This is a genomic window from Maricaulis sp. ABE4_448 (assembly GCF_056160825.1).
Genome location: NZ_JBSWXX010000003.1, coordinates 336841 through 394511, shown reverse-complemented (window position 1 = coordinate 394511; position 57671 = coordinate 336841). Strand labels below are relative to the sequence as shown.

Annotated in this window: 48 protein-coding genes and 3 tRNA genes (2 of these 51 only partly in view); 14 read left to right on the top strand and 37 right to left on the bottom strand. The window is 64.3% G+C overall.

Annotated elements, in window-relative coordinates; genetic code table 11:
* The 22 genes from ACXAJV_RS10925 to ACXAJV_RS10820 form a co-directional block, all read right to left on the bottom strand.
* Window positions 1-592 carry the 5' portion of an AbgT family transporter gene (locus ACXAJV_RS10925; protein ID WP_475085267.1) on the bottom strand. It extends 1034 nt beyond the left edge of the window, so only the first 592 of its 1626 coding nucleotides appear in the window; the start codon lies at window positions 590-592; its stop codon lies beyond the left edge, outside the window.
* A gap of 44 nt (window positions 593-636) precedes the next feature.
* Entirely contained in the window at window positions 637-981 is a 345-nt protein-coding gene (locus ACXAJV_RS10920; protein ID WP_475085265.1) for a DUF1467 family protein, read from the bottom strand.
* On the bottom strand, window positions 981-1397 hold the full coding sequence (gene mce, locus ACXAJV_RS10915; RefSeq protein WP_475085263.1) for a methylmalonyl-CoA epimerase: 417 nt from the start codon (window positions 1395-1397) through the stop codon (window positions 981-983). Before mce ends, ACXAJV_RS10920 begins: the two co-directional genes overlap by 1 nt.
* A gap of 1 nt (window position 1398) precedes the next feature.
* A complete protein-coding gene (locus ACXAJV_RS10910) occupies window positions 1399-3084 on the bottom strand; it encodes a ribonuclease J (protein ID WP_475085260.1) in 1686 nt (561 codons plus the stop codon).
* Window positions 3065-3844 (bottom strand): type III pantothenate kinase, encoded by a 780-nt coding sequence (locus tag ACXAJV_RS10905; RefSeq protein ID WP_475085257.1) that lies wholly within the window; start codon window positions 3842-3844, stop codon window positions 3065-3067. The genes ACXAJV_RS10910 and ACXAJV_RS10905 overlap by 20 nt, the downstream gene beginning before the upstream one ends.
* Window positions 3845-3846: 2 nt before the next feature.
* Complete coding sequence (locus ACXAJV_RS10900) at window positions 3847-4614, bottom strand: biotin--[acetyl-CoA-carboxylase] ligase (RefSeq protein ID WP_475085254.1); 768 nt, start codon at window positions 4612-4614, stop codon at window positions 3847-3849.
* Window positions 4615-4617: 3 nt separating this feature from the next.
* Window positions 4618-6060: an NADH-quinone oxidoreductase subunit NuoN gene (gene nuoN / locus ACXAJV_RS10895; RefSeq protein WP_475085252.1), complete on the bottom strand. Its 1443-nt coding sequence runs from the start codon at window positions 6058-6060 to the stop codon at window positions 4618-4620.
* 12 nt (window positions 6061-6072) lie between these two features.
* Window positions 6073-7587: an NADH-quinone oxidoreductase subunit M gene (locus ACXAJV_RS10890; RefSeq protein ID WP_475085250.1), complete on the bottom strand. Its 1515-nt coding sequence runs from the start codon at window positions 7585-7587 to the stop codon at window positions 6073-6075.
* Window positions 7588-9726, bottom strand: a complete 2139-nt coding sequence (gene nuoL / locus ACXAJV_RS10885; RefSeq protein ID WP_475085248.1) for an NADH-quinone oxidoreductase subunit L — start codon at window positions 9724-9726, stop codon at window positions 7588-7590.
* A 6-nt stretch (window positions 9727-9732) separates the two neighbouring features.
* A complete protein-coding gene (gene nuoK, locus ACXAJV_RS10880) occupies window positions 9733-10041 on the bottom strand; it encodes an NADH-quinone oxidoreductase subunit NuoK (protein ID WP_309297594.1) in 309 nt (102 codons plus the stop codon).
* Window positions 10041-10652 carry an NADH-quinone oxidoreductase subunit J gene (locus tag ACXAJV_RS10875; protein WP_475085246.1) on the bottom strand — a complete coding sequence of 204 codons (612 nt, stop codon included), beginning with the start codon at window positions 10650-10652 and terminating at the stop codon, window positions 10041-10043. Before ACXAJV_RS10875 ends, nuoK begins: the two co-directional genes overlap by 1 nt.
* A gap of 41 nt (window positions 10653-10693) precedes the next feature.
* Window positions 10694-11182: an NADH-quinone oxidoreductase subunit NuoI gene (nuoI, locus tag ACXAJV_RS10870; protein ID WP_475085244.1), complete on the bottom strand. Its 489-nt coding sequence runs from the start codon at window positions 11180-11182 to the stop codon at window positions 10694-10696.
* A gap of 5 nt (window positions 11183-11187) precedes the next feature.
* Entirely contained in the window at window positions 11188-12261 is a 1074-nt protein-coding gene (nuoH, locus tag ACXAJV_RS10865; protein WP_475085242.1) for an NADH-quinone oxidoreductase subunit NuoH, read from the bottom strand.
* A 3-nt stretch (window positions 12262-12264) separates the two neighbouring features.
* Complete coding sequence (gene nuoG / locus ACXAJV_RS10860; protein ID WP_475085240.1) at window positions 12265-14358, bottom strand: NADH-quinone oxidoreductase subunit NuoG; 2094 nt, start codon at window positions 14356-14358, stop codon at window positions 12265-12267.
* Window positions 14359-14370: 12 nt separating this feature from the next.
* The gene (nuoF, locus tag ACXAJV_RS10855; protein ID WP_475085238.1) at window positions 14371-15684 is read right to left on the bottom strand and encodes an NADH-quinone oxidoreductase subunit NuoF; all 1314 of its coding nucleotides are present in this window, start codon (window positions 15682-15684) and stop codon (window positions 14371-14373) included.
* Between the two features lie 3 nt (window positions 15685-15687).
* A complete protein-coding gene (nuoE, locus tag ACXAJV_RS10850; RefSeq protein ID WP_475085236.1) occupies window positions 15688-16362 on the bottom strand; it encodes an NADH-quinone oxidoreductase subunit NuoE in 675 nt (224 codons plus the stop codon).
* Window positions 16359-16826, bottom strand: a complete 468-nt coding sequence (locus ACXAJV_RS10845; RefSeq protein ID WP_475085234.1) for a hypothetical protein — start codon at window positions 16824-16826, stop codon at window positions 16359-16361. Before ACXAJV_RS10845 ends, nuoE begins: the two co-directional genes overlap by 4 nt.
* Entirely contained in the window at window positions 16826-18031 is a 1206-nt protein-coding gene (locus tag ACXAJV_RS10840) for an NADH-quinone oxidoreductase subunit D (RefSeq protein ID WP_475085232.1), read from the bottom strand. Before ACXAJV_RS10840 ends, ACXAJV_RS10845 begins: the two co-directional genes overlap by 1 nt.
* Window positions 18032-18035: 4 nt before the next feature.
* The gene (locus tag ACXAJV_RS10835; protein ID WP_475085230.1) at window positions 18036-18638 is read right to left on the bottom strand and encodes an NADH-quinone oxidoreductase subunit C; all 603 of its coding nucleotides are present in this window, start codon (window positions 18636-18638) and stop codon (window positions 18036-18038) included.
* Window positions 18639-18664: 26 nt separating this feature from the next.
* Entirely contained in the window at window positions 18665-19231 is a 567-nt protein-coding gene (locus ACXAJV_RS10830; RefSeq protein ID WP_475085228.1) for a NuoB/complex I 20 kDa subunit family protein, read from the bottom strand.
* Between the two features lie 6 nt (window positions 19232-19237).
* Complete coding sequence (locus ACXAJV_RS10825) at window positions 19238-19606, bottom strand: NADH-quinone oxidoreductase subunit A (protein ID WP_475085227.1); 369 nt, start codon at window positions 19604-19606, stop codon at window positions 19238-19240.
* 233 nt (window positions 19607-19839) lie between these two features.
* Window positions 19840-20313: a hypothetical protein gene (locus tag ACXAJV_RS10820; RefSeq protein WP_475085225.1), complete on the bottom strand. Its 474-nt coding sequence runs from the start codon at window positions 20311-20313 to the stop codon at window positions 19840-19842.
* A 165-nt stretch (window positions 20314-20478) separates the two neighbouring features.
* Here ACXAJV_RS10820 and ACXAJV_RS10815 point away from each other — a divergent pair, with 165 nt between their 5' ends.
* The 5 genes from ACXAJV_RS10815 to ACXAJV_RS10795 all read left to right on the top strand — a co-directional run bounded on the left by ACXAJV_RS10815 (window position 20479) and on the right by ACXAJV_RS10795 (window position 27470).
* Window positions 20479-22761 carry a TonB-dependent receptor gene (locus ACXAJV_RS10815; RefSeq protein WP_475085222.1) on the top strand — a complete coding sequence of 761 codons (2283 nt, stop codon included), beginning with the start codon at window positions 20479-20481 and terminating at the stop codon, window positions 22759-22761.
* Entirely contained in the window at window positions 22758-23321 is a 564-nt protein-coding gene (locus ACXAJV_RS10810; RefSeq protein ID WP_475085220.1) for a hypothetical protein, read from the top strand. Before ACXAJV_RS10815 ends, ACXAJV_RS10810 begins: the two co-directional genes overlap by 4 nt.
* A gap of 1 nt (window position 23322) precedes the next feature.
* Window positions 23323-24825, top strand: a complete 1503-nt coding sequence (locus tag ACXAJV_RS10805; RefSeq protein WP_475085218.1) for a PepSY-associated TM helix domain-containing protein — start codon at window positions 23323-23325, stop codon at window positions 24823-24825.
* A 312-nt stretch (window positions 24826-25137) separates the two neighbouring features.
* Window positions 25138-25830 carry a DUF599 domain-containing protein gene (locus ACXAJV_RS10800; RefSeq protein WP_475085217.1) on the top strand — a complete coding sequence of 231 codons (693 nt, stop codon included), beginning with the start codon at window positions 25138-25140 and terminating at the stop codon, window positions 25828-25830.
* 95 nt (window positions 25831-25925) lie between these two features.
* Window positions 25926-27470, top strand: coding sequence for an AbgT family transporter (locus ACXAJV_RS10795; RefSeq protein ID WP_475085215.1), 1545 nt, complete (start codon window positions 25926-25928; stop codon window positions 27468-27470).
* Between the two features lie 18 nt (window positions 27471-27488).
* On the opposite strand, the gene ACXAJV_RS10790 is transcribed toward ACXAJV_RS10795, so the two are convergent.
* The 4 genes from ACXAJV_RS10790 to ACXAJV_RS10775 all read right to left on the bottom strand — a co-directional run bounded on the left by ACXAJV_RS10790 (window position 27489) and on the right by ACXAJV_RS10775 (window position 31710).
* Entirely contained in the window at window positions 27489-28250 is a 762-nt protein-coding gene (locus tag ACXAJV_RS10790; protein WP_475085213.1) for an SDR family oxidoreductase, read from the bottom strand.
* A 38-nt stretch (window positions 28251-28288) separates the two neighbouring features.
* Window positions 28289-29893 (bottom strand): DEAD/DEAH box helicase, encoded by a 1605-nt coding sequence (locus ACXAJV_RS10785; RefSeq protein ID WP_475085210.1) that lies wholly within the window; start codon window positions 29891-29893, stop codon window positions 28289-28291.
* A 337-nt stretch (window positions 29894-30230) separates the two neighbouring features.
* Window positions 30231-30307: transfer RNA gene (locus tag ACXAJV_RS10780), tRNA-Asp, on the bottom strand.
* A gap of 98 nt (window positions 30308-30405) precedes the next feature.
* A complete protein-coding gene (locus ACXAJV_RS10775) occupies window positions 30406-31710 on the bottom strand; it encodes an adenosylmethionine--8-amino-7-oxononanoate transaminase (protein WP_475085208.1) in 1305 nt (434 codons plus the stop codon).
* A 46-nt stretch (window positions 31711-31756) separates the two neighbouring features.
* Here ACXAJV_RS10775 and bioF point away from each other — a divergent pair, with 46 nt between their 5' ends.
* Both bioF and bioD read left to right on the top strand, forming a co-directional pair.
* Window positions 31757-32935 (top strand): 8-amino-7-oxononanoate synthase, encoded by a 1179-nt coding sequence (bioF, locus tag ACXAJV_RS10770; protein ID WP_475085206.1) that lies wholly within the window; start codon window positions 31757-31759, stop codon window positions 32933-32935.
* Entirely contained in the window at window positions 32935-33582 is a 648-nt protein-coding gene (bioD, locus tag ACXAJV_RS10765; RefSeq protein WP_475085203.1) for a dethiobiotin synthase, read from the top strand. The genes bioF and bioD overlap by 1 nt, the downstream gene beginning before the upstream one ends.
* A 37-nt stretch (window positions 33583-33619) precedes the next feature.
* Here bioD and ACXAJV_RS10760 read toward each other — a convergent pair.
* The 8 genes from ACXAJV_RS10760 to ACXAJV_RS10725 all read right to left on the bottom strand — a co-directional run bounded on the left by ACXAJV_RS10760 (window position 33620) and on the right by ACXAJV_RS10725 (window position 42871).
* A tRNA-Val gene (locus ACXAJV_RS10760) sits at window positions 33620-33695 on the bottom strand.
* A 55-nt stretch (window positions 33696-33750) separates the two neighbouring features.
* The gene (locus ACXAJV_RS10755) at window positions 33751-34401 is read right to left on the bottom strand and encodes a TetR/AcrR family transcriptional regulator (protein ID WP_475085200.1); all 651 of its coding nucleotides are present in this window, start codon (window positions 34399-34401) and stop codon (window positions 33751-33753) included.
* A gap of 183 nt (window positions 34402-34584) precedes the next feature.
* Window positions 34585-35739 carry a prephenate dehydratase gene (gene pheA / locus ACXAJV_RS10750; RefSeq protein ID WP_475085198.1) on the bottom strand — a complete coding sequence of 385 codons (1155 nt, stop codon included), beginning with the start codon at window positions 35737-35739 and terminating at the stop codon, window positions 34585-34587.
* A gap of 310 nt (window positions 35740-36049) precedes the next feature.
* Entirely contained in the window at window positions 36050-38455 is a 2406-nt protein-coding gene (gene lon / locus ACXAJV_RS10745; protein WP_475085195.1) for an endopeptidase La, read from the bottom strand.
* 152 nt (window positions 38456-38607) lie between these two features.
* Window positions 38608-39879 (bottom strand): ATP-dependent Clp protease ATP-binding subunit ClpX, encoded by a 1272-nt coding sequence (gene clpX, locus ACXAJV_RS10740; RefSeq protein WP_475085193.1) that lies wholly within the window; start codon window positions 39877-39879, stop codon window positions 38608-38610.
* Window positions 39880-40073: 194 nt separating this feature from the next.
* Window positions 40074-40709: an ATP-dependent Clp protease proteolytic subunit gene (locus ACXAJV_RS10735; protein ID WP_475085190.1), complete on the bottom strand. Its 636-nt coding sequence runs from the start codon at window positions 40707-40709 to the stop codon at window positions 40074-40076.
* A 210-nt stretch (window positions 40710-40919) separates the two neighbouring features.
* Window positions 40920-42443, bottom strand: coding sequence for a trigger factor (gene tig / locus ACXAJV_RS10730; protein ID WP_475085188.1), 1524 nt, complete (start codon window positions 42441-42443; stop codon window positions 40920-40922).
* Window positions 42444-42786: 343 nt separating this feature from the next.
* Window positions 42787-42871 (bottom strand) — tRNA-Leu (locus ACXAJV_RS10725).
* Between the two features lie 96 nt (window positions 42872-42967).
* Here ACXAJV_RS10725 and ACXAJV_RS10720 point away from each other — a divergent pair.
* A complete protein-coding gene (locus tag ACXAJV_RS10720; protein WP_475085186.1) occupies window positions 42968-43570 on the top strand; it encodes a methyltransferase domain-containing protein in 603 nt (200 codons plus the stop codon).
* Between the two features lie 169 nt (window positions 43571-43739).
* On the opposite strand, the gene ACXAJV_RS10715 is transcribed toward ACXAJV_RS10720, so the two are convergent.
* Window positions 43740-45161 carry an MATE family efflux transporter gene (locus ACXAJV_RS10715; protein WP_475085184.1) on the bottom strand — a complete coding sequence of 474 codons (1422 nt, stop codon included), beginning with the start codon at window positions 45159-45161 and terminating at the stop codon, window positions 43740-43742.
* A 281-nt stretch (window positions 45162-45442) separates the two neighbouring features.
* Here ACXAJV_RS10715 and ACXAJV_RS10710 point away from each other — a divergent pair, with 281 nt between their 5' ends.
* Window positions 45443-46411 carry a calcium/sodium antiporter gene (locus tag ACXAJV_RS10710; RefSeq protein WP_475085181.1) on the top strand — a complete coding sequence of 323 codons (969 nt, stop codon included), beginning with the start codon at window positions 45443-45445 and terminating at the stop codon, window positions 46409-46411.
* A 16-nt stretch (window positions 46412-46427) separates the two neighbouring features.
* Here the strand turns inward: ACXAJV_RS10710 and ACXAJV_RS10705 are convergent, their stop codons facing one another.
* Complete coding sequence (locus tag ACXAJV_RS10705; protein ID WP_475085178.1) at window positions 46428-48707, bottom strand: NADP-dependent malic enzyme; 2280 nt, start codon at window positions 48705-48707, stop codon at window positions 46428-46430.
* A gap of 76 nt (window positions 48708-48783) precedes the next feature.
* Window positions 48784-50304 carry an NAD(P)H-hydrate dehydratase gene (locus ACXAJV_RS10700; protein WP_475085176.1) on the bottom strand — a complete coding sequence of 507 codons (1521 nt, stop codon included), beginning with the start codon at window positions 50302-50304 and terminating at the stop codon, window positions 48784-48786.
* Window positions 50305-50434: 130 nt separating this feature from the next.
* Between ACXAJV_RS10700 and ACXAJV_RS10695 the strand changes: the two genes are divergently transcribed.
* From ACXAJV_RS10695 to parE, 5 genes are all read left to right on the top strand, one after another.
* Window positions 50435-50773 carry a P-II family nitrogen regulator gene (locus ACXAJV_RS10695; RefSeq protein ID WP_271186785.1) on the top strand — a complete coding sequence of 113 codons (339 nt, stop codon included), beginning with the start codon at window positions 50435-50437 and terminating at the stop codon, window positions 50771-50773.
* Window positions 50774-50817: 44 nt separating this feature from the next.
* Window positions 50818-52221 (top strand): type I glutamate--ammonia ligase, encoded by a 1404-nt coding sequence (gene glnA / locus ACXAJV_RS10690; protein WP_475085174.1) that lies wholly within the window; start codon window positions 50818-50820, stop codon window positions 52219-52221.
* A gap of 169 nt (window positions 52222-52390) precedes the next feature.
* Entirely contained in the window at window positions 52391-55762 is a 3372-nt protein-coding gene (locus tag ACXAJV_RS10685; protein WP_475085172.1) for an autotransporter family protein, read from the top strand.
* Between the two features lie 59 nt (window positions 55763-55821).
* A complete protein-coding gene (locus tag ACXAJV_RS10680; protein ID WP_475085169.1) occupies window positions 55822-56427 on the top strand; it encodes a transglycosylase SLT domain-containing protein in 606 nt (201 codons plus the stop codon).
* A 39-nt stretch (window positions 56428-56466) separates the two neighbouring features.
* A protein-coding gene (parE, locus tag ACXAJV_RS10675) for a DNA topoisomerase IV subunit B (protein ID WP_475085167.1) crosses the window boundary here: on the top strand, window positions 56467-57671 show its 5' portion. It continues 817 nt past the right edge of the window; only the first 1205 of its 2022 coding nucleotides appear in the window; it begins with the start codon at window positions 56467-56469; its stop codon lies off the right edge, out of view.

Here is a 57671-nt window from a genome sequence, read left to right as displayed (position 1 = left end):
TGCCGATGAGCAGATTGGCGCTGTAGCCGCCGGAAACACCGGCAAAGGCCGCCGCCATCCCGGCCAGCGGATGCCGGCCCAGAGCGTAGAAAATCGCCCCCGCCAGCGGAATCAGCACGACATAGCCGACTTCGGAAGCCGTGTTCGAGAGGATGCCGGCGAACACGATGGCCACCGTCACCACGTGGCGCGGGGCCGACAGAACCATCGCCCGGACGGCGGCAGACAAAAGGCCCGATTTCTCGGCCACACCGACACCCAGCATGGCAACCAGCACCACGCCGAGCGGTGCAAAACCGGTGAAGTTTGTGACGAGATTGGTCCATATCCGGCGAATGCCATCGCCATCGAGCAGGCTGACAGCGCGGATCATGCCGTCCTCGGCAACACCGCGGGCGCCGGCGGGACGCGGATCCTCGACCGCAACCCCGAGCCAGCCGAACAGGCCGGAGAGCAGAACAATGCCGACGGCCAGGATCGCGAACAGGGTGACCGGGTGCGGCAACAGATTCCCCAGCCATTCCACCCCGTCGAGAAACCGCGTGAAAACACCGCGCCGCGGCGTGTCCTGGCTCGTCCGGCTGTCACTCATGTCTTCCCCTCACCGCGGCCCGTCTCCCCGGACCGTGTGTCTAGCTAGCCCCAGCTTCCACCGGTGGGCATGTAGCGCGCCACCAGGCCGGATTCGTTGATGATGTAATAGATGATCCAGAGGCCGGAGGTCACGATGGTGCACCACCACCCCTTGCGGATCAGGTTGGGCGCCATCGGCGCACCGGGCTCGGTTCCCGCCACGATGTCGCCCGCCTCCTCCTGCGACCGTACGCCGATCGGCAGCATCATGAAGAAGACCAGCCACCACACGATCAGGAAAACGACCAGCCCGTTGACCACACCCACGCCTTCATCCCGGATGAAGAAGCGCGACAGCCAGAGCGCCGCGGCAATCCCCGGCAGGACGTATTGAGCCCAGCGCGGCATCAGGATGGTTCCTGCATGAGTTCAATGAGTTGCCCGTGGGAATTCTTCGGATGAATGAAGATTACAGGAACACCATGCGCGCCGATATAGGGCTCACCCGTCCCCAGAACGCTCGCGCCCTTCTCCACCATCGCATCGCGCGCGGCGACGATGTCGGGCACTTCAAAGCACAAATGGTGCTGACCGCCCTTGGGATTGCGTTCGAGGAATTTGTGGACCGGGCTGTCATCGCCGAGCGGCTCGAGCAGTTCGATCTCGGAATTGGCCAGATGCACGAAGGCGACGCGAACCCCCAGATGCGGGAAGTCCTTCGTCTGCGTCGCATCGTCCGCGCCGTAAAGTTCGGCATAAGTCGCCTTGGCCGCCTCGATATCCGGCACGGCCACGCCGACATGGTTCAGACGTCCGATTTTCATCTCAAACCTCCAGAATGATCACTTCCACCCAGGGTTTCTTGCCCCAGATCCGCGACGCTTCACGGCGCACCGCACGGCGGATTTCCTCTTCCGCTGTTTCCACGTCACGCCGGTCGCGATTGGACAGACGGTCAAAGGCGCGCTCGGCCTCGTCGGCCAGTGCGTCGAGGAATTCCTCCAGCGAGAGCGACCGGTCCTCGGCGACACCCATGGCGCGCACATCGGGACCGGAGACCAGCTCGCCCTTCTTGCCATGCACCGCCATCGCGACCGTGACCTGGCCGGCATAGGCCAGCTTGCGGCGCTCGCGCATCGACAGGGCGTTGGCGTCGGTGACGAAATTGCCGTCCAGATGCAGACGGCCCGCCGGCGCCTCGTCGACAATCGACGCCCCGCCATCAGTACGCAGTTCCACCATGTCACCATTGCGCACCGTCACGGCATGCGGCACCTGGAGTTTGCGGGCAAAGGCCGCATGCTCGATCAGGTGACGGCGCTCGCCATGCACCGGGATCGCCACCTTGGGCTGGGCCCATTGATACATCTGGGCCAGCTCGTCGCGGCACGGATGGCCGGAGACATGGATCGGCCGGTTCTTCTCGGTGATGATCTCGACGCCGCGCTCGGCGAGCCGGTTCTGAAGCTGGAAAATGCCCAGATCATTGCCGGGAATGACGCGGCTGGAAAAGATCACCGTATCGCCCGTACCCAGCGTGACATTGCGGTGATTGCCCTCGGCAATCCGCGACAGCGCCGCGCGCGGCTCACCCTGGGACCCGGTGCACAGATAGAGGATTTTCTCCGGCGGGAAGAAGCCCGCCTCCTCTTCCCCGACGAAATCCTGCACATGCTGGAGAAGCCCGACGGACTTTGCCGCCGCCGTCATGCGGTGCATGGAGCGGCCTACAAGACACACACGCCGGCCATTGGCCTCGGCCGCCTCGACCGCCGACTGCAGGCGCGCCACATTGGAGGCGAAAGCCGCAATGGCGACCTTGCCGGTCGTGTTCTCGCCGACGACCTTGACCAGCTCTTCCTTCACGCCCGCTTCCGAGCCGCTCTCGCCCGGAGAGAAGACGTTCGTGCTGTCGCAGACCATGGCCAGCACGCCCTCCTCGCCCAGCGCCGTCAACGCGGACACGTCGGTCGTCTCGCCGATCAACGGATCGGGGTCGATCTTCCAGTCGCCGGTGTGCAGCACCAGACCGGCCGGGGTACGGATCGCCAGACCGTTGGGTTCGGGAATGGAGTGGGTCAGCGTGATCAGCTGGATATCGAAGGGGCCGAGATCGAACCGGCTGTCGAGCGATATCTCGTGCAGCTCGACCTCGTTCTCGAGACCGAACTCGCGCAGGCGGTCGCGCACCAGCCAGGCGGTAAAGGGTGTTGCCCATATGGGGCACTTAAGGCGGCGCCACAGGTGCGCAACGGCGCCCATATGATCCTCGTGTGCATGGGTCAGCACCATGCCGATCAGATCGTCCCGCCGCTCCTCGATGAAGGCGGGATCGGGCATGATGATGTCGACCCCGGGGGTCGACAGGTCACCGAAAGTGACGCCGCAATCGACAATGATCCATTTCTGGTCGTCCTCCGGGCCGTAGCCATAGAGGTTGAGGTTCATCCCGATTTCGTCAGAGCCGCCGAGCGGCAGAAAATACAAACGATCAGTCAAGGCTTCCGCCATTGAGTTTCCAGACTTCCATGAGGCCGCGAATGGTCAGATCGCCATCGTAATGGTCGATGGTGCGGGAGGCCCCTTCGAACAGGGACACCACGCCCCCGGTGGCGACAACCGTCATCGGCGCGCCCCATTCGGTCTTCAGACGGTTTACCAGACCATCGATGAGATCGATATAGCCCCAGAACACGCCGGACTGCATCGCGGACACGGTGTCCTTGCCCATGACCCGCTGGGGCTTGGCGATCGCGACCCGCGGCAGTTTCGCGGCGGCGGCGTGCAGGGCCTGCATGGACAGGTTGATGCCCGGCGCGATGATGCCGCCCTCGAAGGCCCCGTCGGCGCCGATCACGTCGAATGTCGTCGCGGTCCCGCTGTCGATGATGATCAGCGGCCCCTGATAGACCGAGCGCGCGCCGAGTGCGTTGACCAGACGGTCGGCACCGGCATCCTGCGGCCGGTCCAGACGCACTTCGATATCCATCAGCACGCCCGGCTCACCCACAATCACCGGCTCGGTGCTGCAATAGCGGCGCGACAGGTTGCGCAGATTGAACAGGGCCTGCGGCACCACGGTGGAGATCACACAGCCGGTGATATCACTCAGCTTGAATCCCTGCAGGGACATCAGCTGCGACAGCCAGACAGCGTGCTCGTCGGCCGTGCGGGTCGAATCCGTGCCGGATCGCCACTGCGCGACCCAGGCCTTGCCGTCATGAACGGCAAACAGCGTATTGGTATTGCCGCAATCAATCGCGAGCAGCATGGCTAGTCTCTCCTCACCGCGGGCGCCGTCGCCCCGGCGGGGAAGAAGACGTCACCAGCGGAGATATATCGCCGCCCGCCATCATCCAAGTCCAGCCGCAGCGATCCGTCAGGGCCCAGATCGGCAAACACCCCGCTCACGGTCTCGTTCTGAAGGCGTGCCTCACAGCGCTCGCCCAGCCCGTGAGCCCGGGCGAGCCAGCCATCGCGCAACGGGCCGAACCCGTCCTGCAGCCAGCGGCGGCGCCAGCGCTCGAACGCATCGACGAGGGTTTCGAGGGCCTGTTCACGCGAGATCGCACCACCCGCAGCGCCCAGCGAGGTGGCGGGCCGTTCGCTGTCATCGGGCGCGGCGGCCAGATTGATACCGATGCCCAGCGCAAGCCACAGCCCGCCACCGGGCGCCTGGCCCGATTCAAGCAGAATGCCGGACACCTTTCGCCGGTTCACAAGCACGTCATTGGGCCATTTAACCCGCGTGGCGGCCGGATCGCGCAGCGCCGTGTCGCAAACTTCGGCCACCGCCAGGGCTGCTGCAAAGGAGAGCTCCGCCACCCGGCCGGGTTCGGCCTGGAAGGTGTAGAGCCCCGTTGTGAAGAGATTGCCCTCGAGCCCCGTCCAGGCCCGGCCGCGACGGCCACGCCCGGCGAGTTGCCGGCGCGCGGCGATCCACAGCGGACCGCGCGCGCCGGCCAGAGCCCGCTCACGCGCATCCGCATTGGTCGATTGCGTCTCGTCGAGCCACTCGATCGCAGGCGAAGGGAGCGACAAGGTCTAGAGGACGGTCAGCCCGACGGACACGGCCCGGTAAACCACCCAGCCCACCACCGGCAACAGGGCCACTGTGGCCAGGCCAGCCAGGCGCGTCACCCAGTAGATCGACAGGGCTGCCGGAACGAATTCCACCTCGCCCTCGTCGAACCAGACCGTCTTCACCACCCGCAGATAGTAGGCCGCGCCCACCACGGAGAAGAGGACAGCCAGAACGGCCAGGATCAGGAGGCCGGATTCAACGGCCGCGTAGATCAGGAAGAATTTGCCGAAGAAGCCGACCATGAAGGGCAGACCGCCGATGGAGAACATCAGCGCCGTGATCGACCAGCCCAGGCCCGGACTGCGCTGGGCCACACCGGCCAGATCGGAGATCTGTTCCACCATGCCTTCGCGCGTGCGCATCGACAGGATGGCGCCGAAGGAGCCGATCACCGAGATCATGTAGAGCACCATGTAGACCAGAAGCGCCCACATGCCGGTCTGGCTCGCCGCTGCAACGGCCACCAGGGCGTAGCCCATATTGGCAATCGAGGAATAGGCCATCAGGCGTTTGATATTGGTCTGGGTCAGCGCGCCGAAGGCGCCGATACCCATGGACAGCACGGCCAGGATCCAGATCACGTCGCGCCATTGCTCGACCATGCCGCCGAAGGGCTCGACCAGCACGCGGGCCAGCAGGATCATGGCGGCAAATTTGGGAGCCGTCGCAAAGAAGGCCGTCACCGGCGTCGGTGCGCCCTCATAGACATCCGGCGTCCACATGTGGAAGGGCGCGGCGGAAACCTTGAAGGCCAGACCGCAGATCACGAAGACGAGGCCGAAAATGAGGCCGACCGTCGGACCGCTTTCCACGGCGATGGCGATCTCGTTGAAGCCCGTGGCACCGGCAAAACCGTAGACCAGCGAAGCGCCGTAAAGCAGCAGGCCGGACGACAGCGCGCCCAGCACGAAATACTTCAGACCGGCTTCCGAGGCGCGCAGGCTGTCGCGGTTGAAGGCCGCCAGCACGTAAAGCGCCAGGGATTGCAGCTCGATCGCCATATACATGGAGATCAGGTCATTGGCCGACACCATCATCATCATGCCGGCGGCGGCGAGCGCGACCAGGATGGCGTATTCCATCTTGCCGAGCTTTTCCGCCTGCAGATACGGCATGGCGAGCAGCATGGCGATCGCCGCGACAATGCCGATGCCGACTTTGGAGAAGCGGGCCAGGCTGTCGAAGACGAAGCTGCCGGAGAAGGCTGTCCCCTCGCCCGTCACGGCGAACAGGGCCGCCAGACCGGCGGCGGCCAGCAGGCCGACCGTCAGCCATTGCACAAGGCGATTGGCACCCTCGCCCTTCAGGAACACGCCCAGCATGAGCAGCGCCATCGCGCCGCAGGCCAGGAGGATTTCCGGGATGAGGAGCGTCAGATCCTGGGAAAGCATGTCCGCAGTCATGGCGTGCCTCTCCTACTGGGCCGGTGCGGGCAGTGCCGCATTGTAGTTGGTGATCAGATTGTCGACCGAGGCCGCCGTGATATCGGTGACCACGGTCGAGGACACGCCAAGCCACAGCGTCATGATAATGAGCGGGATGAAGATCGCCCATTCCATGCGGTTGAGGTCGGTGATGGTCTCGAGTTTCGGATTGGTGATCTCGCCGAACACCACATCGCGATACATGGTCAGCATGTACATGGCCGACAGGATGACGCCGACGGCGGCACCGGTGGCGATCCACCAGCTCACCTGGAAGGCACCCACCATCGTCATGATCTCGCCGATGAAGCCGGACGTGCCCGGCAGGCCGACATTGGCCATGGTGAACAGGGCGAAGATCGCGGCATAGGCCGGCATGCGGTGCACAAGGCCGCCATAGAAGGCGATCTCGCGGGTGTGCATGCGGTCATAGATCACACCGACGCACAGGAAGAGCGCCCCGGAAATCACGCCGTGTGAGATCATCTGGAAGATCGCGCCCTGCACGCCCGTCTCGTTCATTGCGAAAAGACCCATCGTCACGAAGCCCATGTGGGCGACGGAGGAATAGGCGATCAGCTTCTTGATGTCGGTCTGACGGAAGGCCACCAGCGAGGTGTAGATGATGGCGATGATCGACAGCGCGAAGACCAGCGGCGCGAAATAGTCGGAGGCTTCCGGGAACATCGGGATGGAGAAGCGCAGGAAGCCGTAGCCGCCCAGCTTCAGCAGCACGCCTGCCAGAATGACCGAGCCCGCCGTCGGCGCCTGCACGTGGGCATCCGGCAGCCAGGTGTGGACCGGCCACATCGGCATCTTCACCGCGAAGGAGGCGAAGAAGGCCAGCCACATCCACATCTGCGCATTACGGGCGAACTCATAGTCCAGCAGCGCCGTGATGTCGGTCGTTCCCGATTGCAGGAACATGTAGACCATCGCGACCAGCATCAGCACCGAGCCAAGCAGGGTGTAGAGGAAGAATTTGAAGGCCGCATAGACCCGGTTCTGCCCGCCCCACACGCCGATGATGATGAACATCGGGATCAGGCCGCCTTCGAAGAAGATGTAGAAGACCACCAGGTCGAGCGCGCAAAACACGCCGATCACCAGGGTTTCCAGCAGCAGGAAGGCGATCATGTAGTCGGCAACGCGCTTCTCGATCGCGCCGGACGCCATGATACACAGCGGCATTAGACCGGCGGTCAGCAGCACGAAGAGCACGGAAATACCGTCCACGCCGAGCCGGTAGCCCATGCCGATCTCGGCCAGCCACTCGATCTCGTGCACGAACTGGAAGCCCGCGGTTTCACGATCGAAATTGGCCACCAGGATGATGGACAGGACCAGCGTCACCATGGTCGCCACCCAGGCCACCAGGCGCGAATTCCGGTCGATCAGGGCCTGGTCTTCGGGCCGCGCCGTGAAGCGGAAGAGCGCGATGACCAGCGCGCCGATGGCCGGGACGAAGGTCAGGATCGAAAGAAAGGCTTCGAACTCGCCAAACATCTATTGGCCTCCTGCGCCGAACTGGGCCCAGAGCAGAAGCCCCAGCACGCCGATCAGCATGACGAATGCGTAGTGATAGAGATAACCGGACTGGGCCTTGGCGATACGCCGGGCCGCCGCGAGGGTCGAGCCGGCCACACCGTTCGGGCCGAAGCCGTCGATGATGCGGACATCGCCGATTTTCCAGAACAGGTCGCCCAGCCCCTTCGCGCCGCGTACGAAGACGAAATGGTAGATCTCGTCCACATACCACTTGTTATAGAGGAAGCTGTGCAGCGGACCGCCGCGGGCGGCGATGCGGGCACCCATGCCCTCATTGATCAGGTAGAACCAGATCGCGCCCAGGAAACCGATCAGCGTCGCGAAGAACGGCGAGAGCAGCACCCAGACCGGCGGATGGTGTCCGCCGCCATGGTCACCCTCGGCCCCATGATCGTCAGCCGCGACCGCATGATTGTCGGCCGCAGCAACCGCGTGTTCGTCAGCAGCCGGTTCGGCATGGCTGTCAGCCGCCACGGCGTGCGTATCCTCGCCGTGATCGCCTGTCGCACCGTGATCCTCGCCGGCAACGGCCGGACCGTGGGCACCCGCCGCCAGGGCCTCGCCCCAGAAGTGGCCGGAATTGTCGCCGATGAAGCTCGACTTGTAGAGCCCGCCAGCCAGCACGGCTCCGACGGCCAGAACGACCAGCGGCAGCGCCATCGGCCATTTCGGGTCGTGGGCGTGGTCATACACGTCCTTGGGACCACGATAGGTGCCGTGGAAGGTCATGAAAATCAGGCGCCAGGAGTAGAAGCTCGTCAGCAGCGCCGCGATCGTTCCGATCCAGAAGGCCGGAATACCAAAGAACACGCCCTCGCGGCCCGCCATGAAGGCGCCCTCGATGATGGCATCCTTCGAGAAGAAGCCGGCAAAGCCGAGATCCGGCAGGAAGAGGCCCAGTGCGCCGAAGGAGAAACCGACACCGGTCAGCGCCAGCGTGCCGATGATCATCATCAGCCAGGTCATCGGCATCATGCGGAACAGCCCGCCCATTTTGCGCATGTCCTGCTCGTCATGAACGCCGTGGATCACCGCGCCGGAGCCGAGGAACAAGAGCGCCTTGAAGAAGGCGTGCGTGAACAGGTGGAACATCGCCGCGCCGTAAAGGCCCAGGCCCGCAGCGAAGAACATGTAGCCCAGCTGCGAACAGGTCGAATAGGCGACGACGCGCTTGATGTCGTTCTGCGCCATGCCGACCGTCGCCGCGAACAGCGCCGTCACGGCACCGATCACGGTGACAATGGCCGAGGCATTCGGTGCCATCTCGTAGATCGGGAAAGCCCGGCAGACGAGGAAGACACCGGCCGTCACCATGGTCGCGGCGTGGATCAGGGCGGAGACCGGCGTCGGGCCTTCCATCGCGTCCGGCAGCCAGACGTGCAGGAAGAACTGCGCCGACTTGCCCATCGCGCCGATGAAGAGAAGGAAGGCGATCAGCTCGATCGCATTGAAGGACATGCCCGCGAAGGACAGGACCGCATCGGCCTGATCCCCGACCTGGGCGAAGACATCGTCAAACGCCACCGAGCCGAAGACGAGGAAAATCGCCATGATGCCCAGGGCAAAGCCGAAATCGCCGACGCGGTTGGTCACGAAGGCCTTGATGGCCGCGTCATTGGCCGACTTCTTCTTGTACCAGAAGCCGATCAGCAGGTAGGAGGCCAGCCCCACGCCTTCCCAGCCGAAGAAGAGCTGGAGGAAGTTATCGGCGGTCACCAGGGCGAGCATCGCGAAGGTGAAGAGCGACAGGTAGGAGAAGAAGCGTGCACGGTGCGGATCGTGGGACATGTAGCCCCAGGAATAGATGTGCACCAGCGAGGAGACCGAGTTCACCACGACCAGCATGACGGCCGACAGGCTGTCCAGCTTGATCGCCCAGGAGACGTCGAAATTTCCGACGCTCATCCAGGTCGCGAGATGGATCGTGCTCGTGTTGCCGCCGACCGTCACGTCGAAGAAGACGATCCAGGACAGCACGGCCGACAGCAGGACCGCACCGGTGGTGACGATCTGCGCGGCGCGGTGGCCGACATAATTGCCGAAGAGACCGGCAAAGGCCGAGGCGAGGAGCGGCCCGAAGACGATAATAGGTGCCATGATCCCCTAGCCCTTCATCAGGTTGACGCCCTCAACCGAGATATCGCCCCGGTTGCGGAAGAAGACGACGAGAATGGCCAGGCCCACAGCGGCTTCCGCCGCGGCCACGGTCAGGACGAACAGTGCGAACACCTGCCCGGCCAGATCGCCCAGGAAGGACGAGAAGGCGACGAGGTTGATGTTCACCGACAAGAGGATCAGCTCGATCGACATCAGGAGGATGATGACGTTCTTGCGGTTCACGAAAATGCCGAACACACCGATGGTGAAGAGCACCGCGGCGACGGCGAGGTAATGCCCCAGCCCGATCTCCATCATTCTCCAATCCCCTGTCCCGGCTTGATATCCAGCATTTCAACGGCAGTCTTGCGGTCGCGGCCGACCTGGGCGGTCACGCTCTGGCGCTTGACGCCTTCCTTGTGACGCAGCGTCAGCACGATGGCGCCGATCATGGCGACCAGCAGCACCAGGCCAGCAATCTGGAAGAAGTAGACGTACTGGTCGTAGATCACATTGCCGAGCGCCTCGACATTGCTCATGCCGTCCGGCATCGCCGCCGCGCGCAGGGCTTCGGCCTGCGGCGCGCTTTCCCAGCTCATCCCGATCATCGCCAGCTCGATCGCCAGCACGATGGCAATCAGCCCGCCCAGCGGCAGATAGCTCAAAAAGCCCTGCTTCAGCTCGGCGAAGTCGACGTCCAGCATCATCACGACGAAGAGGAAGAGCACCGCGACCGCGCCGACATAGACGACGATCAACAGCATCGCCAGGAATTCGGCGCCCAGCAGCACGAACAGACCCGCGGCCGAGATGAAGGCCAGGATCAGGAACAACACGGACCTGACCGGGTTGCGGGCGATGACGACCATCAGGGCCGACAGGATCGCCACTCCGGAAAAGGCCCAGAAGGCCAGTGATGCGAGCATGATGCCCTCTTCCGTCTAATGTTCAGTCAACGCCCCGCCAATCAGCGGTACGGCGCGTCGAGTTCCAGGTTTCTGGCAATTTCCCGTTCCCAGCGATCGCCGTTCTCGAGCAGTTTTGCCTTGTCGTAGAAAAGTTCCTCGCGGGTCTCGGCGGCGAACTCGAAGTTCGGGCCTTCCACGATCGCATCCACCGGGCATGCCTCCTGGCAGTAACCGCAATAGATGCACTTGGTCATGTCGATGTCGTAGCGCGTGGTACGGCGCGAGCCATCCGCGCGCGGTTCCGCCTCGATCGTGATCGCCAGAGCCGGACAGATCGCCTCGCACAGCTTGCAGGCGATGCAGCGCTCTTCCCCGTTGGGATAGCGACGCAGCGCATGCTGGCCACGGAAGCGCGGGCTGAGCGGCCCCTTCTCGAAGGGATAGTTCAGCGTCGCCTTCTTCTTGAAGAAGTAGCGCATGCCCAGGCCGAAGGCGGACCAGAAGTCCATCAGCAGGGCGCCGCGAAGGGTTTGTTGCAGTCGGCTCATGGGAATTATCCTTGCGGGCCGTAGACGACGGCAGCACCCACCAGGGCCACCGCAACCAGCGAGGTCGGCAGGAAGATCTTCCAGCCCAGGCGCATCAGCTGGTCGTAGCGGTAACGCGGGACCAGGGCCTTCACCATCGCAAACATGAAGAAGAAGAACACGACCTTGGCGGCGAACCAGAAGAAGTGCCAGGCGTGCGAGGCCAGATAGGGCCAGTCATTGACGAACCCGTCCGGGAAAGGCGCATGCCAGCCGCCGAAGAAGAGTATGGTCGTCATCGCGCACATCAGCACGATGTTGAGATACTCGCCCACCATGAAGAGCAGGTAAGGTGTGGAGGAGTATTCCACCTGATAGCCGGCGACGAGTTCGGATTCGGCTTCGGGAAGGTCGAAGGGCGGACGGTTGGTTTCCGCCAGGGCCGAGATGAAGAACATCACGGCCATCGGCACCATCACCAGGAACATCGGCAGCGGGAAGGCGTGGAAGGCCAGAAGGTTCCAGTTCCAGAACCCGCCGGCCTGGATATCGATGATGTCGGAGAGACGCATCGAGCCGGCAAACAGCAGCACGGTGACGATGATGAAGCCGATCGAGACTTCATAGGACACCATCTGTGCCGCCGAGCGCAGCGCGCCCAGGAAGGGATATTTCGAGTTCGAGGCCCAGCCGCCGATGATGATGCCATAGACACCCAGCGACGACATGGCGAACAGGTAGAGAATGCCGACATTGAGGTCGGCGATCACCCAGCCCGGCGCCACCGGCACCACGGCCCAGGTGATGAAGGCGAGGATCAGCGTGATCAGCGGCGCCAGCAGGTAGAGCGAGCGGTCCGCGCCGGCCGGCACGACGATTTCCTTGAACACGAACTTGAAGAAGTCCGCGAAGGATTGCAGCAGGCCGAAGGCGCCGACCACGTTCGGGCCCTTGCGCATCTGCACCGCCGCCCAGACCTTGCGGTCCATCAGCAGCAGGAAGGCCAGCGAGATCAGCAGCACGATCATGAAGGCCAGGATCTGGCCGATCACGGCAAGCGTGCCCCAGAGCGGGCCGAATTGGGAGACGAAATCGCTCATCGCTTACTCCGCCGCTACTGCCGCCGGGGCGTCCTTGAGCGCGGCGCATTCGGCCAGCGTCTTGGATGCCCGGGCAACCGGGTTGGTGAAATAGAAATTGCGCACGGCCGGCGTGAAGGCCGCATCGGCGACATCCCCGTCGGCACCGATCGACTTGGCGTCGAACGCCGCCGCGCCTTCGGCTCCCGGGGCATGATCGATTCCGCCGAGCACGGGAACGACCTCGAACAGTTTCAGGCGCAGCTGGGTGAGATTGTCATAGGGCAGCGTCTTGCCGGCACGCTCGGACAGCGCGCGGAAGATAGCCCAGTTTTCCTTGGCCTCGCCCTTCGGGAAGACCGAGCGGAAAGCCAGCTGTACGCGGCCTTCAGTGTTGGCAAACAGGCCGTCCTGTTCGGTCCAGGCCGCACCCGGCAGCACGAGATCGGCGCGGTGAGCCCCGGCATCGCCATGGCTGCCGATGTAGATCACGAAAGCATCGCCGAACTTCGACATGTCCAGCTCGTCGGCGCCCATGAGGACAATCGTCTCCATGCCGCCCGACTGCATGCCGGCCACGTCCTGACCGCCCTCGCCCGGCACGAAGCCGAGATCGAGCCCCGCAACGCGGCTGGCGGCGGTGTGCAGCACCGAGAAACCGTTCCAGTCTTCGCTGACAGCGCCGACGGCGGCGGCCAGATCACCGGCCGCGCGCAGCACCTGGGCGCCGTCCTCGCGGGCCAGCGCACCGGCACCGACCAGGATGAGCGGACGCTTGGCGTCCTTCAGCGTCTTGATGAAGCCCGAGCGCTTCTTCTTCAGACCGGCCAGATCCTTGGCGCTCGTTCCGACATGCTCATATTCATAGCTCAGATCAACCGGCTCGCCGATCACGCCGACCTTGGTGTCATTGTGCAGCCAGGTCTTGCGGATGCGCGCATTGAGAATGGCCGCCTCGACGCGCGGATTGGCGCCGACGATGAGGATGGCGTCTGCTTCCTCGATGCCCGCGATCGTCGCGTTGAACAGGTATTCCTGGCGCGGACCGGTGCCCAGCTTGGCGCCGTCCTGGCGGCAGTCGATCGAGGCGATGCCCAGGGCATCTGCCAGATCCTTCGCCGCCTTCATCTCTTCTGCCGAGCACAGATCGCCGGCGATCATGCCGATCTTCGAGGCATCGCCGGACAGGCGCTTGGCCGCCACGTCCAGCGCCTCGCTCCAGCTCGCCGTGCGCAGCTTGCCGTTCTCGCGGACATAGGGCTTGTCCAGACGCTGCTTGCCCAGGCCTTCCCAAGCGTAGCGCGTCTTGTCGGAAATCCATTCCTCGTTCACGCCCTCGTGGACGCGCGGCAGGATGCGCAGCACGGCGCCGCCGCGGGCATCCACGCGGATGTTCGAGCCGACCGCGTCCATCACATCGACGGTCTCGGTCTTCTTCAGCTCCCAGGGGCGGGCGTTGAAGGCGTAGGGCTTGGAGGTCAGCGCGCCGACCGGGCACAGATCGATGACATTGCCGGACAGTGGCGACGTCACCGCGTTCTCCAGATAGGTCGTGATCTCGGCATCCTCGCCGCGGCCGATCATGCCGATCTCCGGCACGCCTGCGACCTCGGTGACGAAGCGGACACAGCGCGTGCACTGGATGCAGCGCGTCATCTCCGTCTTGATGATCGGACCCATTTCCTTGTCTTCCACGGCGCGTTTGTTTTCCGGGAAGCGCGAGCCGGTGCGGCCATAGACCAGCGACTGATCCTGCAGGTCGCACTCGCCGCCCTGGTCGCAGATCGGGCAGTCCAGCGGGTGGTTGATGAGCAGGAACTCCATCACCCCTTCGCGCGCCTTCTTCACCATCGGCGACAGCGTGTTCATGGCCGGCGGTTCGCCATTCGGCCCGCCACGCATATCGCGCACCTGCATGGCGCAGGACGCGGCCGGTTTCGGCGCACCGACGAGTTCCACCAGGCACATCCGGCAATTGCCGGCGACCGACAGGCGCTCGTGATAGCAAAAGCGCGGGATTTCCCGGCCCGCCGCCTCGGCAGCCTGCAACAGCGTGTAGGAATTCGGTACTTCGACTTCCTCGCCGTCGATAACGATTTTGCGGAGATCTTCGCTCATTGGATGAAGTCCCTACTCTGCCGCAACGGCCTGGCTGACAAACACGGGTTTGCCGGCGCGATAATTGTTGATGCGTTCCTCGATCTCGCCCCGGAAGTGACGGATCAGGCCCTGGACGGGCCAGGCGGCCGCGTCACCGAGCGCACAGATCGTGTGACCTTCCACCTGACCGGCGACGTCGAGCAGCATGTCGATCTCCTCGATCGAGCTCTCGCCGCGCGCCATGCGCTCCAGCACGCGCCACATCCAGCCCGTGCCTTCGCGGCAGGGCGTGCACTGGCCGCAGCTTTCATGGCGGTAGAAGTAGGAAATGCGTGCGATCGCCTTCACTACATCGGTGGACTTGTCCATGACGATGACGGCGGCGGTGCCGAGACCGGACTTGTGCGCCTGCAGCGCGTCGAAATCCATCAGCACGTCGTCGCAGATATCCTTGGGCAGCAGCGACACCGAGGAGCCGCCCGGAATGACGGCCTTCAGATTGTCCCAGCCGCCGCGCACGCCGCCGGCATGCGTTTCGATGAGCGTCTTCATCGGGATCGACATGGCTTCTTCGACATTGCACGGATTGTTCACATGGCCGGAGATCGAGAAGATCTTGGTGCCGACATTGCGCTCGCGGCCGAAACCGGCGAACCACTCCGCGCCGCGGCGCAGGATCGTGCCCGCCACGGCGATGGATTCGACATTGTTCACCGTGGTCGGGCAGCCATAGAGGCCGGCATTGGCCGGGAAAGGCGGCTTCAGGCGCGGCTGGCCCTTCTTGCCTTCCAGGCTTTCCAGCAGGGCCGTTTCCTCGCCGCAGATATAGGCGCCGGCGCCGTGATGGATATAGACGTGGAACGGCCAGCCATGGACGTTCTTCTCGCCGATCAGCTTGGCCTCATAGGCCTCCTTGACGGCCTTTTCCATCGCCAGGCGCTCGGTGACATACTCACCGCGCAGATAGATGTAGCAGGCGTGCGCCTGCATCGAGAATGAGGCGATCAGGCAGCCTTCGATGAGCAGGTGCGGATCGTGGCGCATGATCTCGCGGTCCTTGCACGTACCCGGCTCGGATTCGTCGGCATTGACGACGAGATAGTGCGGACGCGCGCCCACTTCCTTGGGCATGAAGGACCATTTCAGACCGGTCGGGAAACCGGCGCCGCCGCGGCCGCGCAGGCCGGACGCCTTCATCTGGTCGATGATCCAGTCGCGGCCCTGTTCGAGAATTTCCTTGGTCCCGTTCCATGCACCGCGCTGTTTGGCGCCGTCCAGACCGGGGTCGTGGTGGCCGAACAGATTGGTGAAGATACGGTCCTTGTCCTGGAGAAGCTGGGTCATGACTTAGCCCTCCGCCTTTTCGGACTTGCCGGTATTGGGAAGCGTGACCGGCTTGGCGCGCGAGCCGTCATAGAGGCTCTCATCGGTCAACATCTTGGTGCCGTGCGGCTCGGAGGCATTGCGCCCGGATTGCGGGCCGTACTTGACCTTTTTGCCGGCGGCGAGGTCGTCGAGCAGTTTCTCGAAGCTCTGCGCGTCGAGATCCTCGATGTAATGGTCGCCATCGGTGTTCGCGAGCTGGATCATCGGGGCATTGGCGCAGGCGCCCATGCACTCCACCTCGACCCAGGTGAACTTGCCGTCTTCGGAAATCTCGTGCTGCTTGCCGATGCGCTTCTTGCACACCGAGATCAGTTCGTCCGACCCGCGCAGCATGCACGGCGTGGTGCCGCAGACCTGGACCAGATGCTCACCGACCGGCGCCAGGTTGAACATGGTGTAGAAGGTCGCGACCTCGTAGACGCGGATATAGGGCATGCCCAGCCGGTCGGCGATCTCGCGGATGGCGGGCTCGCAGACCCAGCCGTCCTGCTTCTGCGCGATCCACAGCATGGGGATGACGGCCGAGGCTTTCTTTTCCTCGGGATATTTCGCCAGCCAGAACTTGATCTCGCCCTCGCTCTTCTTGTTGAAGGCGAAGCTGTCAGGCTGTTCCTTTGCCAAGCGCCGAACGCTCATTCCTCATCCCCTGTCGAAATCTCGGTGTCGCGAACATCCCGCAGGACCACGACCTGTTCCGGATGAAAGGCTTCACACCAGGCGTGGGCGTCGGAGATCGAAGCCTCGATGCCACCCCGTGTGCCATTGTGCGGAAAATCCGCGTAGTCGAGTTCGCTGGTCACACCAACCAGGGCCTCGCCGGCCTCGTTCGTGCGGTTCAGCCGGTGTTCCTCAAGGGTCGCGTGAACCGAATACCCGTCCGCGGCTGTAGCCACAGTCGTCACGCAGGACCCGCACAACGGCTCGCCGCCAGCCATGCGGCACCCCATCAGCGCCACCTCGGTGAAGACCGGAACACTGTCCGGCGCAGCATTGAGCACGGCGACATCGTACTGCGCCTGCGTCAGCGCATCGATACCGACCTCGCCGCCCGAGCAGGCCGCCACGCCGCAAAGCGCGATTATGGCAAGGCCACGCATCATTACCGGTCGATCTCCCCGAACACGACATCAAGGGAGCCCAGAATGGCCGACACGTCGGCCAGCATGTGACCGCGATTCATGAAGTCCATCGCCGCCAGGTGGGCAAAGCCCGGCGCGCGGATCTTCACGCGATACGGCTTGTTCGAACCGTCGGCGACCAGGTAGACGCCGAACTCGCCCTTCGGGGCCTCGACGGCGGCATAGACCTCGCCGGCCTCGACGTGGACGCCTTCGGTATAGAGTTTGAAGTGCTGGATGAGCGCTTCCATCGAGCGCTTCATCTCGGCGCGGCGCGGCGGCGAGAACTTCGAGTCGGTGGCCAGCACCTCGCCCGCATTCTCCTCCTTCATGAGCCAGTCGCAGCACTGGGTCATGATTTTCACGCTCTCGCGCATCTCTTCCATGCGGCACAGATAGCGATCATAGCAATCGCCGTGCTTGCCGACCGGAATGTTGAATTCCAGCTCTTCATAGACCTCGTAGGGCTGCGCGCGGCGCAGATCCCAGGCCAGGCCCGAACCGCGCACCATCACGCCGGAAAAGCCCCAGGCGAGCACATCTTCCTTGGTCACCACGCCGATATCGACATTGCGCTGCTTGAAGATGCGGTTCTCGGTCAGGAGGCTGTCGATATCGTCCAGCTTTTCCGGGAACTGGTCGCACCAGGCGCGGATGTCCTCGATCAGTTTCGGCGGCAGGTCCTGGTGGACACCGCCGGGACGGAAATAGTGAGCGTGCATGCGGCTGCCCGAAGCGCGCTCATAGAACACCATCAGCTTTTCGCGCTCCTCGAAGCCCCAGAGCGGCGGCGTCAGGGCGCCGACATCCATGGCCTGGGTCGTCACGTTGAGCAGATGGTTCAGGATACGGCCGATCTCGCAGTAGAGCACGCGCACATACTGGCCGCGCTTGGGCACGGTGATACCGGCCAGGCGCTCGGCCGCCATGCAGAAGGCGTGCTCCTGATTCATCGGCGCGACATAGTCGAGACGGTCGAAATAGCCGATGCCCTGGAGATAGGTCTTGTGCTCCAGCAGCTTCTCGGTGCCGCGGTGCAGAAGACCGATATGCGGGTCGACGCGTTCAACCACCTCGCCGTCCAGCTCCAGCACAAGACGCAGCACGCCGTGGGCGGCCGGGTGCTGGGGACCGAAATTGAGGGTGAACTTGCGTTCGCCGGATTGCGTCATGTCGTCGGCAGCCATGGCTCTAGCCCTCCGCCTTCTCGTCGCCCGGGATGACGTATTTGGCGCCTTCCCACGGGCTCATGAAATCGAAGTCGCGATATTCCTGGACCAGTTCGACCGGTTCGTAGACCACGCGTTTCTGCTCCTCGTCCCAGCGCACTTCGACATAGCCGGTGAGCGGGAAGTCCTTGCGCAGCGGATAGCCCTCGAAACCGTAATCGGTCAGCAGGCGGCGCAGATCCGGGTGGCCGGAGAAGACGATGCCGTACATGTCGAACGCCTCGCGCTCGAACCAGTCGGCAACGGGATAGACATGGTGGATCGAGGCAACCGGGTGCTCCTCGTCCGTCGACAGCTTCACGCGGACCCGGTGATTCTGGTGCATGGAGAGCAGGTGATAGACCACTTCGAACCGCTCGGCGCGCTGCGGATAGTCGACACCGCAGATATCGACCAGCGTCGTGAACTTGCAGGCCGGATCGTCGCGCAGCCAGGTGATCACATCCTCGACCTGGTCGCGATGGATCGTCACGGTCAGCTCGCCCTGGGTCACAGTCCAGCCGGTGACGGCGGTGGGCCGGCCCGCCTGGATATGTTCGCCGAGAACTTTCAGAGCTTCGCTCATCGCCTTGTCACTCCTCGCGCCTGCCATCACCGTTCGATCGAGCCTTCACGGCGGATCTTCTTTTGCAGTTGAAGAATGCCGTAGACCAGCGCCTCTGCGGTGGGCGGACAGCCCGGCACATAGACGTCGACCGGTACGATGCGGTCACAACCGCGCACGACCGAATAAGAATAGTGATAATACCCGCCACCATTGGCGCACGAGCCCATCGAGATGACGTAGCGCGGCTCGGGCATCTGGTCGTAGACCTTGCGCAGGGCGGGCGCCATCTTGTTGGTGAGCGTGCCGGCGACGATCATCACGTCCGACTGGCGCGGGGAGGCCCGCGGCGCAAAGCCGAAGCGCTCGACGTCGTAACGCGGCATCGAGGCCTGCATCATTTCCACGGCGCAGCAGGCCAGGCCGAACGTCATCCACATCAGCGAGCCGGTGCGCGCCCAGGTGACAAGATCGTCGGCAGCGGCGACCACGAAACCCTTGTCGGCCAGCGCATCGCTGACGCCGTCAAAGAACGGGTCGTGCTTCTTCGGATCATAGCCGGGAACGGTCGCGCGTCCGGCCGTGCCGGCATGAGGGGTCAGATCAGATGCCATTGTGGACTACTCCCAATCCAGCGCGCCTTTTTTCAGCTCGTAAATGAAGCCGATGGCGAGAACTCCCAGGAACACCATCATCGACCAGAATTCGAACGGGCCCAGATGATCCCGGAGCGTCACCGCCCAGGGGAAGAGGAAGGCGACTTCCAGGTCGAAGATGATGAACAGGATCGCGACGAGATAGAATCGCACGTCGAATTTCATGCGGGCGTCGTCGAAGGCGTTGAAGCCGCATTCATAGGTCGAGACTTTTTCCGGATCCGGCTTCGACGGAGCGATCACGAAAGCGGCCAGCATGAAGCCGAGGCCGATCGCGGTAGCCAGACCGAAAAAGATCAGGATGGGCAGGTAATCGAGAAGCAGCGCGTCCATCGCCAAGCCTCGCCTTCTAGCGTCGGTTTTGCGGTGCGGGAGGCCGTTGTTTTCAAGGTGTGATCCGCCTCGGGACGAATCAAGCACCGGCAACGGGACCCCCTGCCCGATTTGGCGCGGAAGCTAGAGCGCAGCGGCGCTGCGGGCAAGACCTAAAGGCCGCCCTCTGTCAGTTCTGGCGAATATAGCAGTACACAACGAACAATAAATGCGAATGATTTGCAATATTAAAATCAGCCGGGATGGCCCTGCCCATGCCGCTCGAGCCCGATAACCGAACGCCAGAAGGCGAACCGGAGGAAAGGCGAGCGGCGGGTAAACGTCCCATCCGGAAAAATATGCCAGGGGCGATAACCCCACCGGCAGACGAGCGCCCGGGCCTCGCGGCCGAAGCCTTCGGCATGCGCCGCCGCCAGGGCAGCCCGGCGTGTGCACCAGGTAACCCGGGCCCGCCGGAAAAGCCGCTTCGCCCGCCCGGTCACACCATTCGCCTGGCGCAATGCGATGCGCAGCGTGCGGTATTGGCGATAGCGCGCCGCCGTATCGAGCGCCAGTACGCCACATCCCAGCACAGCCAGCCCGTCCAGCCACCAATAGGGCGACACGGCGAAGGCGAGCACGAGGCAGCACGCCGCCAACAGCAGTGGCGGCCAGACCGGATCGATCAGGCGGAGAATCGGAAGGGGCCGGACGGATCGTGCGTTCATATGACGCAATCTGCCTGTCCGGCGGCAAGCCGCCAGCGGGATCGCCTGCCCGCCTGTCCCCCCTCTTGCCCCACCTCTTATATCAGCGCCTAGATGAGAATGCGATTGACTCGCATTAGTAACAATGACAAGACCCGCATCCGATCAACATCGAGGGGGCTCACCGTGTTCAATCGTCAATTCCTGCTGGCCGGAACGGCCGGCATCCTGGTTTTCGCTCTGACGCAGCCTGTAACGGGCCAGGAGGCAACGGACGGCGATGAGGACGTCATCACCATCCTGGGCGAGAAGATCGAACGCTCGCTGCAGGACACCCCCACCAGCGTCGCGGTGACCACAGCCGAGCGGATCGAGAACGAGAATATCCGCACCCTGTTCGATATCGTGAACCGCACCGCCAATGTCGGCGAGACCTATGGGCCGACCGAATTCACCATCCGCGGCATCTCCAGCAATAATGTCTCCGGCGGCGGCACCGGCGGCCTGGCCAGCATCTATGTCGATGGCGTGGCCGTGCCGGACGGCGTGACCGGCACATCGGCCGGCCCCTTCAACATGTGGGATGTCGAGCAGGTGGAAATCCTGCGCGGTCCGCAATCCACCCTGCAGGGCCGCAACTCGCTGGCCGGCGCAATCGTCGTCCAGTCGCGCGCGCCGACCTGGGAATGGGATGCCCGCGCCCGCCTGTCCGCGACGGATCAGGACGATGTCACCCTCTCCTTCGCCGGCGGCGGCCCGATCGTCGAGGACCAGGTCGCGTTCCGCATCGCCATCGAGAACCGCGAGTTTGACGGCATTGTCGACAACCCGACCCGCGGCGGCACGGTCGATGGCGTGTCCAACCTGCATGCCCGCGCCAGCCTGCTGATCGAACCGGATGCCATATCCGGCCTGTCGATCCTGGGCAGCTATACGCATTACGAACAGGAGTCGGGCTATCCCTACACCTATATCCGAACGGATACGCCGGACTTCTTCGACAACCGGATCAATACGTCCGACGCCCCCAATTCCAACGATTCAACGACCGACATGGTCACGCTCAATGTCGATTACGAGCTGACCGACCGGATCGTGCTGACCAGCCTGACCGCCTGGAGCCTGGTCGACACCTATCTGCAATATGACAATGATCTCAGCGCACAACCTGCTGCCTATGGCGACACGGACAACGAGACCGAGACCCTGACCCAGGAGTTTCGTCTCGATTATTCCGGCGACCGGCTGACCGGTCTTGTCGGCCTCTACCTGTCTGATCGCGACGTCGACAATGCGAGCTCCAGCCTGACGCTCGTCGACACGCCGGAAACCACTTTGGTCGGCGTGCTGCAGGGCCCGCCCTTCGGGCTTGATGCCGCCACCGCAGCCTTTGCCGCCGGCCTCTATGTGTCGGCATTGCCGCAAATTGCGGTCTCCTACGGATCGCAAGCCCCGTCCTCGATCGAGACCTCGGCCCTGTTCGCCGACGGACGGTTCGAGCTGACGCCGAAACTGACCCTGCTCGGCGGCTTCCGCTATGACCGCGAGACCTACACCATCACCTCCGACCAGACCGCCGTGTTTGCCGGCACCTATCCGGATCCGCTTGCCTATGGCCCCTACGCCCCGATCATCGGCGGTCTGAACCAGGTCGTCGATCTCTTCGTCGCCCAGGCAAGCGCCTCGGCGCCGGCGGACTCGCGCGATTTCGAGGCCTTCCTGCCCAAGCTCGGCCTGACCTACAACTGGACCGACGACCTTTCGACCAGCGCCATCGTGCAGCGCGGCTACCGGTCCGGTGGCTCGACCATCAATATCGCCCGCTCGACCGTCGTGCCCTACGATCCCGAATACACGTGGAACTACGAGCTCTCGCTACGCTCGCTGTGGCTCGACGGCGATCTCTCGGTCAACGCCAACGCCTATTACATCGACTGGACCGACCAGCAGGTGTGGGTCAATCTCGGCCTCAACGACTTCGACACCCAGACCGAAAACGCCGGCAGCTCGCATCTCTACGGGTTCGAGCTGGAAGTGGCCCACCGCGTCTCGCGCAGCTTCGACTGGTATGCCTCCCTTGGGCACACGAAGACCGAGTTTGACGATTTCGTCATCGTCAATGGCAGCTCCACCGACGATTTGTCCGGATCCGAATTCGCCTACGCCCCGGCCTGGACACTGGCCGCCGGCGCCAACTGGCGCTGGGACAACGGTGTGTTCGCCAATCTCAACGGCAGCTATCGCGACGAGCAATACACGCTGACCGGCGTCAGCCAGGCCGGCTCCGAAGTCGCCGCGCGGACACTCGTCAACGGCTCGGTCGGCTATGAGCAGGACAGCTGGGCTGTCTCGCTCTTCGTCAACAACGTGTTCGACGAAGACTATTTCCAGTACCGGCGGACCAATATTCCCTACGCCATCCTCGGCCAGCCGCGCGTCGTCGGCGTCACGCTCGAGACGAGCTGGTGATCGACGGCCTCGTCATCGCGGCGCTCCTGGTCACAGGTATCGCAACAGCCTTCACGCTCCGGCAGGCCTGGCGGCATCCCTCCGCCGCCAGGCCCGTCCTGATCCTGACCGGCTGGGCAGCCGTGTCTGCACTCGTCGTGATCGCCGCCATCGCCCTCGGCTCGGCCCGGGGCCCCGCCTTCGCCATGGCGCTGATGCCGGTCGGCGCGCTCGCGCTCGTCGCAACCGGCGTGAAACGGCGCGAGGCGAACGGCCGTGTCGCCCGGTCGCGCGCGCTTGAGCCCTCCTTGCGCGGCGCGAAGATCTGGCGCGGCGTCATGCGCACCCTGGTCGCGGCGCCGCTGGGCTGTGTCGTGTCGCTCACCCTGGGTATCACCTGGACCGTCTGGTTTCCGTCCGACCCGCAGACGCGGATTGTGCTCGGCGGCGTTCTCGTCCCCGTCCTGTGGGCCGGTGCCATGGCCTGGGCCCTCACCGACGACCGCATCCTGCGTCCCGCCCTCTCCATGATCGCGCTGACCCTGGCAGGCGCTGCGCTGATCGCAATCGAAGGCTTCTGACATGGCTGAACGAAAACGGGCCAAGGCAAAGACCATCTGGCCGCGCGTTCCCGCGCCCTTCGTGCAGGCGGTACTCGCCGGCCACTCCTCGCTGGGTCTGGCCTTTGCGGCATTGATCTATCTGGTCTGCTTCTCCGGAACGGTCGCCGTGCTGGTGCATGATTTCGAGCGCTGGGAAGCGCCGGTGGTTGCGCCTGTCGAGGTCGCCGGCCCTGAAACCGCAGTCGCAACCGCCCGGACGCTCCTGAGCGAACACGACGCGGTCGAACACATCTTCATTTCCCTGCCCGACATCAACTCGCCGCGTACGCGCGTTTACGCCGAGCTGCATGATGGTGAGATCCTGGAAGGTTTCGCCGACACGGACGGCACCTGGTCCGGCCCGGCACAGACGCCCTGGTCGGCCTTCATGCTCGGCCTGCACATCGATCTGCACCTGCCCCACGCCGTCGGCTCCTTCGTGGTGGGCATGACCGGGGTGGCGCTGCTTTCCCTGCTGATCTCCGGCCTCCTGTCGCATCCGCGCATCTTCCGCGACGCCTTCCACATCCGGCTGGGCGGCACGAAACGCCTGCAGGAGGCCGACCTGCACAACCGGGCCGGCATCTGGGCCCTGCCCTTCCACATCGTCATTGCTCTGACCGGCGCGCTGCTGGGCCTGACGACGCTGATCGCCGGCACGCTGGCGCTCGCCTTCTTCAAGGGCGATGTGGAACAGACCTATGCGCTTTTCTTCCCGCCCGCGCTGGAGGACGACACCACGCCCGCGCCGGTCCCCGATCTCGAGGCCATCCTGGCCGATGCCGCGGCCCGTGCGCCCGGTGCCGAGCTGCGCATGCTGCGCCTGGACCATCCGGGAGAAACCGGTCAATCCGTCCACGTCACAATGGGTTATGCCGACAAGCTCGCCTTCGGCGACAGCTATATCTATGACGGCAATGGCGCCCTGTTCCACAGCGAGCAAGTGTCCGAAAGCTCGCTGGGTACGCGCATCCTGCAGACGATCGGCCCCTATCATTTCGGCTGGTTTGCCGGCTGGGTCTCCAAGCTCGCCTATATCCTTCTGGGCGCCGCGCTGACCTGGGTGACCAGTACGGGCGTCGCCATCTGGACCGCCCGCCGCCGTTCGAAGGGCCATCCGGCGCCCGTCACGGAACGCCTTTGGGCCGCAACGGTCTGGAGTCAGCCTTTTGCCTATGCGCTCTCGGCCCTGATTGCGATCGTGTGGCCCGGCCCCGATCCGCTGCTTGTCTGGGCTATTGCGACCGGACTGTGCCTGGGCCTCACCGTACCTTTCGGCCCTGTTACCCTGTCCGCGGGCCTGCGTGCTGCGAGCGCGATCCTGCTGACCGCCCTGCCGCTGGTGCATGTGCTTCGGCACGGCGCGGACTACGCCGACCCTGTGGCCTGGGTGATCAATGCCGGCCTCCTCGCAACCGCCGCGCTGATTGCCCTCAGTCTCGCCTGGCGCGCCGCCCCGGCCCGCCAGTCCAGCCTGGCCTGAAAAACAGAACCGGACAGCCGGGGGCTGAAAAAGCATCCACGCGCCCTATATCGAAGGTCGATAGCCACGAAAGAGGTACGGAATGCCTGTTCTGAACTCCAAAGAGGCCCGCCAAGGTGAAAAGGGACATGGCGTGCGTTGGGTCCTAGCGATCTCCACCACCGCCGCCGCAATTGCGCTCTTGCTGTTCCTAGTTGCGAACGCCTGACGGGCGCCACCCCATCGACGGCCCCTGCACCATCGGCCGCTGCGGCTTTCCCGCGGCGCGAATATGCCTAGAGTGATCGTTCGCTGCGGACGAACGGGCAGACCATGTCGGACTATTACGGAGTTATCGGCTTCCTGCTGATTGCGGGCGGGTTTTCCTGGCTGGTCGATCACAGCCCGTTCTCGAAACACACGCTGTCGCGCGCGATGGACGTGCACCGGCGCCGCTGGATGGATGGCATGGCCAACCGCCAGGTGCGGATCATGGACAGCCAGATCATCGCCGGGCTGCAGAACGGCATCGCCTTCTTCGCCTCGACAGCCCTTCTGGGTATCGGTGCCGCCTTCACACTCATAACGGCGCTGGATCCGGTGATGAGCGCGGTACAGGACGTGCCCTTTCTGGACACCTCGTCGCGGCTGCAATGGGAGGTGATGTCGCTGGGCCTGCTGGTGATCTACGCCTATGCCTTCTTCAAGTTCGGCTGGGCCTACAGGCTGGTGAACTATTCCGCGATGTTACTCGGCGCGACGCCGGATACCGGCCGTGACGAGGCGGCTTCAGAGGAAATCCTGGCGGCTGCCCGCCGGGCCGGCGCGATGAATGTCGTCGCCGGACGCCAGTTCAATCGCGGTCTGCGCGCACTCTTCATGTCGATCGGCTATCTGGCCTGGATCGGCGGCCCGGCCGCACAGATCCTGGTAACGCTGGCTGTCGCGGCAATCCTGGTCTACCGGCAATTCGCCAGCCCCGCCCTCGCAGCGCTGAGGGCCGGAGACATGCCCGCTCAGGGCTAGATCGCATTTCGACTGCCCCGGCGAGCCCGGAAAACATTGCACTCCGCCCCCGAACGCGTCCATTTTGCCCCGATAACAAATTCGGGGGAGAGGCCATGAGCCTGGGGAATTCGATACTCAACGCCGTCGAGCGAGCCGGCAACCGCCTGCCCGATCCGGTGACGATCTTCTTCATCCTGATCGGCGTGGTGATGATTGCGTCGCTGGGCCTGTCGATGCTGGGCGTCTCCGTCGAACACCCCGTCACCGGTGAAACGATCGAGGTCGTGAACCTGCTCACCGGCGCGCAGTTGCAGAATCTCCTGGTGAACATGCCGGCCGTGCTTACCGGCTTCGCTCCGCTCGGCATGGTCCTCGTGGTCATGATCGGCGCCGGTGTCGCGGAAAAGACCGGCCTGTTGGCAGCAGGCATGCGCGGGATGGTGTCCGGCGTGTCCAACATGCTCCTGACCCCGACGCTCGTTTTCGCGGGCGTGATGGGCAATCTCGCAGTGGATTCCGGCTATATCGTCATGGTGCCGCTGGGCGCGGTCGTGTTCGCGGCCGTCGGCCGGCATCCGGTTGCCGGTCTGGCGGCGGTCTTTGCCGGCGTCTCTGCCGGTTTCTCTGCCAATCTGGTAGTCACGTCGCTTGAGCCGCTTCTCTTCGGCATTACCGAGACGGCCGCACGCTCCATCGAAACCGGCTGGACGCTGAACAATCTGGACAATTACTACTTTACCATCGCCCTGACCCCGGTCCTGGTCGTGGTCGGCACGCTGGTGAACAACTACATCGTCGAGCCGCGCCTGGGCAGCTGGGAACGACCTGCCGACTTCGCCGAACCCGAAGACAGCGGAGCCTTGTCGCAAAACGAGCGCAAGGGGCTGGTCTGGGCGGGTATCTCCATCCTCGTCATGATCGCCATCATCCTCGTGATGACGGTGCCATCCAACGGCATCCTGCGCGGCGCTGAAGGCGGACTGGGTCCCTTCTTCCGCTCCATCGTCGGGATCCTGATGATTGTCTTCCTCGTCGCCGGCGGGCTTTATGGTGCCGCCGTCGGCACCGTGAAATCAGACCGTGACCTCGTTCAGCTCGGCACGAAGTCCATGGCCGATATGGGCGGCTACATCATCCTCGCTTTCGCCATGGCACACTTCATCGCCCTGTTCGGCGCGTCAGAAATCGACACAGTCATCGCCATCTCCGGTGCTGAAGGGCTTCAGGCACTCAACCTGCCGGCACCGATGCTGATTGTCGGCATGGTACTGCTGGTGGCCGTACTTAACCTGTTCATGGGCTCGGCCTCGGCCAAATGGGCGCTGCTGGCTCCGATCTTCGTGCCGATGCTGATGCTGCTGGGCATTTCGCCGGAAGGTTCGACGCTGGCCTATCGTATGGGCGACCAGGCCACGAACATCATCACACCGCTGATGCCCTACCTGCCGCTCATCCTCATCTTCGCCCAGCGCTACGTGCCGGAATTCGGTCTGGGCAGCCTGATCGCAACCATGCTGCCCTACTCCGTGGCCATCCTGCTCAGCTCGATTGCCCTTCTCGGCATCTGGTTTGCGCTCGATCTGCCGCTGGGGCCGGACGGCGCCAGCTTCCACTACGATATCTCGACAGTGGTGCAGGATACCGGCGGGGAGAATTGACGCCCCGCCGGCGTCCGGTCATTTCGTGATCGAAACGCCGCCATCGGCGAGATGGGCGGTGCCGGTCACAAAGCTCGACAGATCGCTGGCCAGGTATAACGCCGCGCCAGCGATCTCGTCGGGATCGGCGATCCGGCCGAGCGCGTGAATACCCTGCACATAGGCCCGGATCTCGTCGGTCGTGGCAAACTGCGCCGCCATCGCGGTATCCGTACCGCCCGGCAGCAGCGCATTGACGCGGACACCGCGCGGCCCCGCCTCGGCGGCCAGCGCCTGTACCAATCCGATCAGACCGGCCTTGCCCGCAGAATAGACGCTCATGCCCGGCATTCCGGCCGTATGGCCGACAAAGGAGCCGGTGAAGATCAGCGAACCGCCGCCGCGGGCATAGAGTGCCGGCAGCTGGAAACGCGCCGCATGGAAAGCGCTCGTCAGATTGGCGTCGAGTGTCGCATGCCAGTTCTGTGCGGTCTGTTCTTCGATCGGTGCGAGATCACCCAGCCCGCCGGCATTGTTGAAGGCAATATCCAGCCCGCCGAAATGCTGCATGGCCGTCTCGACCAGGCGTTCGGCGAGCGCCGGATCCGCGGCATCGCCGGCAATTGCCAGAACCTCGCCGCCGGCCTCGCGGATTTCGCCGGCCACGCGGTCCAGCGCCTCCGGCCCGCGGGCATTGATCACCAGGCGGGCACCCTCATGGGCAAAGCGCAGGGCGGCCGAACGGCCGATCCCTGCGCTGGCACCTGTGATGATGGCGGTCTTGTTCGTCAGAAGTGACATGATGCGTCCTCGTCAGTTGGAAACGAGGCGCACCCTGATCACGCCGGGACGTGGGCTCCACCCGATCCTTGCGACGCATTACCGGTGCGGCGCTTGCGCGGACGCCGCGGCTTGCCGCCGGCCTCGCCCCGCGCCTGCTGACGCTCGCCGGAACGTTCCTGCGGCCGGCCCGGCTTGCGCTCACTGCGGGCGGCCTGATCAGGACGCTCACCGCGCGGGGTGCGATCGCCACGGAACGGCTTGCCATCGGCCCTCTGGCCTTCGCCCTGGTGGCGCTCGCCACGTTGCCCTTCGGCCCGTTGGCCCTGGGACTTGGGACCCTGGGACTTGGGACCCTGGGACTTGGGACCCTGCGATTTGGGACCGCGGGGTTTTTGACCACGGGGCTTGTGATCCTGGGCATTCTGGCCCTGGGCCCGCTGACCCTGACCTTGCCCCTGACCCTGATTATTGCGGCCGCGCGAGCGCTTCTTCTTCACCGGCTTGGTATTGCGGGCCTCGGCGAAGAAATCGGCTTCCTCGCCGACAATCGCCCGTTCGATCTCGACACCGGTGAGTTTTTCGATATCGCACAGATATTCATACTCGGACGGATCGCACAGCGAGACCGCAACACCGGTCTTGCCGGCACGGGCCGTACGGCCGATCCGGTGGACATAGCTTTCCGGAATATTCGGCAGCTCGTAGTTCACGACGTGGGAGACATCATCGACATCGATACCGCGTGCGGCAATGTCGGTGGCGACGAGGATCTTCACATGGCCGGACTTGAAACCGGCCAGCGCCTTCACGCGCTGGCCCTGGGTCTTGTCGCCGTGGATGGCGGCCGATTTGAGACCGTACTGAACGAGGCTCTTGTTGACCCGGTCGGCACCGCGCTTGGTGCGGGTGAAGACGATCGAGCGCTCGACGGACCGGTCTGACAGCAATTCCAGCAGCAGATCCCGCTTGGAATCGCGTGGTGTCAGTACAACCGACTGCTCGATCCGCTCGATCGGGCGCGAGGCCGGAGCGACCGAGATCTGCTTCGGGTCGGTCAGGAGATCGTGCGCCAGCGCCTTGATCTGCTTGGGCATCGTCGCCGAAAGCAGCGCCGTCTGGCGGTCTTGGGGCAGGCGAGACACGATATCGCGGATCGCCGGGATGAAGCCCAGATCCAGCATCTGATCGGCCTCATCCAGCACCACGGTGCGCACCTGCGACAGGCTCAGCGCGCCGGAGCGCACGAGGTCGAGCAGGCGGCCCGGCGTGGCCACGACAACATCGACGCCGCGCGCCAGCATCTTCACCTGCGGACCGATCTTCAGCCCGCCGACGACCAACGCCGAGGAGATGCGCATGTGCTGGGCATAGCCGCGCAGGTTTTCGAGAATCTGTGCCGACAGTTCGCGCGTCGGCGACAGGATCAGCGCCCGGCAGGTCTTCGGGGCCGGCCGCTTGTTGTCCGCACTGATGGAATGGAGAATGGGCAGCACGAAGGCCGCCGTTTTACCGGTGCCCGTCTGGGCAATACCGAGCACGTCGCGCCCTTCGACAAGGGCGGGAATCGCTTCGCGCTGGATCGGGGTCGGCTCGTTATAGCCGGCATCTTCAAGCGCGCGGAGAATGGGCTCGGCGAGGCCGAGTTCATTGAACTGGGTCAAAATATATCTTTCATGGGTCCGGAGCGCCGCCAAAAGGCCGCGCGCACGAACGAACGGGTTTTCAGTGTGGAAGCCTGCGTAGATCAGCCGCCGTCTTGTCGGCGCCGGCCTGGCGCCAGGGTGGCAATGATCAATACGCGCCCGGCCCGGAACCGGGCCTTGAGAGGGCGGAACGTCTCGCCAACGTCTGCAATGCAGCCTCAAGGGACCGACTACTCACCGCAGAACGTAGGCGCTCTTTTTCATGCTTCGGGCGGTTTGGCAAACGAAAACGGCCGCTCCAGGCAGGAGCGGCCGTTTTTCGGTCCGTGCACCACATCCTTCGAAACGAGGGAAATGGCGCGAGTGACGGGACTCGAACCCGCGACCTCCGGCGTGACAGGCCGGCGCTCTAACCAACTGAGCTACACCCGCTTGAGCGGCTCGCCGAAGCGAGGTGCGTTGTTTATGAGCAGACCGCGGTCCGGTCAAGCGGCCAATGCAAGCGATCTGCACATAATGCAGCACCTTGTTCAGCTGGCCGCGAAATGACGCTCTGCCCAGGTGCGTGTCACGGCAATGGTCGTGCGGATCAACTGCTCCAGGTCGCCCTGTGAAATCACGTAAGGCGGCATGAGATAGACGATATTTCCAAACGGCCGCACCCAGATGCCGGCCTCGATAAAGGCCGATTTCAGCGCGTCGAGCTCCGGCAGTCCGGGCATTTCGATGACGCCGATCGCGCCCTGCCAGCGCACATCCACGACGCCGGGAATTTCGCGCGCCTGCGGCAAGAGCGCCGCATAGGCGGCTTCTATTGCGGCCACCTGCTGCAGCCGTGGTTCGCGCTCGAACAGGTCGAGCGAAGCATTCGCCGCCGCACAGGCGGCCGGATTGCCCATATAGGTGGGCCCATGCATCAGCGCGGCCGACGCCTCGTCGCGCCAGTAATGCTCGAACATGCCGCGCGAGGCGATTGCGGCTGCCAGGGGCAGTGTGCCGCCTGTGAGCGCCTTGGAAACCGTCATCACATCCGGGACGATTCCCGCCTTCTCACAGGCGAACATCGTGCCCAGCCGGCCAAAACCGGTCATGATCTCGTCCACGATCAGCGGCAGGCCGCGCGCATCGCAGGCCGCGCGCATCGTACGCAGCGTCTCTGGCGAAAAGAATCGCATCCCGCCCGCACCCTGTACCAGCGGCTCGGTCACCACGCCGGCAATCTCGTGCGCATGCGCGTCGAGCAGCGCCTCGAATCGCGCCGTGCTTTCAGGGGCCTGCGGCAGGTCGGCGACAATCTGCTGCGGCAGGGAGCCCGCAAACAGGCTGTGCATCCCCTCCTCCGGATCGCACACCGACATGGTGGCGATGGTGTCGCCATGATAGCCGCCGCGGAAGCACACGAAGCGTGTGCGGCCGTGAATGCCGCGATTGATCCAGGACTGCACCGCCATCTTCATCGCGATCTCGACCGAGACCGAACCCGACTCACAGAAGAAGACGTGGTCGAGATCGCCCGGCGCCAGCGCCGCGAGGCGCGCCGCCAGCCGCTCGGCGGGCGCATGCATCAGCCCGCCCAGCATGACATGGGACAGGCGCTCGACCTGATCGCAAATCGCGCCGACAATATGCGGGTGGCTGTAGCCGTGAACGGTGGTCCACCAGGAGGAGACACCGTCGATCAGGCTGCGGCCATCGGCGAGTTTCAGCCGCACGCCCTCGGCCGACACGACCGGCAGAGCCGGCTGTGCGGTCTTCATCTGGGTATAGGGCCGCCAGAGATGTCGCCCTTCGGGCTTGAACCCGCCGGGCAACGCAGTTTTCAATGTGTTGGACATGACGGGCGGGCTTTAGCAGGCCTCTCACCCGAACGACAGGCTTGATATGACTTCCGCAGCCGCCTCACTCGAGCGCTTTGCCGCCGACAAGCTCTCCGCGCTGGACCGCAAATCCCTCCGCCGGCGGACGGTGGAGACGCGCCACCGCGACGCGGTCCACGTCGAGCGCGACGGGCGCTCGCTGATCAATGTCTGCTCGAACGATTATCTCGGCCTGGCCCATCACCCCAAGGTGATCGAGGCCGCCCGCGCGGCGACGGCCGAATGGGGGGCTGGATCCGGGGCCTCGCGCCTGGTGACGGGCGGCCACCCGCTCCTCTTCCAGCTGGAACGCCGCCTGGCCGCCTTCAAGGGCACAGAGGACTGCATCGTCTTCGGTTCGGGCTATCTGGCCAATCTGGCGATTACGCCGGCGCTTGTAGGACCGGACGATATCGTCCTGATCGACAGCCTTGCCCATGCCTGCCTGCACGCCGGCGCGCGCCTGTCCCGGGCCCGTGTCGAAGTCTTCCGCCATAATGACATGGACCAGCTGCGCAGCCTGCTGGCGGAACATCGCGGCGAGGCCCGCCACGCCATGATCCTCACCGATGGCGTGTTCTCCATGGACGGCGATTTCGCCCCCCTGCCGGAAATCTTGGCCCTGGGCGAGGAATTCGACGCCTGGACCCTGGTCGACGATGCGCACGGCATCGGCGTGGTCGGTGGCGGACGCGGCTCGGCCCATGCCTTCGCGCCTCCCGCCGCTGCACCTTTGCAGATGGGCACGCTGTCCAAGGCGCTGGGAAGCTATGGCGGCTATCTATGCGCGTCCGAACGGGTGTGCGAACTGCTGCGCTCGCGCGCCCGGCCGCTGGTCTTCACCACAGCCCTGCCCCCGGCCAACGCCGCGGCCGCGCTTGCCGCCCTCGAGCTGATCACCGCCGATCGTGCGCTGTTCGACCGCCCGCTCGAACGGGCACAGCGCTTTGCGAGCAAGCTGGGCCTTTCAAGACCCGTCTCACCGGTCGTGCCCGTCATCCTGGGCAGCGAGACCGCCGCGCTCGCCGCCTCCGCCGCCCTGGAAGCCGAAGGCTTCCTGGTGACCGCCATCCGGCCGCCAACCGTGCCGCCGGGAACGGCGCGCCTGCGCTTTACCTTCTCCGCCGCACACGAGACCGCCGACATCGACCGGCTCGCCGCCGCGCTGAAATCCATCCTGCAACAGACGGAGGCCGCCGAGTAATGCGCCCCATTTTCGTGACGGGGACCGGCACCGACGTCGGCAAGACCCACATCCTCTGCGCCATGCTCGAAGCCCATCGCCGGGCCGGAGGGAAGGCGCGCGTGCTCAAACCGGTGATCTCCGGTTTCGATCCGGCGCAACTCAATGCCACAGATACGATACGCCTGATGCGCGCAAACGGGACTGAATTGACGGGCGAAGGTGTGCAATCCGTATCACCCTGGCGCTTCAGGGCCCCGCTCTCCCCCGACATGGCCGCCCGGCAGGAAAACCGCGAACTCGCAATCGACGCGGTGCTGCACTGGTGCCTCGACCAGATTGACCCCGGCATGCCGACAGTTGTGGAAGGCGCCGGCGGCGTGATGTCACCGCTGGCCACAGACGGGCTCAATCTCGACCTGATCCGCGATCTCGATGCCCGGCCGGTCCTTGTGGCAGGCGCCTATCTCGGCGCGATCTCGCACACGCTGACAGCGCTGCGTGTCCTGGACGCCCGCTGCACCGTGATCGTCAATGATTTCAACGCTGAACCCGTCCCGGCCCGCGACGTTGCCCGGACCATCCAGCGCTTTGCACCGCGAGCGGACGTGCGTGTGTTCGCAGGAGACGCCTCGGAACTGCTCGACGTACTCGACCCGACTGAGTAACTTTGGCGCCGGTCGCAAAAGCCTGAAGATTGAAGGATGGTGGGCGGTGAGGGGTTCGAACCCCCGACCTACTGGGTGTAAACCAGTCGCTCTCCCAGCTGAGCTAACCGCCCGATCCAAGGTGAGCCGCGCTTTTAATCTGCCACGGCCCTTCGAGGCAAGCGCGCGCTACTTCTGCGCCGCAGCATCGCGGATCAACGCGCCGATCATCATCGAAGCCTGCTCCAGCGCTTCGCCCGCCGGATTCTCGAGCGCGGCATTGGGCAATGTCATGGTGACAATGCCATGCACCGACGCCCACAGGGTCCGCGCCGCTCGCCGGCGGAAGTCCGGGTCCTCGAACCCCCTGCCCGCCTCCAGCACGCCTTCCACGATCCCGAACAGGGCATCCTCGGTCTCGGTATAGGCTTTCGGCGCCGCGCCGGACCGGCGGCGATTGAAAGACAGTAGCGCCATCCAGCGCGCATTCTGGGTGACGACAAACTCGATATAGGCGCGCGCCAGGACGAGCGCACGCTCGAACACCGCCTCCGGCGGCAATCCGGACGCCTCGAGTGCCGAGCTGTGGTGTATTTCGATATCGCGATAGGTGCGCAGGTTGAGTTCCCGGATCAGGTCATCGATATCGCCGAAAAGCTTGTAGATCGAGCCGACGGAAAGGCCTGCCCGCGCCGCAATCGTGCGTGCCTGCATGCCCTTGAGACCCTGCTCTGCGAGCAGATCGCCTGCCGCCAGCAAGGCCTGCTCGCGCACTTCCGGCGTCAGGCCGGGTCGTCCCCGGGCACGCGGCCGCGCCGGTTTCACCTGTTGTGTATCCATACGCATTTCCCGCTCGAACCGTCAGCCGGCCACGCCGTGCGTACGCTTGGCACGGGCCGACATCAACCGGCGCATGATGGAGGTCATTCGTCTACAGACCATTGAATTCAGCCTGGTAGCAAAATTCAACCGGTTTTGCCGCTGCTGCTGGATACGCAGCAGCGGCATTCATGGCCCGTGTCGCTATTCGGCAACGGTAACACGGTCGATCGCATCAGCGGCATAGCAGCCGAGCAGTTTGATCTCGCGGGTATGCTCCTCGATAACGCTCATCGCCTGGCGGACCCGTTCGTCCTCGACATGACCATCCACATCCATGATGAACATCTCCTCCCAGGGATTGCCGGCAATCGGACGGCTTTCCAGCTTGACGATGTTCACGCCCTGGTCGCGGAAGCCGGTGAGCGCGTCGACCAGGCAGCCCGGCGTGTCGCGGGTGGTGAACATCATCGACGTCTTGCACTCCACCTCGCGGGTCGGCAGCGCCGCCTTGCGGGCAATGACGATGAAACGGGTGATGTTCTGCTCGTGATCGCCGATACCGCGCGCCAGGATGTCCATGCCGAACAGGCGTGCCGCGTCCTCGCCGGCCACGGCAGCGGCCGTGTCGTCATCCTCCAGCAGCCGCTCCAGCGCCCGCGTGGTCGAGGCCGCCATATGCGTCTCCAGCTCCGGGTGGGACGCGATATAGCGGCGGCATTGGGCCAGCGCCTGCGGGTGGCCGAAGACCCGGCTGATCCGCCCCTGACCACTGGCCTTGCCGACCAGGCAGTGATCGACGCGCAGCAGGAATTCGCCGATGATCTGGGTGCGTGAATTGATCAGGATGTCATAGACCTCGTTGATCGAGCCCGTCGTGGTGTTCTCAATCGGCACGACGCCGTAATCGACCTCGGCATTTTCGACGGAACGGAAAATCGACACGAAGTCGCGCTTGGGTGACGGCACGACGGTGGCGTTGCGCCGCTCGAAGACTTTCTGGGCCGCGATATGGCTGTAACTGCCCGGCCCGCCGAGATAGGCGACGGTCGCCTCGTTGAGATCCTCATTGCGCATGGAGTCGAAGCGTTCACGCTGACGGCGGATCGACACTTCAAACAGGGAATGAAACAGGCTCTCGACCAGTTCGGGCGAAACGCCCTGCGCCTTGCCACGTGCCAGTGCGTCGCGCAGGACAGCCTGCTCGCGGTCGCGGTCGCGCACCGGCTGCCCGCTCGCGGCCTTGGCGGCCTGGATGTCGTCGACCAGTTGCTGGCGCCGGGCAATGGCGTCGATCAACTGCCCGTCTATCTGTGAAATCTCCGCCCGGATCTCGTCCCGGCTCTTTGTCGTCGTCACGGTCTCACCCTTCCCTTTCAGGCAAAAGAAAAGGGCCTCCCCGAGGGGGAGGCCCTGCAAATCCGGTGCTTTCACACACGTCAGCCGACCACCGCCCCCTCACGGGTTGCGCTGATAAAGTAGCCGTTAAAATAGAACGTCGCGAAAGTCATGGAGCGAGAGTGGCGGGGGTTTTGCGCAAGGTCAATGCTCAATTTCCGCATCTGCGTCGTGCGCGTGCAAAAATCTGGCGGCGGCCACAAAAAAGGGCGGCCAAAGCCGCCCTTCTCCTGTCACGCCACGGCACCATTGCTGCCCGGTAAGGGCAACATCAGTGCGCCATGGGTGTCTCGCCTGCCCCCGCGCCGGTCTGCGAGGCCATCGCCGCCAGGGCGGCTTCGTCGGCCTCGGTCCATTCGACCGGCTGCACCGGCTCGGTGAGCGCGAGCTTGAGAACCTCGTCGGCGGTTTCCACCGGGATGATCTCCAGCCCCTCTTTCACATTGTCCGGGATCTCGGCGAGATCCTTTTCATTGTCCGTGGGGATAAGCACCGTCTTCACACCACCGCGCAGCGCCGCCAGGAGTTTCTCCTTCAGACCGCCGATCGGCAGCACGCGGCCGCGCAGGGTGATCTCGCCGGTCATGGCAATATCCTTGCGCACCGGAATGCCGGTCAGCACGGAGACAATGCCCGTCATCATGCCGATACCGGCCGAGGGACCGTCCTTCGGCGTGGCACCCTCGGGCACGTGGACGTGGATGTCGGACGAGCGGAACACGGTCGGCTTGATGCCAAGCGATGGTGCCCGCGACTGCACGAAGGAATTCGCGGCCGAGATCGACTCCTTCATCACATCGCGCAGATTGCCCGTCACGGTAAACTTGCCACGGCCCGGCATGCGCACGGCCTCGATGGTCAAGAGGTCGCCGCCGACTTCGGTCCAGGCCAGCCCGGTGACGACACCGACCTGGTCTTCCTTGTCGGTCTCGCCGAAGCGGAATTTCCGCACGCCGGCGAAATCGCCGAGATTGTCCGGCGTCACGGTGACGCTGTCAGCCTTGCCGCTCTGGATCTGGCGCACCGCCTTGCGGGCCAGGTTGGCGATCTCGCGCTCGAGATTCCGCACGCCCGCCTCGCGGGTATAGTAGCGGATCAGATCGCGCAGACCTGCCTCTTCCAGCGAGAAGTCCTTGTCACCCAGGGCGTGGTTGGACATCTGCTTGGGCAGGAGGTGACGCTTGGCGATCTCGACTTTCTCGTCCTCGGTGTAGCCGGCGATGCGGATGATCTCCATCCGGTCAAGAAGCGGCTGCGGCAGGTTGAGCGTATTCGCGGTGGTCACGAACATGATGTCGGACAGGTCGTAATCGACTTCCAGATAGTGGTCGTTGAAGGTCGAATTCTGTTCCGGATCGAGCACTTCCAGGAGGGCCGAGGCCGGATCGCCGCGATAATCGGCGCCCAGCTTGTCGATCTCGTCGAGCAGGAAGAGCGGATTGGCGGACTTCACCTTCTTCATCGACTGGATGATGCGGCCCGGCATGGAGCCGATATAGGTGCGCCGATGGCCGCGGATCTCGGCCTCGTCGCGCACGCCGCCCAGCGACATGCGCACGAAATCGCGGCCCGTCGCCTTGGCGATCGAACGGCCCAGCGAGGTCTTGCCGACGCCGGGCGGGCCGACGAGGCACAGGATCGGACCGCGCAGCTTGCGGGTGCGCGACTGCACGGCGAGATGCTCGAGAATGCGTTCCTTGACCTTCTCCAGCCCGTAATGATCGTCCTCGAGCACGCCCTCGGCGCGTTCCAGGTCGTTCTTCAGGCGTTTGCGCTTGTTCCAGGGCAGCGCCAGGATCCAGTCGAGATAATTTCGCACGACCGTGGCCTCGGCCGACATCGGGCTCATCTGGCGCAGTTTCTTGAATTCGGCGTCGGCCTTGGCGCGCGCTTCCTTGGGCAGCTTGGCCTCGGTCAGGCGCTGTTCCAGCTCGGCGAGTTCCTCGCGGCCGTCATCGCCCTCGCCCAGCTCGCGCTGGATCGCCTTCATCTGCTCGTTGAGATAATATTCGCGCTGGGTCTTCTCCATCTGGCGCTTCACGCGCGAGCGGATCTTCTTTTCCACCTGCAGCACGCCGATCTCGCCTTCCATCAGGCCGAGCACACGCTCAAGCCGGTTGGCGACACCGGGTTCTTCCAGCAGCGACTGCTTCTCGTCGATCTTCACGGCCAGGTGCGCCGAGATCGAGTCGGCCAGCTTGCCCGGCTCCTGGATCTGCGACAGCGAAGCCAGCGCTTCCGGCGGCACCTTCTTGTTCAGCTTCACATAGTCTTCGAACTTTGCCGCAACGGTGCGCATCAGCGCTTCCAGCTCGGCATCGTCGCCGGAATCCTCGGCCACCGGTTCGCAGACCGCTTCGTAGTATTCCTCACGCGGCGTATAGCCGGTGATCTCGACGCGGACGCCGCCTTCCACCAACACTTTCACCGTGCCGTCGGGCAGTTTCAGCAATTGCAGGACAGAGGCGACCACACCGGTGCGATGGATCGCATCCGGCGTCGGTTCGTCGTCCGCGGCATTGCGCTGGGTGGCAAGCAGGATCTGCTTGTCCGCCTTCATCACCTCTTCCAGCGCCTTCACCGACTTCTCGCGCCCCACGAAAAGGGGAACGATCATGTGGGGAAAAACCACAATGTCGCGCAGCGGCAGAAGCGGTAGTGTCTTCGTATTGGACATGCTTACTCCATGCGCGCCCGATACAGGGGCGCGTGCAGATCTCGTTGGATCTTTCTATCGATACGGGACGGCCGGCAAGCGCTCCCGGTCTTGCCCGACGCGTCCCACCTGGATCATGAAGTGGCGATCGCGATCGCCGATTTCAAGCGTCCTCAAGCACCCGTCCGCTTGTCGTCCTTGCGCTCGGCATAGATGAAGAGCGGTTTGGCGTTGCCCTCGACGACTTCCGCGTTGACGACAATCTCTTCCACGCCTTCCAGGCCCGGCAGGTCGAACATCGTTTCCAAGAGGATGCCTTCCATGATCGAACGCAGGCCGCGCGCACCGGTCTTGCGGGCAATCGCCTTGGCAGCCACCGCCTTGAGCGCATCCTCGGTGAAGGTCAGACCGACGCCTTCCATCTCGAACAGGCGCTGATACTGCTTCACGAGCGCATTCTTCGGCTCGGTCAGGATCTGCACCAGGGCGTCCTCGTCCAGGTCTTCCAGGGTCGCGATGACCGGCAGACGGCCGACGAATTCCGGGATCAGGCCGAAACGCAGCAGATCGTCCGGTTCCACCTCGCGCAGGATATCACCCGTGCGGCGGTCGTCGCTTTCACGTACATCGGCGCCGAAGCCGATGGCAGACCCCTTGCCACGCTGGGAGATCACCTTGTCGAGACCGGCAAAGGCGCCGCCGACGACGAAAAGGATATTGGTCGTGTCCACCTGCAGGAACTCCTGCTGGGGATGCTTGCGCCCGCCCTGCGGCGGCACGGAGGCGACCGTGCCTTCCATGATCTTCAGCAGCGCTTGCTGCACGCCCTCGCCCGACACGTCACGCGTAATGGACGGGTTGTCGGACTTGCGGGAAATCTTGTCGATCTCGTCGATATAGACGATGCCGCGCTGGGCCCGCTCGACATTGTAGTCGGCCGACTGCAGCAGTTTCAGCACGATGTTCTCGACATCCTCGCCGACATAGCCGGCTTCGGTCAGCGTTGTTGCATCGGCCATCGTGAAGGGCACATCGAGGATGCGCGCCAACGTCTGGGCCAGCAGCGTCTTGCCGCAACCGGTCGGACCGATCAGCAGGATGTTCGACTTGGCCAGTTCCACATCGGAATTGGCCGAGGCGTGGTTGAGCCGCTTGTAGTGATTGTGCACGGCCACGGCGAGCACGCGCTTGGCGTGCGCCTGGCCGATCACATAATCGTTCAGGACATTGAAGATTTCCTGCGGCGTGGGCACGCCTTCCTTGGACTTCACCAGCGAGGACTTGTTCTCCTCGCGGATGATATCCATGCAGAGCTCGACGCATTCATCGCAGATGAACACGGTGGGCCCGGCAATCAGCTTGCGCACCTCATGCTGGCTCTTTCCGCAGAAAGAACAGTAGAGGGTGTTCTTCGACTCGCCGTCTCCGCCCGTCGTCTTACTCATGACCGCTCCAATTCAACCCGCAGGTCCCGGCACTTGAATGGTATCATTACGATACCACACCGGCATTTGTCCCGCCTCGCATCCAGCCCTGAGCAAAATCAGGGCCGAACTTTAGCGAAAGGTTTCCGTCACTGTGCATTCGACCACATGGGCGCGGCATGGATCAAGCTTCAACCGCGCCCGGCAATCATGCCCTAGCCGGACTTGCCTTCGCCGTCATCCTCGCTGCGACGCGTAAAGACCTCGTCAATGAGGCCGAATTCCTTGGCTTCGTCCGCCGACATGAAGTTGTCGCGGTCGAGGGCCTGTTCAATCTCGTCATAGGTGCGGCCCGTGTGGTGCACATAGATCTCGTTCAGCCGGCGCTTGATCTTCTGGATGTCCGCCGCATGCCGCTCAATGTCCGAGGCCTGGCCGCGGAAACCGCCGGAGGGCTGGTGCACCATGATCCGCGCATTCGGCGTGGCATAGCGCTTCTTGTCCTCGCCCGCCGTCAGCAGCAGCGAGCCCATCGAGGCGGCCATGCCGATACACATGGTGGAGACCGGGCAGCGGATGTGCTGCATCGTGTCGTAGATCGCCAGGCCAGCCGAGACCACGCCGCCGGGCGAGTTGATGTACATCGAGATTTCCTTCTTCGGATTTTCCGATTCAAGGAAAAGCAGCTGGGCGACGATCAGGCTCGCCATATGGTCCTCGATCGGACCGGTGACGAAAATGATGCGCTCCTTGAGAAGCCGCGAATAGATATCGAAGGAGCGTTCGCCCCGGCTGGTCTGCTCGACGACGATCGGAACCAGATTCATCGTCCTGTCCTGGGGATCATGCATGTCGCGCTCCTTGGGGTTCGGGCAGCCGTTCGGCGCCGATTCTCGTCAGACGGGATTGGTCAAATATTGCGGTGCTCGCTTCCGCGTGCAAGGCGGACGCTGCACACGCCTGTGCGAATTCCCGCAACGGCACACAAATTTGCACCCGGAAACGAAAAGCGCCGGCGTCCTGGGACGCCGGCGCTGATCGTGTGCGAAAGAGCCCGGTGATCAGGCGTCCTTCTTGGCCGCAGCCTTTTTCTTCGGTGCGGCTTTCTTGGCCTCAGCCTTGTCGCCGTCCTTCGCCGCCGCTTTCTTGGCCGGAGCCTTTTTCTTCGCGGCCGGCTTGTCGTCGTCCTTCTTGGCAGCGGCCTTCTTCTTCGGCGCGGCCTTCTTCTTGGCCGGAGCCGGCGCTTCGTCTTCCTCGGCGTAGAGCGCGTCCTTGGACACGGTCACCTCGGAGACGTCGGCGAGCTCGAGGATGTAGTCGACGACTTTTTCCTCATAGATCGGCGCGCGCAGCTGGGCGATGGCCTGCGGATTCTTCTGGTAGAACTCGACGACCTGGCGCTCCTGACCCGGATAGCGCACGGCTTCCTGGTTGATGGCGCGGGAGAGTTCTTCCTGGGTCACGTCGACATTGTTGCGGCGGCCGATCTCGGCGAGCACCAGGCCCAGGCGCACGCGGCGCTCGGCAATGCCGCGATACTCGGCCTTCAGCTCGTCTTCCGACTTGCCCTTGTCTTCTTCCTCGAGCTGATCGTTCTCGATGGCGTGCTGGACTTCGCGCCAGATATTGTCGAACTCGGCATCCACCATCTGCGGCGGCAGGTCGAAGCTGTGCGCGGCATCAAGCTGGTCGAGCAGGGCCCGCTTCACCTTCATGCGCGACTGCTGGGCGTGCTCCTGGGCGAAGCGCTTCTTCAGCGCGTCCTTCAGGCCGTCCAGACCGTCGAGGCCCAGGCGCTTGGCCAGTTCGTCGTCGACCTTGGCTTCGCCCGGTGCTTCGACCGACTTCACGGTGACGTCGAACTCGGCATCCTTGCCGGCCAGATGGGCGGCCTGGTACTGCGCCGGGAAGGTCACTTTCAGAACGCGCTCTTCGCCCGCCTTGGCACCGACCAGCTGCTCCTCGAAGCCCGGGATGAAGGCACCGTCGCCGATGGCCACGCGGGCATCTTCGGCGGAACCGCCCTCGAAGGGCTCACCATCAAGCTTGCCGACGAAATCGATGACGACGACATCACCCTCTTCCGCCTTGGCGTTCTTGCCGCCCTTCTTGGCGGCGAATTCGCGGTTTTCCTCGGCCAGCTTCTGCAGCGCCTCGTCGACCTCGGCCTCATCCACCTCGGCGACCGGGCGCTCGACCTTCAGCTTGGACGGATCGGCCGGTTCGAATTCCGGCATCACTTCCAGCGAAACCTCGAAGGAGAAGTCGGCCTTGCCGGCGAGCACGTCCGGCGCCTCGCTGATGACCTTGATGTCCGGCTGGTTGGCTGGCCGGATATTCTTCTCGTCGAGCATTTTCTGCGTGGTCTGCGGGACCAGCTCGTTCAGCAGATCGCCCATGATCGACTCGCCGAACATCTTGCGGATGTGGCTCGTGGGAACCTTGCCCGGGCGGAAGCCCTTCAGGCGGACTTCCGGACGGATCTCTTCGATCTTCGCTGCGAGGCGAGCTTGCAGATCGTCGGCCGGGAAGACGATCTCGAAAGTGCGGCTCAAGCCTTCGGAAGATTTCTCGGTGACGTTCATGGGTTGGCCTTGGTGTTCTTTGTAAAGGTGCGCAGATGCGCGCGTGCAAAATCGAGCGCGCGTTATGTCACGGGGATTCGCGCTGTGCAACGCCGGGCAGCGGTTGACGGGTGCAGATGAGGCGATTGCAGCCTGATCGCAAGCGGGGTCTGGAGGATCGGGCGGGTGTGGCAGACGAGCCCTCCTTTGCCAAAGGCTTCGGCGGGGCACCGCTTCGCCCGGATGCGCGCTGCGGGTGGCTTGCCACCCGAAGCCCGCAGGGCGAAGCCCCCTGCCGGGGCATTCTCCGCCTGAAATCGATTCACCGGATCGATTTTTCTGCCTCTGGCAGACCGGCTCCGAATGGTGCGGATGAGAGGACTCGAACCTCCACGCCTTGCGGCACTGGAACCTAAATCCAGCGCGTCTACCAGTTCCGCCACATCCGCACGTCTGGTGGCGATCTCTTGGCACGGGGCGGCGCGGATAGGCAAGCGGCCATTGCCGGGCGGGCTGCGGCGGTTCTATATCGCGGCATGTCAGGAATGTCCGAAGACCGCACGCCCTTCGACTGGGAGACGCGTTTCCGCGATGGCGACACCCCATGGGAGCGCCGCCAGCTGCATCCTGCCGCCGCGCACTGGCTGGCCGAAGGCGTGTTGGCGCCGGGGCTCAGCGTGATCGTGCCGGGTTGCGGCCGGGCGCCGGAGGTCGTGGCCTTTGCCCGGGCGGGCGTGCACGTCACCGCCGGCGATGTCGCCCCGACCGCCCTCGCCTGGCAGCGCGAGCAGTTGGACGACGCCGGGCTGGAGGTCAGCCTGGTCGAAGCCGATCTGACGCAATGGCGTCCCGGGGAACCGGCCGATCTGGTCTATGAGCAGACCTTCCTGTGCGCCATCCCGCCCCGCCTGCGCGCGGATTACGAACGCGCCGTCCATGCCTGGCTGAAGCCCGGCGGCCGCCTGCTCACCCTCTTCATGCAGAAGGCCGAGCGCGGCGGCCCGCCCTATGGCTGTTCGCTCGAGGCGATGCATGCGCTGTTCCCGGCCGAACGCTGGGCATGGCCGGCCGACGACGCCTTCACCGCCTGGCCCCACCCGTCGCTGAACGGCAAGCCGGAACTGGGCGGGGTGCTGACAAGGCGGTGACAGACTTCCCCTGCGTGAGCGGGGGAAGTGGCCGAGCCCGGCCCTCGGGCCGGGTGAGGTCGAAGGGGGTGAGTCGCCCGTGCGCGCTGACGCGCTCTGCGGTGCACTGCACCGCCCCCTCAGTCCGCTGACGCGGACAGCTCCCCCGCAAGCGGGGCGAGCCGTGATGTCAGGCCGGCTCTTCCGCCGCACCCTCTGCCGGTTTGCGCTTGCGTGCCTTGCCGTGCTTGGCGGTCATCGGGGCGCGGGTCATCACGAAGAGTGCGGTGACAAGGCCGGACAGGATATTGGCTGCGGCGATGCCGCCGATCACGCCGACCGGTGCGTTGACGAGGAAGCTTCCGAGCAGGACGAAGGGCACCATCAGTCCGAGGGCGCGGCCGGCGGTGATCATCATGCCATAGCTGGGCCGGCCCAGACCGTTGAAACCGGCACTGCCGGCAATCGTGATGCCGTAACCGGCGATGGTCAGCGAGGCGATGCGCCAATAGGACACCGCGGCCGCCTGCCCGGCTTCGGACGGGAGGAATATCGCGGCCAGCACATCGGCGAAGATCCACAGCACCGCCGCCACGCCCAGCCCCCAGGCCAGGGCAAAGAGGAAGGAGGTGCGGAAGGCTTCGCGCACCCGGTCGGTCCGTTCGGCGCCGCCATTCTGGCCGGTCACCGCGCCGATACAGGCCGACAGGGCGAACAGCGGCACGATGGCGAAGGCTTCCAGGCGCCCGGCCACGCCGAGACCGCCGACCGCGGCATCGCCGAAGCGCGCCATGGCCAGGCCCGACATGGCGACGGTCATCGCGACAGGATTGAAGATGTTGGATATGCAGGCCGGGATGCCGACACGGGCAATGTCCGACCAGTGGTGCCAGACCTCGCCGAGATCTTCCCATTTGAAGTCGAGCAGTTTCTCGCGGAAGACGAGATACCAGAGCACCATCAGGAAGGTGCAGGCATTTGCCGCCACCGTCGCCAGCGCTGCGCCGGACACGCCCCAGCCCAGGCCGGGGAAAAGCCCGAACACATCGTCCAGGATGAAGATCGGGTCGAGCACGAGATTGATCGCGGCAGCAGCCATCATCATGACCGAGGGGATCACCGCATTGCCCAGCGCGCGCAGGATATTGCCGGCCACCATCGGGCCGACGATCAGCACAATGCCGCCGAACCAGACGCGCATATAGTCGACCACGTGCGGCAGCATGGTGTCGCTGGCGCCCAGCGCCCGGAAGATGTCCTCGACGGTCAGCATGCCGATCAGCGACACCCCGCCGACCAGCAGCAGCGCCAGCGTCATGGCATCGGTGGAAATGCGCGAGATGGAGGAGCCGTCCTTGCGTCCCGCCGCCCGCGACACAGCCGAGACGGCACCCGCTCCCAGGCCGATCGAGACACTCATCACCAGCATGGTGACAGGGAAACTCATCTGCACGGCTGCCTGCTGGGCGGTACCCAGCGTGCCGACCCAATAGGTATCGACAATGCCGACCAGCATCATCGCGAGAATGCCGAAACTCATCGGCATCATCATCCGGACGACATGCCCGAAGACCGGTCCTTGCGTCATGTCGTGTGCAGACCGTCCGGCCATGGCGTACCCCTCCTGTTCGCCGTCGAGCATAGATAGGAAGCCCCGCCCCTGTCTGCAGCCTGTGACGGTCAATTTGGTGTGAAAACATCGCGATGAGCGTTGAGGCCCGGCGCTGTGGCCCCGGTCAGCGGCACGTCAAGGGGGACTGGAAACGCCGCCAATCCCCTGCCCTGGCAGCCCGCCGGCGCGCAATCCCCCTTGCCTGTCCGGCCCGTCATGCGAAGAAACCCGATGTCCGGCCCGCGCCGGATGCCCCCGCCGCGCTGACAGGAATGTTCCCGATGCTCCAGGATACCGGTTTCATCGTCGCAGGCTTCGTCCTGCTCTTCATGGGCGGGGAAGGCCTGGTCCGCGGCAGTGTCGCCATCGCCGGGAAGCTGGGCCTGTCGAAACTCCTGATCGGCCTGACCGTGGTCGCCTTCGGCACCTCGACGCCGGAACTCCTCGTATCGGTGAATGCCGCCCTGGGCGGGGCACCGGACATCGCGCTGGGTAATGTCGTCGGCTCGAACATCGCCAATGTGCTGCTGATCCTGGGCGTCGCCGCCGTGATCACCCCCATTGTGGGCTGGCAGCGTACGGCGATGCGCGATGCGGTGGTGATGAGCGTCGCCGCGCTGGCCCTGTTCGGACTGACCTTCGGCAATATCATCGGCCTGGTCGAAGGCGCGGGGCTTTTCGCGGCACTCCTGGCCTATCTGGCTGTCTCCTACTGGCTCGAGCGCCGCGGCCGCCCCTCCCGCCAGCACGAGCACGAGACCGAAGAATTCGAGGGCGTCGCCACACAATCGGTCTGGATCGCGGCGGCTTTCGTGGTCGGCGGAATTCTCGCCCTGATGCTAGGCGCCGACCTGCTGGTGCGCGGTGCCGTCTCGATCGCGCGGACATTCGGCGTATCGGATGCGGTGATCGGCCTGACCCTGGTGGCGATCGGCACCTCCCTGCCCGAGCTGGCCACCTCGATCGTCGCGGCCTGGAAGCGTCATTCCGATGTGGTGCTGGGCAATGTGATCGGCTCGAACATTTTCAACATCCTCGCCATACTGGGCATCACCGCCCTGGTGACGCCGATCCCGGTCGGGCCGCAATTCCGCGTCCTCGATGTGCCCCTGATGCTGGGCGTGTCGGCGCTGGTCGTGCTGCTGCTCGTGGCGACAAAACGGATCGGCCGCGGCATCGGCCTCGCCATGCTGGCCGCCTATACCGCCTATCTCGCCTGGCAATTCACCACGGGCGGCATCGCGGGCTGACACCCTAGCCGGCGCGCTAGATCACTGGCTGGTTGAGGTCGTAGGCGGCGATGCCGGCCAGGTTGACGATATCGCTGACCGAGGCGCCCAGACGCGCGATCTGGACCGGTTTTTCCAGACCGACCAGCATCGGACCGATCACCGTCGCCCCGCCGGCCGCCTTGAGCAGGCGCAGCGCGATCGAGGCTGAGTGTACCGCCGGCATGATCAGCACATTGGCCGGCTCGGTCAGGCGCGAGAAGGGATAAAGCTGGTGGTGATCAGGATCGAGCGCCACATCGGCCGCCATCTCGCCCTCGTATTCGAAATCAACGCCAAGATCGTCGAGCAGGCTGACGGCCTGCTGGATCTTGGTTGACCGCTCACCCGGCGGGTTGCCGAAGGAGGAGTAGGACAGAAAGGCGACATGCGGTGTCATGCCAAGCCGCTTCGCAGCATTGGCCGTGGCGATCGCGATCTCCGACAGGGCCCGCGCATCGGGGAATTCCGTTACCGAGACATCGCCGATAATCAGGGTGCGGCCGCGCGTGACCGCTGCAGCGACCCCGACCGTGCGGCTGCCGGCGACCGGATCGAGCACCAGCTCGACATCATTCATCACCACATTGGAGTGGCGTGTGACGCCGGTGACCATGCCGTCGGCATGGCCCATTTTCAGCATGCAGGCAGAGAAGACATTCCGGTCATTATTGACCCGGCGCTGCACGTCGCGGCGCAGATAACCCTGACGCTGCAGGCGCTCGTAGAGATAGTCGGCATACTCCGAATTATGCTCGGACAAGCGGGCATTGCACACTTCGAGCGAGCCCGCCGGAATACCCAGCTCCTTCATGTTCTCGGCCACGATATTCTCGCGCGCCACAAGGATCGCCTTGCCCAGCCCCTGGGTCTGGAAAGCGTGGGCAGCGCGAATCACGGCCGGCTCCTCGCCCTCGGCAAAGACGATGGTCTTCTGCTCGGCACGGATCGAGGCGGAGATGCGCTGCTGCAGCGCGGCGGTCGGGTCGAGACGGCGGGCCAGCACCTGCTTGTAGCTGTCGGCATGCTCGATCGGACGGCGTGCGACACCCGTATCGATCGCGGCCTGGGCCACGAAGGGCGGCACCCAGGCGATCAGGCGCGGATCGAACGGCGTCGGGATGATGTAGTCGCGCCCGTATTGCAGGCGGTCGACCTTGTAGGCCTTGGCCACCTCGTCCGGCACGTCCTCGCGCGCCAGCGCGGCCAGCGCCGTGGCCGCCGCGATCTTCATCTCTTCATTGATCGTGCGCGCACGCACATCCAGCGCGCCGCGGAAGATATAGGGAAAGCCCAGGACATTGTTGACCTGGTTGGGATAGTCCGACCGGCCGGTGGCAATGATCACGTCATCGCGTACCTGTTTGACCTCTTCCGGCGTGATCTCGGGTGTCGGATTGGCCATGGCGAAGATGATCGGATCCGGCGCCAGGGAAGCAACGATCTCCTTGGTAAACACGCCGGCCGCAGACAGGCCCAGCAGGACATCGGCGCCCTCGGCGGCTTCGGCCAGCGTACGCTTGTCGGTCGCCACGGCATGCTTCATCAGCCGCTCGTGACCGCCGGGGCGGCCCTTGTAGACCACGCCATCAATGTCCACGACGGTGGTGTTCTGCGACTGCACGCCCATGGACTCGATCAGTTCGAGCACGGAAAGGCCGGCAGCTCCGGCCCCGCACAGCACGACCTTGAGGTTTTCAAACTTCTTGCCGGTCAGGTCGCACGCATTGATCAGGCCCGCAGCGGCGATAATGGCGGTGCCGTGCTGATCGTCATGGAAGACCGGGATATCCAGTGCCTCGCGCAGGCGCCGCTCGATCTCGAAGCATTCCGGCGCCTTGATGTCTTCCAGATTGATGCCGCCGAACGTATTGCCGAACCCGCGCACGCATTCGATGAACTGGTCGGGATCGGTATAGTCGACCTCGACATCCACGGCATCGATATCGGCAAAGCGCTTGAACAGCACCGCCTTGCCTTCCATCACCGGTTTCGAGGCGGCCGCGCCAAGATTGCCCAGGCCCAGGATCGCCGTGCCGTTCGAGACGACGGCGACCATATTGCCCTTGGAGGTGTAGTCGTAGACCGTTTCCGGATCCGCCGCGATCGCCCGGACCGGCGCTGCCACACCCGGCGAATAGGCCAGCGCCAGATCGCGCTGGGTCGCCATCGGCTTGGTCGGCGCCACCCCCAGCTTGCCCGGCACAGGCTTCATGTGGAAATCCAGGGCATCGGCATCGAGCTGCTGGTCAGGACGGACGGTGGATTCGGAGGCCATGGTGTGAAAACTCGTCGGTGGAAGATGAGGGGCGAACATGAACCGGGCCGCAGCCGGAGCCAAGCCCCGGCGACGCCTAGCTCTTATGCGCGATGAGATGGCCCAGCGCACGCTGCCGCTGCATGGTGCGGTGCAGCGCCGCGAGCCGCTCCGGCAGGATCTCCGCCAGGTCCTCCGCAATCAGTCCGGTTCCCAGTCTCAGACCGCAATCACCGTGCAACCAGGCGGCGGCGCAGGCGGCGTCAAATCCGCCGACACCCTGCGCGGCCAGACTGCCCATCAGACCGGCCAGAACATCCCCGCTGCCCGCGGTGGCCAGGGCTGGCGAGGCATGGCGATTGACCACGGGCAGATGCCCCGGCGCCGCGATCACCGTGTCCGGCCCTTTCAGAAGCACACAGCATCCAGCCTGCCCGGCTGCCATCGCGACCGCTTCGATCCGGTTGAGATCGTCCCGCGCGGCGATATCGGGAAACAGCCGCCGGAATTCACCCGGGTGCGGCGTCAGTACATCGCCGGGGCGCAGCACGGCGAACAAGGTCTCCGGAGCACCCTCGAAACTGGTCAGGGCATCGGCATCCAGAACGAGGGCCGCGCCTGCCCGCGCCGCCGAGACGACGGCCTCACGCGTCCCCTCGCCCACACCCATGGCCGGCCCCAGTACCGCCGCATCGGCGCGCAAATCATCGAGCAAACCGTCTGTCGCAGCCGGATCGGCCCAGCGCCGCACCATCACGGCTGTCGAGGCCGAGGCGTTGACGATCAGGGCAGAGGGCGGGCTGGCCAGGGTGACCAGGCCCGCCCCGGCGCGCAGTCCGGCCCGAGCCGCCAGGCGCGCAGCCCCGGTCGAGGACGCCCCGCCGGAGAAGACGGCAAGCCGGCCGCGGGCGTGCTTGTGATCGCTGGCACGGGCGGCTGGCAGGCCGGCGAACCAGAGTTGCGGCCCGTTCTCCCGGGCGCAGGGCCGGACCGCGTCCCGCCAGCTGCCAGGGATACCGATACCGGCCAGCACCACCTCGCCGCACAGGCTGGCCGCCGGTTCGAGAATATGGGCCGGCTTGCGCCGGTGGAAAGTGACGGTGAGATCGGCCGCGGCCACGGCGCCGTCAGCCCGGGCCAGGTCGCCGGACACGCCGGAGGGCAGATCGATGGCGATCACCGGCACGCCGCGCCCGCTCATCGCCGAAATCAGCGCCGCCGCCTCGCCTTCGGGCGGACGGTTCAGGCCGGCGCCGAACAGGGCATCCACGATGAGCTCTGCCGTGTCGAACGCGCCCGGCGCGGCGCGGTCCGGCGTCTCGCGCCAGACACCCGCCGCCCAGGCTGCGTCACCCTTGAGCTTGTCCGGCTCGCCCATCAGGCAGACGCGCACCGGCCAGCCCGCCTCGCGCAGGGCTGCGGCGCAGATGAAACCATCGCCGCCATTATTGCCCGGACCACAAAGCACCACAGTTTCCCGCGGTGCCCAGCGGTCGCGAATCGCCTGCGCCACAGCCGCACCGGCACGTGCCATAAGGCTTTCACCGGACACGCCGTTTTCCGCCGCATGGCGATCGCAAACACCACAGTCCTTGGTGTTCAGGATGTCATCGTGCATGGTCGCTCCATTGTGTGGCATGCGTGCCCGATTGTGAGGCATTTCCCGGTTTGGCTGATCGCGGGAACGGATTGAAGCTTGTCAGCTTTCTGCCCGTCTCTAGCGTCGCGACAAGATCATGGAGTCCGTGATGAAGAAAATCGAAGCCATCATCAAACCTTTCAAGCTCGACGACGTGAAGGAGGCGCTGCAGGAAATCGGCGTCCAGGGCCTGACCGTTATCGAGGCCAAGGGGTTTGGCCGGCAAAAAGGGCATACGGAACTCTATCGCGGCGCCGAGTACGTCGTCGACTTCCTGCCCAAGATCAAGATCGAACTCGTTCTGCCGGCCGACCGCGTCGATGCGGCGATCGAGGCGATCCAGAATGCGGCCCAGACGGGCCGGATCGGCGATGGCAAGATCTTTGTCAGCCCGATCGAAAGCGTCATCCGCATCCGGACCGGCGAGACCGGCCGCGACGCGCTCTAACCACCCCACCCTTTCCCAGCGACCCCACTATCCGGAGCCCCGTCATGTCAGACGAAATCCTGAAGAAACTCAAAGACGAAGACATCAAGTACGTCGATCTTCGCTTCACCGACCCGCGCGGCAAGCTGCAGCACGTCACCTTCGACCGGTCCCAGGTCAATGAGGACTTCTTTGAGGACGGCGTGATGTTCGACGGTTCCTCGATCGCCGGCTGGAAGGCCATCAACGAGTCCGACATGGTGCTCAAGCCGGACACTTCGATGGCGCACATGGACCCGTTCTATCAGCAGCCGACTCTGGTCCTTCTGTGCGACATTCTCGAGCCGGGTACGGGCGAGAGCTATAATCGCGACCCGCGCACGACCGCCAAGAAGGCCGAAGCCTTCCTGAAGGCGAGCGGCATCGGCGACACCGCCTATTTCGGTCCGGAAGCCGAATTCTTCGTGTTCGACGATGTACGCTGGAAAACCTCGCAGGAAGAAACCGGCTACAAACTCGACAGCGAAGAAGGCCCGTGGAATTCCGACGGCGACTTCGAAGGCGGAAACATGGGACACCGCCCGGGCCCCAAAGGCGGCTATTTCCCGGTCAATCCGATCGATAGCGGCCAGGACATGCGCACCGAGATGCTGGCGGTTCTCGAGGAGCTGGGCTGCGAGCCGGAGAAGCATCACCACGAGGTGGCACCGTCTCAGCACGAGCTGGGCATGAAATTCTCGTCGATGACGACGATGGCCGACCGCATGCAGCTCTACAAATACACCGTCCACATGGTGGCCCATGCCTATGGCAAGACGGCGACCTTCATGCCGAAACCGGTGTGGAACGACAATGGTACCGGCATGCACGTTCACCAGTCGATCTGGAAGGACGGCAATCCGCTGTTCGCCGGCGACCGCTATGCCGATCTGTCGGAGACCTGCCTCCACTATATCGGCGGCATCATCAAGCACGCCCGCGCGATCAATGCCTTCGCCAACGCCTCGACGAACTCCTACAAGCGGCTGGTGCCGGGCTTCGAAGCGCCGGTCCTGCTGGCCTATTCGGCCCGCAACCGCTCCGCATCGATCCGTATTCCGTGGGTGTCCTCGCCGAAGGCCAAGCGTCTGGAAACCCGCTTCCCGGATCCGGCCGGCAATCCCTACCTGACCTTCGCCGCCCTGCTGATGGCCGGTCTGGACGGGATCGAGAACAAGATCCATCCGGGCGATCCGATGGACAAGGACCTCTACGACCTGCCGCCGGAAGAGCTCAAGGACATCCCGACCGTCTGTCGCTCGCTGCGTGAAGCGCTCGAATCGCTCGACGCTGACCGGGCCTTTCTCAAGAAGGGCGGCGTGATGGATGATGACCAGATCGACGCCTATATCGACCTGAAGATGGAAGAAGTGCTGCGTTACGAGATGCATCCGCACCCGGTCGAGTTCGACATGTACTACTCCTGCTAGGCCTTGCGTCGCGCAGTTGAAAGAGAGCTGAAAACGGCCGGGTTATCGCCCGGCCGTTTTTCTGTCTGCATCCCGGCGTCCGGCGAGGTCGACGCGGCGCAATCCATTCGCTACAAATCGCTTTCCATTCGCCCTGTGCTTGTCTCGGGTAGTCTCGTCAGGAGTTCGCATGCGTCGCCGTCTCATGTTTGCCAGCGCTATCGCCACGCTGACCGTCGCCGCCCCGTCCGCCCTCGCCGATCGCGAGATCAATGACGAGATCACAACGCCGGTCGCGACATCGACAGCCGGCTCCGGCGGCGTTGCCGATAATATCGTGATCACGGCTAACGGCCGGGTGCGGCTGTCCGATACGGGCACCGCCGTTACGCTGGACAGCAATAATGACGTCACGATTGACGGCGCGATTGACGTGGTCAGCGACGATGATGGCGGGATCGGCGTCCATGTAGTCGGTGGCAATACGGGCAATCTGACGATCAGCGGTCCCATCAATGTCGGCTCAGAGAGCGATCCGACCGATGATGGCGAGGACGAAGACGCCGGTTACAGCGATATTGACGGCCCCTCGGCCATCGGCGGCGACCGCATCGGTGTGCTTGTCGACGGTAGCGGGGCGTTTGTCGGCGACATCTATATGGACAGTTCCGGCTCGCTCATCGTGCGCGGCAATGACTCGTCCGCCCTGCGCGTCCTGACCAGCGTGGATGGCGACATCCGGCTGGAAGGCACGATGTCCATGATCGGCGACCGTTCGGCTGTCGTTGATATCAGGAACACGGTGTCCGGCGATCTGGCGCTCAGCGGCAGCATCACCGCGCGCGGCGAAGACACCAGCGCAGTTTCCGTGGCCGGGGATATCGGCGGCGGTTTCTATTTCAACGGCGCGCTCTCCGTCACGGGATACCGTTTTTCCGCCTACTCCAACAATGACGCTTATCTGGACACCCTTGACGACGACGACCGCTTCCAGGCTGGCGCCGCCGTTCTGATCCAGTCCAGCATCGCCGACGGGATGCTGCTGGACGCACCGACAGAAGACAATCGGGTGTCCCGCACCTCGTCGATTTCGATTCGCGGCGAGGCCCCGGCCCTGAGGATTTTTGCCGCGACCGGGGATATCGCGATCGGTGAAGCGATCCAGCCTGCCGTCGAGGACGATGACACGACGGAAGACGAGGATGAAAGCCTGCCCGCGACGCCGCTGGGCTATTCGCTGGTCAACCGAGGGTCGATCTCCGCGAACTCGGACCTGAATGACACGTCGGCAACCGGCCTGTGGTTTGGTGGTGCCGATGACGGAAATGGTGCCTTCTTCACGGCAGAGCTCACGCACGGCTTCCTGAATACCGGCGGCATTTCGACGACATCCTATTCCGACACGATCGCGGCTTCGGCGATTGCCATCCATCTCGAGGACGGCGCGCTGCTGCCGATCCTGACCAATGAAGGCAACATCACCGCCACCTCGCAAAATACGGTCGATGCGACCGCCTTCGGCAGCGCCTATGCGATTGTCATCGAAGACAATGGCGTGCTCGAAGAGCTTGTGAACTCCGGACAGATCGTCGCCTCCGGCAGCAATGGCGGCAGCGGCTATGCGATCGTCGACCGCTCCGGCACGCTGCGCTCGATCGAGAATACCGGCCGCATCCTCGCATCCCACATCCCGCGGCCCGCCTATTATGACGCCGACGGTGATCTGATCTCGCCGGACGACAATCCGGACTACCGCACTGTCGCACTCGATGTGTCGAACAACACCACAGGCGTGACGTATCGACAGCACTGGGAAGCCGTTCCTGACGACGGCGATGACGACACGACCGAGCCGACCGTGCTCGACGCGTCCATCTACATGATCGGCGATGTGCTGTTCGGCTCGGGCGATGACACGCTCACCGTGGAGGCCGGACGCATCAATGGCGCGATCTCCTTCGGCGACGGACAGGATGCGCTGGTCGTCGACGGATCGACGGTCCATGCGGAAATCCTGCGCCTGATCGAGGACGGCATTGTCGATCCGATGACCGACGAGGAAATCTGGGCCGCGCTGCCATACATCACCAGCGCGATTTCCGATTCCGACGGCAATCTGTCCATCGCGCTCGATTTCGCCACGCTGGAACTGGTGGAAAGCGGCGACCTGGAGATATCCGAAGGCCGCTTCGGCGACGGTTCGGTTCTGATGCTGCAGGTCGATGCAGAGAATAACGACGTCCGCCGCATCGTCTCTTCGGGGAGCATCACCTTTGAGGCCGGTTCGCGCCTGTCGGTATCCATGTCCAACCTGATCGGCGGCGGCGGCACATTCGAACTGGTCCGGGCAGACACGCTGACCATCGAGGAAGACCTGGCGACGCTGAACGACTCGCCCTCGCCCTATCTTTACAATACCAGCCTGGAACGCTCTGCCGATGACGACAACGTCATCGTCCTCACTCTGGAGCGCAAGGATGCCGACGCACTCGGCATGAATGCCAACCAGGCTGCCGCCTACGCCAGCGCGTTCGAGAGCTGGGCCGAAAACGGTGAGCTGGGCGCCGCGATCGCGGCGCTGACCAACCAGAACGCCTTCTTTGACGCCTACGACCAGCTGCTGCCCGAATATGCCGCCAGCGCGATCCAGTTCGCGATGGCCAGCAATGACAGCGCGATCGGCGCGCTGGCCAACCGCCTGGAAGCCGTGCGCCGCAGCCCGGAAGATACCGGCGGGCTCTGGGTGCAGGAATTCGGCTATTTCGCTGACCGTGCCGGCAACGCCTTCGGTCCGGGCTATCGCGGTCAGGGCATCGGCGTCGCCGTCGGTTTTGACCGACCGGTTGGTCCCTTCTACGCGGTCGGCGTGAATTTCGTCGGTGCGGCCAGTGAAGTGTCGGAAGTCGACGGTGTCGACGATCCGATGACGGCCCTGACGGGACAATTGGGTGTTTATGCCGGCTCACGCGTGTCGGGTCTCAATGTCGACCTCTATGGCGGTGCGGGCTTTGACAGTTTCGAGCACAATCGCCGCGTCCTGATCGGCGAGTTCGACGCCAGCCCGTCAGCTGAATGGACCGGTTATCACATCACCGGGTCGGCCCGTGTCTCGCGTGATTTCGAGTTCGGCGGTCGCTATTATGCTCGCCCGGCCCTGTCGGTGGATTACCTGCACCTGTTCGAGGAAGGTTATACCGAAACCGGCGGCGGTATCGGCGTCGATCTGTCGGTTTCCGACCGTGACTCGACCAGCTTCACCGGTTCGGCCGTCCTGACGATGGGCGCCCTGTACGAGAATTCCAGCCGCTGGTGGTCCCCGGTCGTGCGCCTGGGCTATCGCAGCGAGTTCTCCAACAACATCCTGGAAACCGAAGCGCGCTTCGCCGATTACGACGACACCTTCATCCTGCGCTCTCAACAGCTGCCGGGCTCCGGCCTGCTGTTCGGCTTCGGTGTCAGCGCCGGTTCGGGTTACTCGACCTTCTCGCTCGATTACGATGCCGATGTGCGCGACGACTTCATCCGCCACACGGCCCGTCTCGTGATGCGCATGGTCTTCTGATCTGGCGAAAACACGCTCCGGCAACCGCCGGTTAACCACAATGAGCGAGGCTCGTACGCATGATGCGTGCGAGCCTTCTTCTTTTGTGCGCCCTTGTGGGCCTTTCCGCCTGCGGACACCGTCCGCCGGACCAGGTGACCGATGCCTGCCTCATTCTGGAAGACAATCGATCCTGGTGGCGGGCCTTGCAGCGCACCGAACAGCGCTGGGGCATCCCGCCGGGCGTGCAGATGGCGATCCTGCGCCGCGAGTCCAGCTTCAACGCCCATGCCCGCCCCGCTCGCAACCGTCTGCTCGGCATCATTCCGACCAGCCGCCCGTCCAGCGCCTATGGCTATGCCCAGGCACTCGACGGCACCTGGGACTGGTATCGCCGCGACACGGGCCGCCGCGGTGCGGATCGCGACGATTTCGAGGACGCTGTCGATTTCATCGGCTGGTATTCGTCCAAGAGCCGCCAGCTGTCCGGCGTCCAGCCACACCAGGCGCGCGAGCTCTATCTGACCTATCATGAGGGCCATGGCGGCTATAACCGCGGCACCTACCGTTCCAAGGGCTGGCTGATGAATGCGGCCAACACTGTGGCCCGCGATGCCGCCAGCTATCAGGCCCAGATTGATCGCTGCGAACGCCGCCTGTCGCGCAGCCGCTTCTGGCTGCTCTGAAAAATACCCGAATCGCTGCGCCTGGTGCATGCTGGGCCCATGTCTTCGCAGAACTCGCACCACGACCTGTTCGGCGGGGCCCCCGCCCCGACACCGGAAAAAGCGCCGGCGCCGGGATATTCGGCCGCCCATATCGAGGTTCTTGAAGGTCTGGAGGCCGTGCGCCGCCGGCCGGGCATGTATATCGGCGGCACCGATGAGCGCGCCTTCCACCACCTGTTCGCGGAAATCCTCGACAACTCGATGGACGAAGCGGTGGCCGGCTGGGCCGACCGTATCGAGGTCGTTGTGGATGAGGACGGTTTCATCACCGTCACCGACAACGGCCGCGGCATCCCCGTCGACCCGCACCCGAAATACCCCGACAAGTCGGCCCTGGAAGTCGTGCTGACCGTGCTGCACGCCGGCGGCAAGTTCTCCGACAGCGCCTACAAGACCTCCGGCGGCCTGCACGGCGTGGGTATCTCTGTGGTCAACGCCCTGTCGGAAACCGTCGAGATCGAGGTCGCCCGCGAGAAGACGCTGTGGCGCCAATCCTATTCGCGCGGCCTGCCGCTGGGCCCGATCGAGAAGGTCGGCCCTGCCCCCAATCGCCGCGGCACGAAGATCCGCTTCCGGCCCGATCCGGAGATTTTCGGCGACAAGATGCGGGTCAAGCCAGCGCGCGTCTATGCCATGGCCCGCTCCAAGGCCTTCCTGCGCCGCGGTGTGAAGATCCAGTGGCGCTGCGCGCCCTCCCTTGTCGAGGGCACGGAAACCCCGGCCGACGATATCCTGTGCTTCCCGGGCGGCCTGGCCGACCGGATGACGGAAATGGCGGCCAAGAGAGCGCTGATCACGACGGAGACCTTCTCCGGCAAGGTCGAGCGCGAGGATGGCGCCGGCGGCGTGGAATGGGCCGTCACCTGGTCCGGCAATGGCTATGGCAGCGAAGCCGACGGTTTCTGCCAGTCCTACTGCAACACCGTGCCCACGCCCCAGGGCGGCACGCACGAACAGGGCCTGCGCGCGGCGCTGACCAAGGGTGTGCGCGCCTATGCCGAACACACTCACGCCAAGAAGGCGGCGAACATCACGCCGGAAGATGTGCTGGGCGGGGCCGGCGCCCTCGTCTCCGTCTTCATCGGCGATCCCGAATTCCAGGGCCAGACCAAGGAACGACTGGCGACGCCGGAAGCGGCCAAGCTGGTCGAGACGGCCGTGCGCGACCAGTTCGATCACTGGCTTGCCGGCTCGCCCAAGGA

Coding starts and splice junctions, on each gene's coding strand:
- ACXAJV_RS10805 (WP_475085218.1), top strand. CDS start 23,323: ATGGCTGAACGAAAACGGGCCAAGGCAAAGACCATCTGGCCGCGCGTT.
- clpX (WP_475085193.1), bottom strand. CDS start 39,879: ATGAGTAAGACGACGGGCGGAGACGGCGAGTCGAAGAACACCCTCTAC.
- bioF (WP_475085206.1), top strand. CDS start 31,757: ATGACTTCCGCAGCCGCCTCACTCGAGCGCTTTGCCGCCGACAAGCTC.
- ACXAJV_RS10910 (WP_475085260.1), bottom strand. CDS start 3,084: ATGGCGGAAGCCTTGACTGATCGTTTGTATTTTCTGCCGCTCGGCGGC.
- nuoK (WP_309297594.1), bottom strand. CDS start 10,041: ATGGAGATCGGGCTGGGGCATTACCTCGCCGTCGCCGCGGTGCTCTTC.
- ACXAJV_RS10710 (WP_475085181.1), top strand. CDS start 45,443: ATGCTCCAGGATACCGGTTTCATCGTCGCAGGCTTCGTCCTGCTCTTC.
- ACXAJV_RS10735 (WP_475085190.1), bottom strand. CDS start 40,709: ATGCATGATCCCCAGGACAGGACGATGAATCTGGTTCCGATCGTCGTC.
- ACXAJV_RS10920 (WP_475085265.1), bottom strand. CDS start 981: ATGCCGCGCTGGGCTCAATACGTCCTGCCGGGGATTGCCGCGGCGCTC.
- tig (WP_475085188.1), bottom strand. CDS start 42,443: ATGAACGTCACCGAGAAATCTTCCGAAGGCTTGAGCCGCACTTTCGAG.
- lon (WP_475085195.1), bottom strand. CDS start 38,455: ATGTCCAATACGAAGACACTACCGCTTCTGCCGCTGCGCGACATTGTG.
- bioD (WP_475085203.1), top strand. CDS start 32,935: ATGCGCCCCATTTTCGTGACGGGGACCGGCACCGACGTCGGCAAGACC.
- ACXAJV_RS10840 (WP_475085232.1), bottom strand. CDS start 18,031: ATGGCTGCCGACGACATGACGCAATCCGGCGAACGCAAGTTCACCCTC.
- ACXAJV_RS10695 (WP_271186785.1), top strand. CDS start 50,435: ATGAAGAAAATCGAAGCCATCATCAAACCTTTCAAGCTCGACGACGTG.
- ACXAJV_RS10795 (WP_475085215.1), top strand. CDS start 25,926: ATGAGCCTGGGGAATTCGATACTCAACGCCGTCGAGCGAGCCGGCAAC.
- ACXAJV_RS10790 (WP_475085213.1), bottom strand. CDS start 28,250: ATGTCACTTCTGACGAACAAGACCGCCATCATCACAGGTGCCAGCGCA.
- nuoF (WP_475085238.1), bottom strand. CDS start 15,684: ATGACCCAGCTTCTCCAGGACAAGGACCGTATCTTCACCAATCTGTTC.
- nuoN (WP_475085252.1), bottom strand. CDS start 6,060: ATGACTGCGGACATGCTTTCCCAGGATCTGACGCTCCTCATCCCGGAA.
- nuoG (WP_475085240.1), bottom strand. CDS start 14,358: ATGAGCGAAGATCTCCGCAAAATCGTTATCGACGGCGAGGAAGTCGAA.
- ACXAJV_RS10845 (WP_475085234.1), bottom strand. CDS start 16,826: ATGATGCGTGGCCTTGCCATAATCGCGCTTTGCGGCGTGGCGGCCTGC.
- ACXAJV_RS10700 (WP_475085176.1), bottom strand. CDS start 50,304: ATGCACGATGACATCCTGAACACCAAGGACTGTGGTGTTTGCGATCGC.
- ACXAJV_RS10830 (WP_475085228.1), bottom strand. CDS start 19,231: ATGGCATCTGATCTGACCCCTCATGCCGGCACGGCCGGACGCGCGACC.
- ACXAJV_RS10720 (WP_475085186.1), top strand. CDS start 42,968: ATGTCCGAAGACCGCACGCCCTTCGACTGGGAGACGCGTTTCCGCGAT.
- ACXAJV_RS10835 (WP_475085230.1), bottom strand. CDS start 18,638: ATGAGCGAAGCTCTGAAAGTTCTCGGCGAACATATCCAGGCGGGCCGG.
- ACXAJV_RS10685 (WP_475085172.1), top strand. CDS start 52,391: ATGCGTCGCCGTCTCATGTTTGCCAGCGCTATCGCCACGCTGACCGTC.
- ACXAJV_RS10820 (WP_475085225.1), bottom strand. CDS start 20,313: ATGAACGCACGATCCGTCCGGCCCCTTCCGATTCTCCGCCTGATCGAT.
- ACXAJV_RS10755 (WP_475085200.1), bottom strand. CDS start 34,401: ATGGATACACAACAGGTGAAACCGGCGCGGCCGCGTGCCCGGGGACGA.
- ACXAJV_RS10800 (WP_475085217.1), top strand. CDS start 25,138: ATGTCGGACTATTACGGAGTTATCGGCTTCCTGCTGATTGCGGGCGGG.
- nuoL (WP_475085248.1), bottom strand. CDS start 9,726: ATGGCACCTATTATCGTCTTCGGGCCGCTCCTCGCCTCGGCCTTTGCC.
- nuoH (WP_475085242.1), bottom strand. CDS start 12,261: ATGAGCGATTTCGTCTCCCAATTCGGCCCGCTCTGGGGCACGCTTGCC.
- nuoE (WP_475085236.1), bottom strand. CDS start 16,362: ATGAGCGTTCGGCGCTTGGCAAAGGAACAGCCTGACAGCTTCGCCTTC.
- ACXAJV_RS10705 (WP_475085178.1), bottom strand. CDS start 48,707: ATGGCCTCCGAATCCACCGTCCGTCCTGACCAGCAGCTCGATGCCGAT.
- ACXAJV_RS10775 (WP_475085208.1), bottom strand. CDS start 31,710: ATGTCCAACACATTGAAAACTGCGTTGCCCGGCGGGTTCAAGCCCGAA.
- ACXAJV_RS10680 (WP_475085169.1), top strand. CDS start 55,822: ATGATGCGTGCGAGCCTTCTTCTTTTGTGCGCCCTTGTGGGCCTTTCC.
- ACXAJV_RS10825 (WP_475085227.1), bottom strand. CDS start 19,606: ATGGACGCGCTGCTTCTCGATTACCTGCCCATCCTGATCTTTTTCGGT.
- ACXAJV_RS10715 (WP_475085184.1), bottom strand. CDS start 45,161: ATGGCCGGACGGTCTGCACACGACATGACGCAAGGACCGGTCTTCGGG.
- ACXAJV_RS10875 (WP_475085246.1), bottom strand. CDS start 10,652: ATGCTCGCATCACTGGCCTTCTGGGCCTTTTCCGGAGTGGCGATCCTG.
- nuoI (WP_475085244.1), bottom strand. CDS start 11,182: ATGAGCCGACTGCAACAAACCCTTCGCGGCGCCCTGCTGATGGACTTC.
- ACXAJV_RS10905 (WP_475085257.1), bottom strand. CDS start 3,844: ATGCTGCTCGCGATTGATTGCGGCAATACCAATACGCTGTTTGCCGTT.
- glnA (WP_475085174.1), top strand. CDS start 50,818: ATGTCAGACGAAATCCTGAAGAAACTCAAAGACGAAGACATCAAGTAC.
- ACXAJV_RS10890 (WP_475085250.1), bottom strand. CDS start 7,587: ATGTTTGGCGAGTTCGAAGCCTTTCTTTCGATCCTGACCTTCGTCCCG.
- mce (WP_475085263.1), bottom strand. CDS start 1,397: ATGAAAATCGGACGTCTGAACCATGTCGGCGTGGCCGTGCCGGATATC.